Source organism: Serratia sp. JKS000199 (assembly GCF_900215455.1).
GTDB lineage: Bacteria > Pseudomonadota > Gammaproteobacteria > Enterobacterales > Enterobacteriaceae > Serratia > Serratia ureilytica.
Genome location: NZ_LT907843.1, coordinates 396,819 through 454,489 on the forward strand (window position 1 = coordinate 396,819; position 57,671 = coordinate 454,489).

Genomic DNA, 57,671 nt, shown 5'->3' on the forward strand with positions numbered 1-57,671 from the left:
TGTTCAAGGCGTTGGCGCCGGTCGCCAGTTTGATACCCAGGCCGGCGGCAGGCTTGCCGTTATAACGCGCGGTAACGGCATAGCTCTCCGCGCCGCGCTCGATGTGAGCGACGTCGCGCAGGCGCACCTGGGAACCGTCGGTATTGACCTTCAGCAGGATCTTGCCGAACTCTTCCGGCGAAGTCAGACGGGTCTGCGCGATGATCGAGGCGTTCAACTGCTGCCCCGGCACCGGCGGCAGGCCGCCCAGCTGGCCTGCGGCGATCTGGTTGTTCTGCTCGGTGATGGCGGAGGTCACATCCGTGGTCGTCAGCTGGTAGTTGTTCAGCTTGTTCGGATCCAGCCAGATACGCATCGCGTACTGGGCACCGAACAGCTGCACTTCACCCACGCCGGACGAACGGCTGATCGGGTCCTTGATGTTGGACGCCACGTAGTCCGCAATATCGTCCTGAGTCATGTTCGGATCGTCGGAAACGAAGCCGGCCACCATCAGGAAGCTGCTGCTGGATTTTTCTACTTTCAGGCCCTGCTGCTGAACTTCTTGCGGCAGCAGCGGGGTGGCCAACGACAGTTTGTTCTGGACCTGAACCTGCGCGATGTCAGGATCGGTGCCGGACTCAAACGTCAGGGTAATGGTGACGCTACCAGAGGAATCACTGGTGGAGGACATGTACATCAGGTTATCGATACCATTCATGTTCTGTTCGATAATCTGTGTGACGGTATCCTGCACCGTTTTGGCATCTGCGCCCGGGTAGTTGGCGGAAATACTCACCGCCGGCGGTGCAATAGTGGGATACTGCGCGATTGGCAGTTTCATTATTGCAAGCACCCCCGCCAACATGACGATGATGGCGATTACCCAGGCGAAAATTGGGCGGTCTATAAAGAACTTAGCCATGTATTACAGGCTCCTTTTTATGACTTCTGCGCTTCAGACTGCGGCTGTTTTTGCGCCTGAGTGTCAACTTCCTGCACTTTTACCTGCGCGCCCGGATGCACTTTCATCAGGCCGGTGACGATGACGCGATCGCCGGCTTTCAGGCCATCGGTAACCAGCCATTTGTCGCCAATCGCCTGGTCCGCCTTCAGCGTGCGCAGCTCAACTTTGTTGTCTGCCCCTACCACCAACGCCGTCGCGTCGCCGCGCGGGTTGCGGGTGACGCCCTGTTGAGGCACCAGCAATGCATCGCTGCGTACGCCTTCGTCCAGACGGGCGCGCACGAACATGCCAGGCAACAGCGTATCGTTCGGGTTAGGGAACAGGGCGCGAATGGTGATGGAGCCGGTGGTCTCATCGACGGTGACGTCGGAGAACTCCAGCGTGCCTTCCTGCGCGTATTCGGTGCCGTTTTCCAGCATCAGTTTCACTTTGGCCTTGCCGTTTTCCTGCTTCAGCGCGCCGCTGGCCAGTTCTTGCTTCAGGCGCAGGAAGTCGGTGCTCGACTGGGTGACGTCGACATACATCGGATCCAACTGCTGCACGGTGGACAGGGCGGTTGCCTGGCCGTTGCTGACCAGCGCGCCTTCGGTCACGGCGGATTTGCCGATGCGGCCGGAGATCGGAGAGGTCACCTTGGTGTACGCCAGGTTGATGCGCGCGGTTTCCACGGCGGCCTTGGCGGCCACCACGGCGGCATCCGCTTGCTGCAGCGTGGACACGGCGTTGTCATAGTCCTGCTTGCTGATGTAGCTGGTGCCCAGCAATGGCTTGTAGCGGTTTACCGTCACGCGTGCGATGGAAGCGCTGGCCTGCGCTTTGGCCAAATCGCCTTTCGCGCTGTCGTAGCTGGCCTGATAGGTCGCGGGATCGATTTGGTACAGAGACGTCCCGGCCTTGATATCGCTGCCTTCAACGAAGTTACGCTTCAGGATGATGCCGCTGACCTGAGGGCGAACTTCGGCGATGCGATACGCAGCGGTGCGGCCAGGAAGATCGGTAGTGATATTGAGAGGCTCGGCCTTCAAAGTGACTACGCCCACTTCAGGCGCCTGTTGTTGGGCGCCTTGCTGTTGGGTTTCTTTATCGTTACATCCTGTTAGCACTAAGCTGCCTGAAAGCATCAGAACGGCCGCCAGAGGCGTTAACCCTCTGTTTTTGTTCATAGAAAAACCTCAAGTGTCCGATTTCAAAATGATCAATGGATCACAAGCTTTAAAACCCATTGCTGCGTTAATTATATGTGCGTGCTATGGTACATACATTCGCGAATGTATGTAAATCACACTCCCCCTAAATAACAATGCCATGGCACGAAAAACCAAACAGCAGGCGCAAGAAACCCGACAGCAAATCCTCGATGCTGCGGTGAGGGAGTTCTCTGTACGTGGCGTTGCTGCAACGTCACTGACAGATATTGCCACCGCTGCCGGGGTTACGCGTGGAGCCATTTACTGGCACTTCAAAAATAAGGTAGACCTGTTTAATGAAGTTTGGGAATCTACCGAGCCGAAAATTGACCAGCTCGAAACAGAGTATCAGGCAAAGTTTCCCGATAATCCACTGCGGGTTATCCGGGAAATTCTGATTTACATTCTGACGTCTACGGTTGAAGACGGCCGCAGGCGGGCGTTGATGGAGATTATATTCCACAAATGCGAGTTTGTCGGTGAAATGATGCCGCTGCTGGATTCGCGCAAGGTGTTGTACCTCGCCGGCTACGAACGCATCGAAGCGGTGCTGTATAACTGCATTCACCACGAGCAATTGCCCGCCGATTTGCATACCCGCCGTGCGGCGATCATCCTGCGCGGTTATATCACCGGCCTGATGGAAAACTGGCTGTTTATGCCGGAAAGTTTCGATCTGCGGGCCGAAGCCGAAGCGCTGGTCGATGCGTTTTTGGAGATGCTGCAGTTTTGCCCCACCTTGCGCCTCAACCCCGACGTCGACCGCCTTCCTTTATAAGGAGAGATTTCATGTCATCAGTTGTTCTTATTGCCAATGGCGCCGCCTATGGCCATGAATCCTTGTTCAATGCGCTGCGGTTGGCCATCGCGCTGAAAGAGCAGCAAAGCAATCTCGACCTGCGGCTGTTTCTGATGTCCGACGCGGTGGTGGCCGGGCTGGCAGGACAGCAGCCGCACGAAGGATACCATCTGCAGCAGATGCTGGAGATCCTCACCGCGCAGCAGGTGCCGGTCAAGCTGTGCAAGACCTGCGCCGACGCGCGCGGCGTCAGCCGCTTGCCGCTGGCGGACGGCGTGGAGATCGGCACGCTGGTCGAACTGGCGCAGTGGACGCTGGCGGCGGAGAAAGTGCTCACTTTCTGATTTCGCGACAACGGGACATCACCGGCAACGTTTTTGTTGTTCGTTGCCCGCCGGCGATCGTGATAATCTTCAGGCTTCTTAACCGATCCGAAGCTAAATCATGCATCGCTGGTTGACTCTGCCCTCTCTGACGCCGCGCTCGTTTGTCGGCGCATGCCGGCGGCGCATCGCCGCCGCGACACTCCTTTTCCTGATTTGCGCGCTGAGCTTGCCGGTGCAGGCGGCGCTGAACGGCGATTTGCCGCAGCGCAGCGAAGTGCAAAGCCAGCTGGAAGCGCTGAACAAGCAAAAAGCCCTGACGCCGGTCGAAAAGCTGTCCCAACAGGATTTAACCCGCACGCTGGAGCTGCTGGACGCCATCGAGCGCAATCGGCAGGACGCGGCGCAGCTTAAACAGCAGGTGCAGCAGGCGCCGGCGAAGCTCAATCAGGTGACCGCCGAACTGGATGCGCTGAAGCAGCCGGTAGACAATGCGGCGGCGCGCGCCGCGCTGTTGCCGCTGTCGCTGCGCCAATTGGAAAGCCGGCTGTATCAAACGCTCGACGAGCTGCAAAGCGCGCAGGAGAGCCTCTCTACTTACAACAGCCAACTGGTGTCGCTGCAAACCCAGCCTGAACGAGTACAAAGCACCATGTACGCCGCTTCGCAGCGCCTGCAGGAGATCCGCAGCCAGCTCAGCGGCCAGACGCCGGGGCAAGATTCGCTGCGCAACAGCCAGCAGGTGATGCTGACCACCGAGCAGGCGTTGCTCAACGCGCAGCTGGAGCTGCAGCGCAAAAGTCTGGAAGCCAATACCACGCTGCAGGATCTGCTGCAAAAACAGCGTGATTACACCACGGCGCATATCGACGCGCTGGATCGCTCGGTACAGTTGCTGCAGGAGATCGTCAACAGCAAACGTTTGACGCTGTCTGAAAAGACCGCCAAAGAGGCGCAGAACCCGGAAGACGCCACCGATATTCAGCACGATCAGCTGGTCAGCAAGCAACTGGACGTCAACCGCCAGCTGAGCCAGCGGCTGATCGCCGCCACCGAAGAGAGCAACACCCTGTTCCAGCAGAACATTCGGGTCAAAAACTGGCTCGACCGCGGGCTGCAGGCGGAGCGTAACCTGAAAGAACAGATCCAGGTGCTGAAGGGCAGCCTGGTGCTGTCGCGCATCCTGTATCAGCAGCAGCAGAGCCTGCCGCAGGGCACGCTGTTGGCGGATATGGACACGCGCATCGCCGATTTGCGGCTGGAGCAGTTCGATATCAATCAGCAACGCGACGATCTGTTCAAGGGAGAGGATTACATCAACCAGCTGGTGGCCGAAAGCAAGGAAAAGGCCGGCCCGGAGGTGATCGACGCGTTAAACGAGATCGTCGATATGCGCCGCGAACTGCTGGATCAGCTGAACAAGCAGCTCAGCAACCAGCTGTCGCTGTCGATCAACCTGCAGATCAATCAGCAGCAGCTGACCAGCGTTTACGGTTCGCTGCAAGATACGCTGACCCAGCAGATTTTCTGGGTTAACAGCAACAAGCCGGTCGATCTGGCGTGGCTGAAGGCGATGCCGGAGGCGGTGCGCGATCAGATTGCCGGTCTCGATCTCAAATTCGACGGCGGCAAGCTGGTGCAGGGCGGCCTGAATGCGCTGGTGTTCCTGATCCCGATGCTGTTGGCGATCGGGGTATTGCGCTGGCGCTACCGGCTGATCGACGGCCATTTGCAAAAGCTGGCCAACGACGTGGGGCAACTTAAGCGCGACGGCCAACTGCACACGCCGAAGGCCATCGCGCTGACCTTGCTGAAAGTGTTGCCCGGCGCCGCGTTACTCCTCGGCGTCGGTTTCTGGATGTATCGCGCGGATTTCGGCATCAGCGACTTTATATGGGCATTGTCGCAGCAGCTGGCGCTGTCGTGGCTGGTGTTCGGCTTCAGCTATCGCATGCTGAAACCGGGCGGCATCGCCGAGCGGCATTTCAACTTCGGCGCCAACCTGTGCGCGCATTACCGCCGTCAGACGCTGCGGCTGGGGTTGGCGCTGCAGCCGTTGATCTTCTGGTCGGTATTGGGCGAGAAAGCGCCGCTGCGTCTGGTGGAAGACGTGATCGGCCAGATCGTGGTGATGTTGACGCTGGCGCTGCTCACGGTACTGGTGTTCCCGCTGTGCCGCGACAGCTGGCGTGAAAAGGGCTCGCACGCCGTGCGGCTGGTGGTGGTCACCGCGCTGGCCGCCACGCCGCTGATCCTGCTGGGGCTGATGTTCGCCGGTTACTTCTATACCACGCTGCGGCTGGCCAGCCGCTGGATAGACAGCCTGTATCTGTTTTTCCTGTGGAATATCGTATACCTGACCGCGCTGCGCGGCCTGAGCGTGGCGGCGCGGCGTCTGGCTTACCGACGCGCGTTGGCGCGGCGGCAAAACGTGGCGAAAGAAGGAGCCGAAGGCGGCGAACCGGTGGTGGAAGAGCCGCCGCTGGCGCTCGATCAGATCAACCAGCAGTCGCTGCGCCTGACCACCCTGGTGCTGTTCGCCATTTTCGCCAGCGCCTTCTACGCCATTTGGTCGGATCTGGTGACGGTCATCGCTTATCTGGACAGCATCACGCTGTGGCATTACACCAGCACCGTGGCGGGCAGCAGCGTGTCGCAGGCGGTGACGCTGGGCAACATGATGGTGGCGATCGCCGCAGTGATTGTCGCCTACGTGCTCACCCGCAACTTGCCCGGTTTGCTGGAGGTGGTGGTGCTGTCGCGGCTGCAACTGCGGCAGGGGGCGTCTTACGCCATCACCACCGTGCTCACTTACCTGATTACCGCCGTGGGCGCCGTGGTTGCGCTGGGATCGCTCGGCGTATCCTGGGACAAACTGCAATGGCTGGCCGCCGGTCTGACGGTCGGGCTGGGCTTCGGCCTGCAAGAGATCTTCGCTAACTTCGTCTCCGGCCTGATCATTCTGTTCGAACGCCCGATCCGCATCGGCGATACCATCACCATCGGCACCTTCTCCGGTTCGGTCAGCAAGATCCGCATTCGCGCCACCACCATTACCGACTTCGATCGCAAAGAGGTGATCATTCCGAACAAGGCGTTCGTCACCGAGCGTCTGATCAACTGGTCGCTGTCCGATACCATCACCCGCGTGCTGATCAAGGTCGGCGTGGCCTACGGCTCCGATCTCGACAAGGTGAAAAAGGTGCTACTGCAGGCGGCGCACGACAACCCGCGGGTCATGACCGATCCCGAACCGCAGGTGTTCTTCCTCAACTTCGGCGCCAGCACGCTGGATCACGAACTGCGGCTCTATGTGCGGGAACTGCGCGATCGCAGCTACACGGTGGACGAACTGAATCGCTCAATCGACCGCTTGTGCCGGGAAAACGGCATCGACATCGCCTTCAATCAGCTGGAGGTGTATCTGCATAACCAGCAGGGCAATGAAGTGCAGGAAGTGAAAAGAACGCTGTCGCCGGACGACGGCGGCCAGACGGCGGCGGATAAGCAATGAGAGGCGAAAGGGACAGCGGCGCTGTCCCCGGTTACTGTCCGGCAGGCAGATAGGGAGAGGTGACGCCGGCGCGCTGCAGCTTTTCCTGATAATCCCGTTTGACGATATCCAGCGCCGCCAGCGCGGTGGCCGGATCGATCTCGTTGCATTCCAGCAGGTAAATCAAGTCTACCGCCAGCTGCAGTTCGGGTGAGGCGTTTTCCAGAGACATAGCACCTGCGCTTATTTAATTAATGGGATGAATAACTCGGGTATCGGCAGAGTATAGTGAACCCGGCGCGCAACCGGGGAATAATCATTAAAATATTGTGATAAATCTTCAAAAACCGTTTTCTTTGCGCTCGATATTGCGCTCGATGCGCGCCAACGCCTGACGACAGCGCATCAGCCGCCCCTCCAGCGCCGCCAGCTCGTGCTGCAGCTTTTGCTGGGCCGCCAGCGTGGTCTGGCGCCCCAGCAGGCTTTCCCGATCCTGAATCATGGCGATCAGCCGGCGTTCGTAATCCTGATGCTCGGCCAGCTTGTGGTAGAGATCGACCTCGGGGGCTTCCTTCGGCTGATTCTTGCGCCGCAGCGCCTGGGTCGCCAGCTCGCGCTGCAGGGCGGCGATCTGAGCCACCAGTTTTTCGGCCAGAAAGGCCACCTGGCTGGCGCGGCTGTCGTTAGCGGCGTTTTGCAGCTGGGCGAAGTTTTTCTCCACTTCGGCCAGGTAGTCGCGCAGCCGCGTGCCGCGGTTGGCGAACAGGGCGGCGTCGAACCGCGCCTGCGGGATCGGGGCGTCGCCGCGCGGGCTGACTTCGGCCGCCAGCGCCGCAATCTGCTGTGCCAACACCTGTAATAGACGCTGAGTGCTCACATAAGCTCCCTCTTGATTTCAACAGGCGTAAGCTTGCCCGCGATGCCGCCGTGAAACAAGCGCCGCATGCATATTCCGCCGGCGCGGCGCCGATGCTACAGTAAGCCGCAACCGATTGAGGAGCGAAGAACCGCATGACGCGTGGGTTATTGATCATTTTGGGCTGGTTGGCGGTGGTGCTGGCGACGTTGGGCGTGGTGTTGCCGCTGTTGCCGACCACGCCGTTCCTGCTGTTGGCCGCCTGGTGCTTCGCCCGCTCCTCGCCGCGCTTTCATCACTGGCTGCTGTACCGTTCCTGGTTTGGCCCTTATCTGCGCCATTGGCAGCAGCATCGCGCGCTGCCGCCGGGGGCGAAGTGGAAAGCGGTGCTGGTGATCGTGCTGACCTTCGCCTGTTCGCTGTGGCTGGTGAAAATCTGGTGGGTGCGCGGGCTGTTGCTGCTGATGTTGGCCATTTTGCTGACCTTTATGCTGCGCCTGCCGGTTATTGATCTGCCGCAACAAAAACAGCGCTGATTGTACCTTAAACTCCTCAATAGCTTTCAAGCCGCAGCCAGGCGACAAACGCAGGCATCCCCGGGAGCTTACTTAGGTAAGTAATGCGTGCGGTCAACAACGCTGCGGGTTGAAAGATGCAGGGGAGAGTTGCATTTGTCCGCCAGTTTGCATAGATTTGGGCGTTTTCGTGCGCGGATCGCCTGCCATTTTTTCTCCGGTGTGTTTCACCCGGGGGCGGCGGGTGAGCGGCGCGCCGGTTTTCAGGCAGTTTTATCAGGCAACAATTATGACCGCTACTGCGCAGCAGCTTCAGTTTATTAAAGACAGTATCAAAACCATCCCGGATTATCCGAAGCCGGGCATCCTGTTCCGCGACGTGACCAGCCTGCTGGAAAACCCGTTGGCCTACGCCGCCAGCATCGAGCTGCTGGTTGAGCGCTATCGCGAAGCGGGCGTGACCAAGGTGGTGGGTACCGAAGCGCGTGGTTTCCTGTTCGGCGCGCCCGTCGCGCTGGCGTTGGGCGTCGGTTTCGTGCCGGTGCGCAAACCGGGCAAACTGCCGCGCGCCACGCTCAGCGAAAGCTATGAGCTGGAGTACGGCACCGACAAGCTGGAGATCCACACCGACGCCATCACCGCGGGCGACAAAGTGCTGGTGGTGGACGATCTGCTGGCGACCGGCGGCACCATTGAAGCGACCACCAAACTGATCCGCCGTCTGGGCGGTGAAGTGAAAGACGCCGCGTTCATCATCAACCTGCCGGATCTGGGCGGAGAAGCGCGACTGAACAAGCTGGGCATCGATTGCTACTGCCTGGTGGACTTCGCCGGTCATTGATGCGGCATCGCCCCTTGGGCACAACGGCCTCGCGGATTGCCGCGGGGCTGTGTTAGCATGACCCTCCAGATTACTCGACTTCTCCGGTATTAATGAGCTATCAGGTTCTCGCCCGTAAGTGGCGCCCTCAAACGTTCGCAGACGTGGTCGGCCAGGAACATGTCCTGACCGCGCTGGCCAACGGCCTCTCGCTGGGGCGGATCCATCACGCCTATCTGTTCTCGGGCACGCGCGGCGTGGGGAAAACCACCATCGCCCGCTTGCTGGCCAAAGGCCTGAACTGTGAAACCGGCATCACCGCCACGCCGTGCGGCCAATGCGACAACTGCCGCGAGATCGAGCAGGGGCGCTTCGTCGATCTGATCGAGATCGACGCCGCTTCCCGAACCAAGGTGGAAGATACCCGCGATCTGCTGGACAACGTCCAGTACGCGCCGGCGCGCGGCCGCTTCAAGGTCTACCTGATCGATGAAGTGCACATGCTCTCGCGCCACAGCTTCAACGCGTTGCTGAAGACGCTGGAAGAGCCGCCGCCGCACGTCAAATTCCTGTTGGCCACCACCGATCCGCAAAAATTGCCGGTGACCATTCTTTCCCGCTGCCTGCAGTTTCACCTCAAAGCGCTGGACGTCGATCAGATCCGCCAGCAGTTGGAAACGGTGCTGACGGCGGAGCAGATCACCAGCGACGCCCGCGCGCTGCAGCTGCTGGCGCGCGCCGCCGACGGCAGCATGCGCGATGCGCTGAGCCTGACCGATCAGGCGATCGCCATGGGGCAGGGGCAGGTGACCGCCGCCACCGTCAGCCAGATGCTCGGCACGCTCGATGACGAGCAGCCGCTGGCGATCCTCGAAGCGCTGGTCAGCGCCGACGGTGAAAAGGTGATGGCGCAGGTCGCGCAGGCCGCTTCGCGCGGCGTGGATTGGGAAAACCTGCTGGTGGAGACGCTGGCGTTGCTGCACCGCATTGCGATGGTGCAACTGCTGCCTTCGATGCTCGACAACCACTACGCCGCCGTGGAACAACGGCTGCGTGAGCTGGCGCGCACCCTGCCGCCGGCCGATGTGCAACTCTATTACCAGACGCTGTTGGTGGGCCGCAAAGAGCTGGCCTATGCGCCGGATCGCCGCATGGGGGTTGAGATGACCCTGCTGCGCGCGCTGGCGTTTCACCCGAAAGCGGTGATCCCGGAGCCGGTGGCGTTGGTGCAGACCGCGCCGGCGCCGATGGCGCAGCCGCAGCAGGCCGCATCGCCACAGCCGCCGCAGTTTCAGGACGCGCCGCCGCCGCTAGGGCAGCCGGCCGCGCCGCAGCGACAATCATCGACTCCTTTACCGGATGCCACCGCCCAGCTGTTGAAAGCGCGGTCCCAGCTGCAACGGCAGCAGGGAGCATCCACACCAAAAAAGAATGAGCCGGCGGCGCCAGGAATAGCGCGGCCGGCAAACTCGGCGCTGGGGCGTTTGGCTTCCGTGACCGAGCGCAGCCAGCAGCGCCTGGCGGAGAAGAAGGTGCCGGAAAAACCGGCGAAACCGGAAGCCTATCGTTGGCGCGCGCAGACCGAGCCCGAGGCGGCGCCGGAACCGCTGGCAACGCCGAAAGCGCTGCGCACGGCGTTGGAACACGAGAAAACGCCGGAGCTGGCCGCCAAGCTGGTGGTGGAGTCGCTGGAGCGCGATGCCTGGGCGGCGGAAATCGATAAGCTTAAGATCCCGAAACTGGTGCAGCAGCTGGCGTTGAACGCCTTCAAGCAGCAGCCGGAGCCGGGCAAGATTAGCCTCCATCTGCGGTCTTCGCAGCGCCATCTGAATTCGCCTTCGGCGCAGAAGACGCTGGCCGACGCGCTCGGTGAGCTGTACGGCGGTCCGATCGAGCTGACCGTGGTGGAGGACGATAATCCGGCGGAGCGCACCCCGCTGGAATGGCGACAAGCCATCTATGAGGAAAAGCTGGCGCAGGCGCGCCAGTCCATCGAAGCGGATACCAACATTCAGACGCTGCGCCGATTCTTCGACGCGGATCTGGATGAAGAGAGTATTCGCCCCCTTTAAATGCTGCGCGATGTGCGCGGCCCTAGCGACGAGAGACGACTATGTTTGGTAAAGGCGGTCTGGGCAACCTGATGAAGCAAGCCCAGCAAATGCAAGAAAAAATGCAGCAGATGCAGGAAGAAGTCGCCAAATTGGAAGTGACCGGCGAATCTGGCGCCGGCCTGGTGAAAGTCACCATCAATGGCGCGCACAACTGCCGCCGCGTGGAAATCGATCCAAGCCTGATGGAAGACGACAAAGAGATGCTGGAAGATCTGATCGCCGCTGCGTTTAACGACGCCGCGCGCCGCATCGAAGAGACCCAGAAAGAGAAAATGGCCTCCGTCTCCAGCGGCATGCAGTTGCCGCCTGGCTTCAAGATGCCGTTCTGATGCAAACCAGCCCGCTCCTTGAATCCCTGATGGAGGCGCTGCGCTGCCTGCCGGGCGTCGGCCCGAAATCGGCGCAGCGCATGGCGTTTCAGCTGCTGCAGCGCGATCGCAGCGGCGGCATGCGTCTGGCGCAGGCGTTGACGCGCGCGATGTCGGAGATCGGCCACTGCGCCGATTGCCGCACCTTCACCGAGCAGGACGTCTGCACCATCTGCGCCAATCCGCGCCGCCAGCAAAACGGCCAGATTTGCGTGGTGGAAAGCCCGGCGGATATCCACGCCATCGAGCAGACCGGCCAGTTCGCCGGGCGCTACTTTGTGCTGATGGGGCATCTGTCGCCGCTGGACGGCATCGGGCCGGGCGATATCGGTCTGGATCGCCTGGAGCAACGGCTGGAAAAGGAAAGCATCACCGAAGTGATCCTCGCCACCAACCCGACGGTGGAAGGGGAGGCGACCGCCAACTACATCGCCGAGATGTGTGGCCAGTATGGCGTGCTCGCCAGCCGCATCGCCCACGGCGTGCCGGTGGGCGGCGAGCTGGAGATGGTCGACGGCACCACGCTGTCGCATTCGCTGGCGGGGCGCCACGCCATCAAGTTCTGATGTTTTCCCGGATGGGGCCGCCCGGCCCCATTGTTTTTTGCCAAAAATTTCCCGCCGTCCGCTTGAAAAACAAGACCCTGACCCTCATCTGATCCTCATTGTTCGATTTTGGTAGCCATTGTCTTTTGAGGTAATCAATGAGTATGAAAGGTCAAGAAACCCGCGGGTTCCAGTCTGAAGTAAAACAGCTGCTTCATTTGATGATCCATTCGCTGTACTCCAACAAAGAAATTTTTCTGCGCGAGCTGATCTCCAACGCCTCTGACGCCGCCGACAAGCTGCGCTTCCGCGCTTTGTCCGCGCCGGAGCTGTATGCCGGCGATGGCGAGCTGCGTGTGCGTTTGTCCTTCGATAAAGAGCAGCGCACCCTGACCATTGCCGACAACGGCATCGGTATGCGCCGCGAAGAAGTGATCGAAAACCTCGGCACCATCGCCAAATCGGGCACCAAAGCGTTCCTGGAATCCATCGGTTCCGACCAGGCGAAAGACAGCCAACTGATCGGCCAATTCGGCGTCGGTTTCTACTCGGCGTTCATCGTGGCGGACAAAGTGACCGTGCGCACCCGCGCGGCCGGCGCCGCCGATGACGAGGGCGTGTTCTGGGAGTCCGCCGGTGAAGGCGACTACACCATCGCCGACATCACCAAAGAGACCCGCGGCACCGAAATCACCCTGCATCTGCGCGAAGGCGAAGATGAGTACCTCGACGCCTGGCGCCTGCGCTCGGTGATCGGCAAATATTCCGATCACATCGCCTTGCCGGTGGAGATCGAAAGCAAGAACGAAGAAGACGGCACCGTCACCTGGGAGAAGATCAACAAGGCGCAGGCCCTGTGGACCCGCAGCAAGGCTGACGTGACCGACGAAGAGTACAAAGAGTTCTACAAGCACATCGCCCACGATTTCACCGATCCGCTGAGCTGGAGCCACAATCGAGTGGAAGGCAAGCAGGAATATACCAGCCTGCTGTATATCCCGGCGCAGGCGCCGTGGGACATGTGGAACCGCGATCACAAGCACGGCCTGAAGCTGTACGTGCAGCGCGTGTTCATCATGGACGACGCCGAGCAGTTCATGCCGAACTACCTGCGCTTCGTGCGCGGCCTGATCGATTCCAACGATCTGCCGCTGAACGTATCGCGCGAGATCCTGCAAGACAGCCGCGTGACGCAGAACCTGCGCGGCGCGCTGACCAAGCGCGTGCTGCAGATGCTGGATAAGCTGGCCAAAGACGACGCCGAAGGCTACCAGAAATTCTGGCAGCAGTTCGGTCTGGTGCTGAAAGAAGGCCCGGCGGAAGATAACGGCAACCAGGAAGCGATCGCCAAACTGCTGCGCTTCGCGACCACCCACGGCGACAGCTCGGCGCAGACCGTGTCGCTGGAAGAGTACGTCGGCCGCATGGCGGAAGGGCAGGAAAAGATTTACTACATCACCGCCGACAGCTACGCCGCCGCCAAGAGCAGCCCGCATCTGGAGCTGTTCCGCAAGAAAGGCATCGAAGTGCTGCTGTTGTCCGATCGCATTGACGAGTGGATGATGAGCTACCTGACCGAGTTCGACGGCAAGCCGTTCCAGTCGGTCAGCAAGGCGGATGAAACGCTGGATAAACTGGCGGATGAAACCGAAGAGCAGAAGGCGGCCGAGAAGCAGCTGGAACCGTTCATCGAACGCGTGAAAACCCTGCTGGGCGACCGCGTGAAGGATGTGCGTCTGACGCACCGCCTGACCGATACGCCGGCGATCGTGGTGACCGACGCCGACGAGATGAGCACCCAGATGGCCAAGCTGTTCGCCGCTGCGGGCCAGCAGGCGCCGGAAGTGAAGTACATTTTCGAGCTTAATCCTGAGCATGCGTTGGTCAAACGCGCATCCGACGTGGGCGATAACGAACATTTCGCCGAGTGGATCGACCTGCTTTTGGATCAGGCGCTGTTGGCTGAACGCGGCACGCTGGAGGATCCGAACCTGTTCATCCGTCGCATGAATAAGTTACTGTCCGCCTAAAGCTGAAGATATGCGCCCTTAACGGCACCGTTAGGGGCGCATTGCCGATTTTTACCCGCTTTTTCTCGCCTTTTGCTTGCCCGTTTTTTTGCACATTCCGCAATCGATTTCCTTCGCGCGCCTTGAGCCTGCCCCCCCTGAAATGGTATCGTTGAGCGTTTTCGCAATTTTATAAAAACTACATAGCAAGGGGATTTACGCAATGCGTATCATTCTGCTGGGCGCTCCGGGCGCTGGTAAAGGTACTCAGGCTCAATTCATCATGGAGAAATACGGCATTCCGCAAATCTCCACCGGTGATATGTTGCGCGCAGCCGTGAAGGCCGGCAGTGAACTGGGCAAGCAGGCGAAAGAGATCATGGACGCCGGCAAGCTGGTGACCGATGAGCTGGTGATCGCGCTGGTCAAAGAGCGCATCGCTCAGGAAGATTGCCGCAAGGGCTTCCTGTTGGACGGTTTCCCACGCACCATTCCGCAGGCTGACGCGATGAAAGAAGCCGGCATCAACGTGGACTTCGTGCTGGAGTTCGACGTGCCGGACGAGCTGATCGTTGACCGCATCGTTGGCCGCCGCGTGCACGCGCCGTCCGGCCGCGTATACCACGTGAAGTTCAATCCGCCGCAGGTGGAAGGCAAAGACGACGTGACCGGCGAAGAGCTGACCACGCGCAAGGACGATCAGGAAGAGACCGTGCGCAAGCGCCTGGTGGAATACCATCAGATGACCGCGCCGCTGATCTCTTACTACAGCAAAGAAGCGGCAGCGGGCAACACCCAATACCGCAAAATCGACGGCACCCGCAAGGTGGCCGAAGTGAGCGCAGAGCTGGCGACTATCCTCGGTTGATAGCAAGCTGGCTGTGCATGACGCCGGGCCTGTGGCCCGGCGTTTTTTTTGCCGTTTTCCCGTTAAATTGTGATCGCGGCGGCTTGTTGCGGCCGTGCCCGTTAATCGCCCGCGCCAAATGGCGTATAACAAGCCTGCGTTTTCATCCTCAGCAGGGAGCCGGGCATGCTCAGACAGACCAAACTTCTGGCGGAAGCCACCGCGCGCCAGATCGTCCAGCGGGCGATGGGCATCATCAGCCATTCCGTCAACGTGATGGACAGCAACGGCGTGATCATCGCTTCCGGCAACCCACAGCGTCTGTTCCAGCGTCATGAAGGCGCGGTGCTGGCGCTGGCGGAGAATCGGGTGGTGGAAATCGACCGCGCCACCGCCGAACACCTGAAGGGCGTGCGGCCCGGCATCAACCTGCCGTTCAGCTTTCGCAATCAGCGGGTGGGAGTGATCGGCATTTCCGGCGAGCCGGCCGAGGTGCGCGCCTACGCCGAGTTGGTCAAAATGGCGGCGGAGATGATGGTGGAGCAGGCGGCGCTGCTGGATCAGCACCAGTGGGAAAAACGCTACCGGGAGGAGCTGGCGAACCAGCTGTTGCAGCCGCAGCCGAACACGGCGTCGCTGGAAGCGATGGCGGCGTATCTGGGATTGGATCTGCGCCAGGCGCGCATCGTGTGGATCGTCGAGCTGCAAGAGGCGCAGCCGCACCTGCTGCGCGAACTGCTGGCTGAGCTGGAGGCCACCCAGCGCGATGCGTTGATCGCCATTACCGGCTTCAATGAAATGACCCTGCTGCGCCCGGCCAGCATGGCGCAAGGCGAGTGGAGCCTGAAGCTGGAGCGCCAACAGGCGCAGCGTCTGCAAAACCAGCTCAAGCACCGTTTTCGGGTGCGGCTGATCGTCGGCGGTTTCTACGACGATCCGCAAAGCGCCTACCGCTCCAGCCTGACCGCGCGCGCCACCCAGGCGATGGCGCAGCGCCTGAAATTGCGCCACGCCACGCTGTTCTACCACGACTATCCGCTGCCGTCGCTGCTGTGCGATCTCGGGGAGGACTGGCGAGCGAAAGAGCTGGGGCGTCCCTGGCGGACGCTGGGCGAACAGGATGAAAAAGGCGTGCTGCGCGCCACGCTGCGCCACTATTTTTCGCAGAATTGTGATCAGACGCAGGCCGCCGCGCAGCTGCATATTCACGTCAATACCCTGCGCTATCGCCTGCAGCGCATCGAAGCCATAACCGGCATGAAAATCAATCAATTAACTGACTCTCTGCGGTTGTATATCGGCATGCTGATGCACGACTGAGTTGTGCCAACCCACAAATTCCGCGCCGTTCCTTCGGCGATTTTTTGTTGTTTCCCCTCAGGCCAACGCCGGGCGCGCGGGATATGTTGGCCTGCACATCAACCACGGAGAAAACAACAATGACAACCGTATCCACTCTGGGGGCGCTGGTGGCGTTAGCCGTCGCCATCGTCCTGATTCTACGCAAGGTTCCACCGGCTTACGGCATGATTGCCGGCGCGCTGGCGGGCGGGCTGTGCGGCGGCGCCGATCTGGTGCAGACCGTGACGCTGATGATCGGCGGGGCGCAGGGCATCACCAACGCCGTGATGCGCATTCTGGCGGCGGGGGTATTGGCCGGGGTGCTGATCGAATCCGGCGCGGCGCACACCATCGCCGAAACTATCGTACGCAAGGTGGGCGAAACCCGCGCGCTGCTGGCGCTGGCGGTGGCTACACTGATCCTGACGGCGGTGGGGGTGTTTATCGACGTGGCGGTGATCACCGTCGCGCCGATCGCGCTGTCGATCGCCCAAAAGGCCGGCATTTCTCGTGCGGCGATCCTGCTGGCGATGATCGGCGGCGGCAAGGCCGGCAACGTGATGTCGCCCAACCCGAACACCATCGCGGCGGCGGACAACTTCCACGTGCCGCTCACCTCGGTGATGATGGCCGGCATCGTGCCGGGGCTGTGCGGCCTGGTGGTGGCCTATCTGCTGGCGCGTCGCCTGAGCGATAAAGGTAGCAGGGTGATGGCTGAAGAGCTGACTCAGCATGCCGAAGGGGCGCGGCCGGGCTTCGCTGCGGCGATCAGCGCGCCGCTGGTGGCGATCCTGCTGCTGTCGCTGCGGCCGATCGCCGGTATCGCCGTTGATCCGCTGATCGCGCTGCCGGCCGGCGGTTTGGCGGGCGCGCTGCTGATGGGGCGCATTCGTCAGTGCAATCAGTTTATGGTCTCCGGCCTGTCGCGCATGGCGCCGGTGGCGATCATGCTGCTCGGCACCGGCACGCTGGCGGGCATTATCGCCAACTCGGCGCTGAAGGATGTCTTGATTACCGGTTTGACGCACACCGGGCTGCCGGCCTGGCTGCTGGCGCCGCTGTCCGGCGCGCTGATGTCGATGGCGACCGCCTCGACCACTGCCGGCACCGCCGTCGCCTCCGGGGTGTTCAGCTCCACGCTGCTTGAGCTGGGGGTGAGCGGATTGGCCGGCGCGGCGATGATCCATGCGGGCGCCACGGTGCTGGATCACCTGCCGCACGGCAGCTTCTTCCACGCCACCGGCGGCAGCGTCAATATGGCGGTGCACGAGCGGCTCAAACTGTTGCCGTATGAAACGCTGGTGGGGTTCACCATCGCGGCAATCTCGGCGCTGATGTTTGGCGTATTTAACCTGGCGGGATAAGGAACAGTGATGAAAACGCTGAAAAAAGTGGTTATTGCCCCGGATTCTTTCAAAGAGAGCCTGAGCGCGCTCGGCGTCGCCGACGCCATCGAGCGGGGATTCCGTCAGATTTACCCGCAGGCGCACTACGTGAAGCTGCCGATGGCGGACGGCGGTGAAGGCACGGTGGAGTCGATGGTGGCGGCCACCGGCGGCGAAATCGTTCAGGTGACGGTCACCGGCCCGCTGGGTGAGCCGGTGCAGGGGTTCTATGGCTTGTTGGGCGACGGCGAAACCGCGGTGATTGAAATGGCCGCCGCCTCCGGGCTGCATCTGGCGCCGCCCAACCGGCGCGATCCGCGCATCACCACCAGTTATGGCACTGGCGAACTGATGTTGGCGGCGCTGGATCGCGGCGTGAAGGCGATCGTTCTCGGCATCGGCGGCAGCGCCACCAACGACGGCGGCGCCGGAATGATGCAGGCGCTGGGCGTTAAATTGCTGGATAAGGATCGTCGCCCGCTGCCAATGGGCGGCGCAGCGCTGGCGCAGCTGGCGCACCTCGATCTCGCCGGGCTGGACGCGCGTTGGCAGCGGGTGAGCGTAACCGCCGCCTGCGACGTGGATAACCCGCTGTGCGGCGCAAAGGGCGCGTCGGCGGTATTCGGGCCGCAGAAAGGGGCGACGCCGGAGATGGTGGCGCAGCTCGATGCGGCGTTGCACCACTATGGCGAACTGCTGGAACGGGAAACCGGCCGCGCCGTGCTGGCCCAGCCAGGGTCGGGCGCGGCGGGCGGCATGGGGGCGGCGCTGCTCGGCATGCTCAACGCGCGTTTGCGGCCGGGCATCGAGATTGTCACTGAAACCCTGCGCCTGGATGAGGCGGTGCGCGATGCCGATCTGGTGATCACCGGCGAAGGGCGGCTGGACAGCCAGTCGATTCACGGCAAAACGCCGATCGGCGTGGCGCGGGTGGCCAAGCGTCACGGCGTGCCGGTGATCGCCATCGCCGGCAGCCTGACGCCGGATTATTCGGTGGTGCATCAACACGGCATCGATGCGGCGTTTTCGGTGCTCGATCGCATCGTGACGCTGGAAGACGCGCTGGCGGACGCCGATCGCAATCTGCAGGTGACGGCGCGCAACGTGGCGGCGGTATGGCAGCTGGCGCAAGGAAGAAGCCCACAGGCATAGCCTGTTGCTGTTATCGGTTTCGACGCAGGACTTTTCCGTTACAATAGCCGGCATTAATGGCTGCTGACATCCCGACCCAGAACGGAATGCCGGCCGGAAAGGAAATGAGGGGAACTGAGATGAAGCAAGAGAAACACGGCGTATTGCTGGTGAACCTGGGCACGCCAGATGCGCCGACCTCGTCGGCGGTCAAACGCTATCTGAAGGAATTCCTCAGTGACGATCGCGTGGTCGACACGGCGCCGCTGATCTGGTGGCCGATCCTCAACGGCGCGATCCTGCCGATCCGCTCGCCGCGCGTGGCGAAACTCTATCAGTCGGTGTGGATGGAAGAGGGTTCGCCGCTGCTGGTGTACAGCCGCCGCCAACAGCGGGCACTGGCGGCGCGCATGCCGAATACGCCGGTGGAGTTGGGCATGAGCTACGGTTCGCCGAGCCTGGCGGAAGCCATCGACAAGCTGCTGGCGCAGGGCGTGACCAACCTGGTGGTGCTGCCGCTCTATCCGCAATATTCCTGTTCCACCAGCGCGGCGGTATGGGATGGCGTAGCCCGGGTGCTGAAAGGCTATCGCCGCTTGCCGTCGGTGGCCTTCATTCGCGATTACGCCGAACACCCAGCCTATATCGCCGCGCTGCAGCAAAGCGTGGCGCGTTCGTTCGCCGAACACGGCCAGCCGGATCGGCTGGTGCTGTCGTTCCACGGCATCCCCAAGCGCTATGCGCGGCTGGGCGACGACTACCCGCAGCGCTGCGAGGATACGCTGCGAGCGCTGAGCGCCACGCTGCCGCTGGCGCCGGAGCGGGTGATGATGACGTACCAATCGCGCTTCGGCCGCGAGCCTTGGCTGACGCCGTACACCGATGAAACCCTGAAGGGGCTGCCGGCGCAGGGCGTGAAGCACATTCAGCTGATCTGCCCCGGTTTCTCGGCGGACTGCCTGGAAACGCTGGAAGAGATTAAAGAGCAGAACCGCGAGATCTTCCTTAAGGCCGGCGGCGAGAAGTTTGAATACATCTCAGCGTTGAACGACGAGCCGGCGCATATTGACATGATGCAGCAACTGGTGGCGCAGCGTCTGTAATCATCCATAATCTGTCTATTAGATGCATCGTGATCGGGCGGGGATGTGTTAACATTCTCCGCTTGTTAAACCGCCACCACCACCAATCACATGAAATTTCCTGGTAAACGCAAGTCCAAACACTATTTCCCGGTGAGCGCCCGCGATCCGCTTCTGCAGCAGGCCCAGCCCGAAAGTGAAATCAGCACCTCGTATATCGTCGGCATCGACCAGACGCTGGTGGATATCGAGGCGAAAGTGGACGACGCTTTTGTCCAGCGCTACGGCCTGAGCCTGGGCCACTCTCTGGTGATCGAAGATGACGTCGCCGAGGCGCTGTATCAGGAATTGAATGAAAACAACCTGGTCACCCATCAGTTCGCCGGCGGCACCATCGGCAACACCATGCACAACTATTCGGTGCTGGCGGACGATCGCTCGGTGCTGCTCGGCGTGATGTGCAGCAACGTGAAAATCGGCAGCTACGCCTACCGTTATCTGTGCAATACCTCCAGCCGCACCGATCTTAACTATCTGCAGGGCGTTGACGGCGCCATCGGCCGCTGTTTCACGCTGATCGGCGAAAGCGGCGAGCGCACCTTCGCCATCAACCCCGGCCAGATGAACCAGCTGCGCCCGGAAAGCATCCCTGAAGAGGTGATCGCCGGCGCGTCGGCGCTGGTGCTGAGCTCTTATCTGGTGCGCTGCAAGGAAGGGGAGCCGATAAAGGACGCGACCTTGCAGGCGATCAAATACGCTAAAAAGCACGATGTGCCGGTGGTGCTGACCCTGGGCACCAAGTACGTGATCGCCGACAACCCGCAGTGGTGGCGCGACTTCCTGAAGGAAAATGTGACCATTCTGGCGATGAACGAAGACGAAGCGCTGGAGCTGACCGGGCTGAGCGATCCGCTGACCGCCTCGGACATGGCGCTAGAGTGGGTGGATCTGGTGCTGTGCACCGCCGGGCCGAACGGCCTGTATATGGCGGGCTACACCGAAGAGGCCAACAAGCGTCAGACCCAGCACCCGCTGTTGCCGGGGCATATCGCCGAGTTCAACCGCTACGAGTTCAGCCGCGCCATGCGTCGCGAACACTGTGAGCATCCGCTGCGCGTTTACTCGCACATCGCGCCGTATATGGGCGGGCCGGAGAAGATCATGAACACCAACGGCGCCGGCGACGGCGCGCTGTCGGCGTTGCTGCACGATATCGCCGCCAACGGTTATCACCGCCACAACGTGCCGAACTCGAGCAAGCACGTGCGCAGTTACCTGACATACTCTTCGTTGGCGCAGGTGTGCAAATACGCCAACCGCGTCAGCTACCAGGTGTTGAACCAGCATTCGCCGCGTCTCACTCGCGGCCTGCCGGAGCGCGAAGACAGCCTGGAAGAGTCCTATTGGGAGCGTTAATCCGCTGAAAAAGAAAAGGTCCGGCATGCCGGACCTTTTTTTGTGCGCGGTGCCTCAGATCGGGCAGCCCCCCATTTTTTCTTCTTCGCTCAGGGTATCCAGCTGCAGGATGTTCAGCATGCTGTTAGCGATCTCCCGTTCACCCATCACCACCTGATTGGCGCCGCGATCGGTGATGTAGGCCACCTCGTCGTCGTAGTGGGCGCGGGCGATGATCTCGATGTTCGGCCGCTTGGCGCGCGCCGAGGCGACGATCTCGCCGGCCTCATAGCCGTTGGGGATGGTCAGCAGCAGCCAGCGCGCGCAGTCGAGCCGCGCCAGATCCATCACTTCCGGATTGGCGGCGTTGCCCAGCACCGTCTTGATGCCCTGTTCGCGCAGCGCTTCCACCCGCGGGCGGGAGTTCTCGATCACCACCAGCGGAATGCCCGCCTCGGCCAGTTTGCCGCCCAGCAGGCTGCCGACGCGGCCGTAGCCGACCACCAGCGCATGGTTGCACATGTCCACCGGGATCTGCTTCTCTTCTTCCACCGCCTCTTCGAGGATTTGCTCTTCGATGGTTTCGGTTTTGGCCAGATAGCGCTCCAGCAGGGTGAACAGCAGCGGGTTGAGCATGATCGACAAAATGGCGCCGGCCAGCACCAGATTGCGCCCGTGTTCCGACATCATGCCCAGCGCGATGCCGAGGCCCGCCAGAATAAAGGCGAACTCGCCGATCTGCGCCAGGCTGGCGGAGATGGTCAGCGCGGTGCGCTTGGAGTGGCCGAACATTTTCACCAGCAGGAACGCGGCGGCGGATTTGCCGAACACGATGATCGCCAGCGTCGCCAGCACCGCCAGCGGTTCGTTAATCACGATCATCGGATCGAACAGCATGCCAACCGAGACGAAGAACAGCACCGCGAACGCGTCGCGCAGCGGCAGGGTGTCGTGCGCCGCGCGGTGGCTCAGCTCGGATTCGTTCAGCACCATGCCGGCGAAGAAGGCGCCCAGCGCGAAGGAGACGTCGAACAGCTTCACCGCGCCGTAGGCGATGCCGAGCGCCAGCGCCAATACCGCCAGGGTGAACAGCTCGCGCGAGCCGGTGCTGGCGGTTTTCGACAGGATCCACGGCACCAGGCGGCGGCCGACCACGATCATCAACGCAATGAAGGCGATGACCTTGCCGATGGTCAGCGCCAGCTCCATCAGCAGCTGGCTGCTGCTGGCGTTGTCGTTGCCCAGCATATTGCCGAAGGCGGGCAGTAATACCAGCGTCAGCACCATCGCCAAATCTTCGACGATCAGCCAGCCGATAGCGATTTGCCCGCGCTGGCTGTCGATCAATTGCCTCTCCTCCAGCGCGCGCAGCAGCACCACGGTGCTGGCGGTGGAGAGACAGAGGCCGAACACCAGGCCGGAGATCAGATCCCAGCCGAGCAGCTTGGACAGCCCCATGCCGAGCAGGGTAGCGACGGCTATCTGCGCCACGGCGCCGGGTATAGCGATAGATTTTACTGCGAGGAGGTCTTTCAAAGAGAAGTGCAGGCCAACACCGAACATCAACAGGATAACGCCGATTTCCGCCAGTTCCGGCGCCAGTGAGGTATCGGCGACGAAACCGGGGGTGAACGGGCCGGCGAGCACCCCTGCGGCCAGATACCCCACCAGGGGTGAGATGCGCAGGCGGTTCGCCAGCATACCGAGGAGGAAGGCGAGTACTAACCCTCCGACGATGGTGGTGATGAGCGGTGTTGAATTATGCATCCATACTCCTTCTGGCTATGCATCGCGGCACGGGAGAAACGCAACAAAGTTACGAAAAGATACATTTAGTTTATTGCATTTGTTCGCGGCTTGCTTGGCTAATTTGGTCTTTTTTGTAAAAAAGCAGAGGATTTCGCTTAAGGCGCGTCAATGAGGGGGTTTTGTGCCAGATAAACCAAATAACATTGATTTATCCGTAGGATAACCCGGATGAATAAATACTTTCATCCGGGCAGTTCGCGGGGTTATTGCGGTTTATGCTCCATATTGGGCAGTAGCGCGGTAATAATGCCGATCAGCGGCAGGAAAGCACAGATTTGGTAGACCAGCTCGATACTGGTCAAATCCGCGACATAACCAAGAACTGCCGCGCCTAACCCGCCCATACCGAAAGCAAAACCGAAGAATAAACCGGAAACCATGCCGACTTTACCGGGGATCAGCTCCTGTGCGTAGACCAGGATGGCGGAGAACGCTGAGGCGAGAATAACCCCGATGATCACCGTCAAAATGCCGGTCCAGTACAGGGATGCATGGGGTAAAATAAGCGTAAATGGCGCTGCACCAAGGATTGAGCCCCAAATAACGTATTTTCTCCCTATCTTATCGCCAAGGGGCCCGCCGATGATGGTTCCAGCGGCCACCGCAAACAGGAAGGCGAACAGGTGAATTTGCGCATTCTGCACCGAAACGCCGAACTTATGTATCAGATAAAAGGTGTAATAGCTGCTGATACTGGCCAGATAGAAGTATTTAGAGAAAATCAGCACCAGCAGAATGCCCAGCGAGTAGGCGACGGTACGTTTTGGCAGCAGTTTCAGCATTGCGGGGCTTTTCGGCTGCCCTTTCGCCGCCCGATGCTGATGTTGGTACCACTTGCTGACCTGCAGCAATACCACGATCGCCAGCAGCGCCGCCAGCGTGAACCAGGCGACGTTGCCTTTGCCGTAAGGCGCGATGATCAGCGCGGCCAGCAGCGGGCCGAGCGAGCTGCCGAAGTTGCCGCCGACCTGGAACAGCGACTGCGCCAGGCCGTGTCGTCCGCCGGAGGCCATGCGCGCCACGCGCGAGGATTCCGGGTGGAATACCGATGAGCCGGTGCCCACCAGCGCCGCTGCCAGCAGCACCAGCGGGAAGGTGTTCGCCACCGACAGCAGCAGCAGGCCGGACAGGGTAAAGCCCATGCCGATAGGCAGTGAGTAAGGCTGCGGGTGTTTATCGGTGTAATAGCCGATCAGCGGTTGCAGCAGGGAAGCCGTGAGCTGATAGGTCAGGGTGATCATACCGATCTGCACGAAGCTGAGGTGGAAATCGGCTTGCAGGATCGGATAAATCGCCAGGATCAGCGACTGGATCATATCGTTGAGCAGGTGAGACACGCTGATGGCGCCAAGGATGGAGAAAGCGGTCCTCTTTACCGTACTGCCCTTGGCGGGCGGCATCGCGCTTTGGCTACTGTCGGTCATATTATTATTAGCCTGATAAGTTGTTGAGCACAGAGATGACATCTTAGGCAGGGCGTTCAATTTTTACCATATCTGAAATAATCAGACTCACATCGCAAAAAATTGAAATCAGCTGTCATTAATTCGCGCTACAATTTCGCCCTCATCATAAAAGCCATTTAATACACGGAGATCCGCCATGCGTTTTTCGCTGAAAACCACCGCATGCGCGTTGGCCGTATCCCTGACGCTGCTGTCGGGGGCCGCCAGTGCCTGGGAAAAGGATAAGACCTACGCCATCACCATTCTGCATACCAACGATCATCACGGTCACTTCTGGCAGAACGATCACGGTGAATACGGTCTGGGCGCGCAGAAAACCCTGGTGGACGGCATTCGCCGCGAAGTGGCGGCGCAGGGCGGCAGCGTGCTGTTGCTGTCCGGCGGCGATATCAACACCGGCGTGCCGGAATCGGATCTGCAGGACGCCGAGCCGGACTTCCGCGGCATGAACCTGGTGGGTTACGACGCGATGGCGATCGGCAACCACGAATTCGACAACCCACTGAGCGTGCTGCGCCAGCAGGAGAAGTGGGCGACCTTCCCGCTCTTGTCCGCCAACATCTACCAGAAAAGCACAGGCCAGCGCCTGTTCAAGCCTTACGCCTTGTTCGACAAGCAGGGTATCAAGATTGCCGTGATCGGCCTGACGACCGACGACACCGCCAAGATAGGCAATCCGGAGTACTTCACCGACATGGAGTTCCGCGTGCCGGCGCAGGAAGCGAAGCAGGTGGTGGAGCAACTGCGCAAGGACGAGAAGCCGGACGTGATCATCGCCGCCACCCATATGGGGCACTACGACAACGGCGAGCATGGCTCTAACGCGCCGGGCGACGTGGAGATGGCGCGCAGCCTGCCGGCGGGATATCTCGACATGATCGTCGGCGGCCACTCGCAGGATCCGGTGTGCATGGCCGGTGACAACCGCAAACAGGCGGATTACGTACCGGGCACGCCATGCTCGCCGGATCGTCAGAACGGCACCTGGATCGTGCAGGCGCACGAGTGGGGCAAATACGTCGGGCGCGCCGATTTCGAATTCCGCAACGGCGAGCTGAAGCTGGTGCATTATCAGCTGATCCCGGTGAACCTGAAGAAGAAGGTGGAGAAAGCCGACGGCACCAGCGAGCGCGTGTACTACACCCAGCAGATTGCGGAAGATCCGACCATGATGAAGCTGCTGACGCCGTTCCAGGATAAGGGCAAGGCGCAGCTGGGCGTGAAGATCGGCAGCGTCAACGGCAAGCTTGAAGGCGATCGCAGCAAGGTGCGCTTCGTGCAGACCAACCTGGCGCGGGTGATGCTGGCGGCGCAGAGGGAGCGCGCCGACGCCGACTTCGCCGTGATGAGCGGTGGCGGGGTGCGCGATTCGATTGAAAGCGGCGATATCACCTATAAGAACGTGCTCAAAGTCCAGCCGTTCGGCAATACCCTGGTGCATGTCGATATGAAAGGCAGTGAGATTGAGCAATACCTGGCGGTAGTGGCCAATATGAAGCCGGATTCCGGCGCCTACGCCCAGTTCGACAACGTCAGCCTGGTGGCGGACGGCAAGGGCGTCAGCGAGGTGAAGATCAACGGCCAGCCGCTGCAGGCGGATAAAACCTACCGCATGGCGACGTTGAACTTCAATGCACTGGGCGGCGACGGCTATCCGAAGCTGGATGGGCTGCCAAGCTACGTCAACACCGGCTTTATCGATGCCGAGGTGCTGAAGCAGTATATCGAGAAACACTCGCCGCTGGATGCGGCGGCCTACGAGCCAAAGGGCGAAATCGTCTATCGCTAGAGGCGTAGCGAAACGGCGCTCTCGTTTGTTGCGGGGGCGCCGTTCTCACCGTCGCTTTTCTCCCCTCCATCAACGCCTTCTGTCGACGTTGCCGTTTTAGACGGCGTTTTACTTTCGTCTCTCCATATACGCTCTCGGCGGGCTGCCCGCCATATTCTTGAAAAAAGTGGCGAAGGCGCTGTCGCTGGAAAACGCCAGCCGACCGGCGACGTCGGATTGGCTCAGCCCTTCGGCCAGCATCTCTATCGCTTTGATCAGGCGCCATTGCTGACGCCACTGTTGATAACCGAGCCCGGTTTCACGGCGGAAAATCCGGCTGATGGTTTTCTCGGAAGCGCCGCTATAGCGCGATAGTTCGTGCAGCGGCGGAAGCATGTCCAGATTGGCCAGATGGCGCAGGCGCCGGTCGCTGGGCAGCGGCAACAACGTCAGTTCGCGCGGCGCGGCGGCGATCTCGTCCAGGCAGACCGCCAGAATATTGGCGTGAGGCCCATGCTGCCAGTCGGTGTCGAAGGCGGCGAAAGCGATGCGTTCCAACACCTCGCGCAGCAGCGGTGAGGCCGTCAGGACGGCAAGCTGCGCAGGCAGACAGGCATAGCGATCGGCGTCGAGATAAAGCGAACGGTAACCGACGACGCCGTTGACCTGAACGCGGTGAGCCACCTGCGGCGGGATCCAGGCCACTCTGCCCGGCGGTAGCATACAGATGCTTTGGTTGAGCGTGATACGCATGCTGCCTTGCTGACAGAACAGCAACTGCCCCCTGTCATGCCAATGCGTGCCCGAGTCGTGCTGCGCCAGTTCGGCGGCGATCCCGAGCACGCCGTTGTCGAGCGTATCCGGATTAAAACTGTCCTGCGCCTGAAGCCACGCCATAGTATGTCCGATTTTGTAAATTTATTGTCTTTTATATTGTAATCGGTACCGGGGAGCAGATGCTACCTTGTGCAGCTTATTCTTGGCTACAGGATCTGTTATGCAACGTAAACTGACGCTGACATTGGCGACGTCGATGATGATGTTTCCCCAGGTGGTGGAGACCATCTACAGCCCGGCATTAACGCACATTGCGCACGGTTTCCGGGTCAGTGCGGAGATGGCGGCGCAAACGCTCTCTTGCTACTTTTTCGCCTTTGCGCTGGGCGTAGTGGTATGGGGGCGGATGTGTGACGTCATTGGACGCCGTCCCACCATTTTGGCCGGGCTGACGCTCTATTTGCTGGCTTCTCTCGTCGCGCTGTTCAGCGGCAGCTTCAGCATGCTGCTGGCGGCGCGGGTGCTGGCCGCCTTTGGCGCGGCGGTCGGTTCGGTCGGGACGCAAACGGCGATTCGCGATCGCTTCGACGGTTATGAGTTGGCGCGGGTGTTCTCGGTGATGGGGATCGCCATGGCGATCAGTCCGGCGGTTGGCGTGTTGAGCGGCGCAGTGCTGACTCACTATTGGGGCTATCAGGGGGTATTCGGCGGTTTGGCGCTGTTGGCGGCGCTGTTGCTGGGCTATGCCGGTTGGCAACTGCCGGAGACGCGTCCGCAACAGGTGGTGAAGAATTCATTTTTCGGCACGCTGGGGCGGATGATCAAGGACGGGGATATTTGGCTCAGTGCGCTGTTGGTGGCGCTGTTCAATATTTGCATGTTCAGCTATTACCAACTGGCGCCATTCCACTTCTCGGCGTTAGAACTGCCGGCGCAGTGGTTCGGTTATACCGGTTTGGTGTTGGCAGCCGGGGTCGGTATCGGCGCGGCGATCAACAAGTTTTTGATCGGCAAGCACTGGCTGTTCCCCGCGCTGTTGATGCTGGCCTGCACGCTGTCGCTGGCCGGCGGCCTGCTGGTATTGCTGCTGGAAGGGACCTTGTGGTTCGTTCTGCCGATGATGCTGGTGGTGATGGCGTACGGCATCGCCATTCCCAATATTCTGGCGCGCGCGCTGCGCCATTATAAAGACTGCATGGGCACCGCCGGCGCCATCCTGGGTCTGATGTATTACCTGATGCTCGGCGGTGGCTTGGTGCTGGCGGGGCTGTCGCAGCACCTGGGCGCCGTGCTGTCGCTCTGCAGCCTGTGCGTGCTGCTGTTGGCGTGGCGGGTGGTGCATAACGAGCGTCGTTTGGCGTTGCCTGAGAGTGAAAACGCCTGAGTGCTACCGGCTGGCCGGTTCACTCAGGTGGCCTGCCAGCAACTGGTGAATGCCGGCTATCACGGCGTCGCGCTGAGTGGTGATATACATATGTCCGCCGGCAAAAGTGCGCTGCTGAAAATCGCCTTGCACGATCCGGCGCCAATCGAGCAAATCCTGCCGATCGATCAACTCGTCGTTTTCACCATAAAACATCGCCAGCGGGGCGCGGTAACCCGGTTGCGCAGGGAAAAGCAATTGGCTGGACAGCATCAGATCGGCACGGATCAGCGGCAGATAGTAATCGAGCAGCGCGCTGTCGCCGATGAGCGACGCATCCAGACTCTCACCGGCACATAGCGCGTTCAACAAAGCGGCACGCGGCATTCTCAGCAACGAACTGTGGCGCGCCAGGAAGGGCGATGAACTGGCGGAAATGATCAACTGCAGCGGCGGCTGAGGCAGCGCCATCGCTAACGCCAGCGCAACCCGTCCGCCAAGACTGTGGCCGAAAAAGATCAGCGGTTTGTCCTGCAGTGGCTGCAGTGCCGGCATCAGTTGATTGATGAGTGATTGGGGGTGACAGAGCGGCGCTTCGTTTGCCCGCTCCTCTCGACCGGGGTATTGCACGGCATAGAGTTCGATGTCCTGATGCAACGAGGGGCTCCACTCCTGAAAGGCAGTGGCGCCGGCGCCGGCGTGGGGAAAAGCGATCAGCCGCAGGCTGCCCTGGCGCCCTGGCGTCAGCGGTTTCAAGCTGCGTGGGGCGTTGGGGAAGTGGGTGCAATGCATGGCGAAATCCGTATTTTCAGGAGACCAAGGAAGCCTGAGCTTCCTTGGCGTTAAGGAACGCATTCAGTTGATGGCGTTCCACAATTCATCGAAGATCGGCGTGAACAGCGTAGATTTCAGATAGTCTGAACCCGATGAACCGCCAGTACCTTTCCGCTGCCCGATAGTACGTTCCACCAGTTTCACATGGCGATAACGCCACTCCTGCAGCAGTGAATCCAAATCCAGCAGTTGATTGAGCAGCAGCGACTCGCAGCTCGAACGCGTCAGCGATTGCCTGATGATGTCGTCGAAGCCCCGCGCCGTCTGATTGGGCTGGTCATTGAGACGCATCAGATGGCCGCGTATTGCCTGCCATAGTGAAACCGGTTGGATGATAGCCGCCAATCGGCGCTGTGCCTCTTCATCACCCTGATACTGCTGTAGTTTTTTCGGATTTTCCTTGCCGAGCAGCGCTTCTATGCCGGCGAACTGGTAGGATTGAAAACCGCTGGCGGTGCCGAGATAGCTGCGAAAACGCTGGAATTCGTGAAACTTCAGCGTGCAAATCACGGCGATCTGATTCACCACGGTTTGGGTAATGGCATTGACGCGCGTCATCGTTTCGATCGCCGCCGGTATATCTCCTTCTTCGATCTGCGCGATCGCCAGATGAAGCTCATCGATCAACTGCTTGAACCAGAGCTCGTAGGTTTGATGAGTGATGATAAACAAGTTTTCATTGCGGTGTTCCGCAGACGGCGAGGCTGGCTGTTGCAGCGACAGCAACTGGTTTAGCTGCAGATAGCTGGCGTAATTCATGATGTCACTTTCCCTGTAGAAAACGAAAATAAGATGGGCCGGCTGGGAAGGGCATCCCCGCTCAGATCCGGCAGTTGAAGGGTCAGAAAATAGTGTCCCGCCGTGGCCTGCGCGGGAACCTGAATCAGCTCGGTCACGGAGGCGTATTTGCGCCCTGTTTGCGGCCTGTCGGGGGCCTCAAGCCCCCAAAAACGGCGATGATTGTCCATGCGTCCGCCGTCGTATAGCCGGTCGATTGATGGAATATCCACCAACAGATGCTGGACACCGAGTTCGACGATGCGCGCCAGGGCTTGATGGCTGAAGTAGGGGGCGCAGGCCGCGGCGCGGAAATCGCTCGGCGCCTCGGTTGCTATCACCAAAGCCTGCAGGTAGTCGCCCGACAACGGCGCCAACGCGTCATCGAGTGCCGCCCGGGTAATCAGCCAATCTTCAGAGGCAGCGCTGGCGTTATAGCTCTCTGCAGTTGCGTCCGCTCGCTGCGGCCTGACGCGAATCAGGGTGGCGGCGATGAACGGTTCAAGCGGCAAATCCGCCACGTTGTGCGTTTCAGGAAGAATATGGCCGATGCATTCGGTGTGTGTGCCGTGGCAGTGCGGCACCAGGCTGATGCGCTCGGCGTTGCAGACCCCGCCATGACGCACGCTGGCGACGGTATCGCCGTAACTCAGCGGCGCCGAGTCGGCGGGAGCCACGCCATAAAGGTTGGTTGGGTTATCGGCGAAGTCCAGCCTGGCCGAGAGCCGCAGCGGCTCTCGGTGGTCAAGGTGATGACAACGCCCTTGGTGGTACACCTCAATGCGTTTCATCGGCGGCCTCGGCAGTTTTGCTCAAGGCCAGCGCGGTGAGTTCGCGGATCTGACTGTGCATGATGAATTCGCGGATAGTCAGCGAGACGCCCATCTGTTGACGAATGGCGTGCAGCAGCTGCGGGATCTGCAGTGAATTTCCACCCAGGCTGAAGAAGCTGTCGCAGACGCTGATCTGCGTCTGTGACAAGACTTGTTGCCAGATATGCTGCATGGCGCTTTCCGCCTCGTTGGCCGCAGGCGTGTAGTCCGCTTCCGAAGCCGAATAGCGGATTTCCGGTGCCGGTAACCGACGAATGTCGATTTTGTTGTTGTTGGTGAGCGGGAAGGCCGACAGCACCACAAAACCGGACGGGATCATGATATTCGGCAAACGGGCTTTCAGCGCCGCGCGCACCGCTTTTTCATTCAGCTCTGCTCCCGGCGTTAACTGCAGGTAGCTGACGATGCGGGCTTGCTGGTCTTCACCGACAATTAAACTGAGCGATCGCTCGATATTGTCGAGAGACGATAAACTGAGATCGATTTCGCTCAACTCGATGCGGTGACCGCGAATTTTGACCTGGTGATCGTTCCGGCCGAGATACTCCAGCTGCCCCTGTCGATTAAAACGCACAATGTCGCCGGTACGGTACATATAGCGCTCGGCGCCGAACGCCTGACGCCGTAGAAAGACCTTATCGCTCAGCGTCGGGTTGCGCCAATACCCCGGCGATACCCCTGCGCCGCCCAGCCACAGCTCACCAAATGCGCCGCTTGGCAGCGGGTTGCCGGCCTGATCCATGACCAGAACCTCAGTCGCCTGGATCGGCGTGCCGATACAGTCGCTTGCGCCTTCGTGAGTCAGATCGGCGCAGGTCGACCAGATGGTGGTTTCCGTCGGGCCATACACCTGCAGCACCCGTGTCGCGATGCGTCGCAATTGCGTCAACAGGGCCGCCGGCATTTTCTCGCCGCCGCATAGCACGGTCATGGGGCGTTGGCTCGCCGCCGGCAGGTGGTGGACGATGGTACTCCAGACGGTAGGTGTCGCTTGAATCACGCTGGGCTGCTGTCGCTCGATAAAGTGATACAGCTTGACCGGATCCATGGCGGTTTCTCGTGGACACAGCGTGACGTGCGCGCCGCCGGCCAGCGAGCAGAACAGTTCCAACCCAAAAATATCGAAACTGATGCTGGTCAGGCTGAGCACCTTATCGCGCGCGCTCAGCGCCAGCCGCCCGACGAAGTCGTTGGTGAAATTGTTCAGGTTGCCATGCGTGATCATCACCCCTTTGGGGTTACCGGTTGAGCCTGAGGTGTACATGATATAGGCCAGCGTATCGTCGGCTGGGATCGGCAACGCGTCGGCCGCTGCAGGATGAGAAACCAGCGAGTCGAAACCGACGGCGGGACTGGCCCAACCTTGCTCTGGCTCACCATCGGTCACCAGCAACCGGGCTTGCGCGTTCTCGATCATGTAGCTCACGCGGTCGGCCGGGTAGTGTACGTCAATCGGCACGTAGTGTTTGCCGGCTCTCAGCACGCCGAGCAGGAGCACGGCGACGTGGCAACTTTTCTCCATCATGACGCCGACCGAGAAAGGCCGGCTGTCGATGCGCAGCAAGGCATGCGCGACGCGTTCAGACTGCGCCCACAGCTGACGGTAGCTGTACTGATGCCGTTCGCAGCTGACGGCGAGGCTGTCAGGCTGGGTATGTGCCAACCGGCCAATTTGCACCAGCAGCGAGTCACGTGAGCCTGCGTCCGCGTTGACGGCCAACTGTTGCAGCCAATCTTGTTCCCGTTCGCATAGCGGGTTAAGGGCATGCTGCGCCGTATTGGCCGGCAGGGTGAGCAGTTGTTGCAGCGTTTGCTGATAGTTGTCCAACAGCATCTGCATGCTGGCGGGATAAAACAGTTCGCTGGCGTAATCGAGTTCGATGGCGACGGCGCCTTGTTCCACACTGAAGTTCCAGGTCATATCGAACATCGAGAAGCCCGATGAAAGCGGCAAGCGATGCAGCGTGCAATCGCGCAGGTTTTGTTGGCATACGTCGCCGGCGTTCTGCAGGATCGCCATGATTTGGAATAACGGATTTTTGTTCGACATCCGCTCGTATTCGATCTGGTGCAAGATCCGGTCGAACGAGAGCTGCTGATGCTGATAGGCGCCGATGCAGGTTTCCATCATGTTACCGATCAGCCCGGCGAGGGTGTCCTGTTCGCCCAGTTGGATACGCAGCGGAACGGTATTGACATGGAAGCCGCTGACTTGCGCCTGATCCAGGTTGTCCCGCGCTGCGATGGCGGTGCCGATGACGATATCCTGCTGCTGAGTATAACGGCTGAGCAGCAAACTTAATGCCGTGCAGAGCAAGGCGAAAGGCGTGGCGCCCAGCGCTTTGCCCCGTGACGCCAGCAGATCGGCGACGTCGGGCTGCAGCTGATAATGGATGCGCTCTCCGGCGTGCGTCGGCATTAGCGGGCGCGGTTTATCCAGCGGGAAGTCCAGTTCGCGGCAGTCTTGCAGTTGCTGTTGCCAATAAGCAACATCCGCCGGCGCGGGTGACGCGATGCCGCTATTGACGATGTCGATAGTTTGAATCTGCGGTTGCGGTGCGTCGAAGCCGTTGTGATTGTCGAGCTCGTTATAGCGCTGCCACAGATCGTTAAGGATCAGTTGTTCGCTCCAGGCATCGGTAATAATGTTGTGTTTTACCCAAATCAAAACATGGTGCTGCTGATGATACTGTACCAGCCGAAGCGCCAGTGGCGGCCGAGCGGTGATGTCGAAAGGCGTAGCACACAGTTGGCGCACCCACTTTTCTGCCGACTGCGTTTGGCCGTCCACCCAGTGGTCGGCAAGGCGAATCGGAGCATGCGGTTCTGCCAACTGATAGGCGACACCGTCGGTTTCGGCGAAACGAGTGCGCAGGCTTTCATGTTTTTCATAAATAAAATTGATCGCCTGCTCAAAGCGCGCCAGATCGAGCGGGCCCTGGATGTCTACCGCCAGCGGCAGGTTGTAACTGCAGTCGTCAGGATTCAATGCGCTCAGGTACCAGAGCAGGTTCTGCTGCGGGCTGAGCGGCGCGCGGCGTTCGTCGCAGATCGCGATGGCGCGCTCCGCGGCAACGGCCTTATTCTCGATATATTCGGCCAATTTGCGCACCGTATTGTGGCGGAACAGATCGGCGATGCTCAGGTGGCAGCAAAGATCGCGTGCGACGAGCGCGACGATTTTGCTCATAGTCAGCGAGTGCGCACCCAGGTTGATGAACTCCTGTGTGACGTCGGCTTGCGGACAGCCGATGGCGTTGGCCACGATGCGCTCGAGAATAGCCTCCGTTTCGGTTTCCGGCGGCGTCAAGCGCTCATTGCGCTCATCCAACGGCCAGTTTTCCAACTGTTGACGGGCGATCTTGCCATTGATGGTCAGCGGCAGCGCCGGCAAGAAAATAAAAACGCTGGGGATCGCGGCGGGGTGGAGCTGTGTGACCAACGCGTGACGCAGCGCGTCGATCGTCAGCTCAGGCGAAACGGGTTGCACGAAGGCGGCGAGAATTTTGCCCGAGGGCTGGCTGCGAGCGACCACGCAGGCGCTTTCAACCAGTGGGTGACTGCGGACGGCGCTTTCCACTTCTCCCATCTCGATGCGCACTCCGCGTATCTTCACCTGGTGATCGCGGCGGCCGACGAAAATAATGTTGCCCTGTTCGTCCCATTTGGCGATGTCGCCGGTTCGATAAAGACGCTCTTCGGCCGCCATATACGGTAGCCGACAGGTAATGAACTTCTCTGCGCTCAGCGCCTCTTGATGCAGGTAACCGTGCGCCAGGCCGCTGCCGGCGATGCACAGTTCGCCCTCAAAACCGACCGGCAGTGGATTATGGTGGGGATCAAGGATGTGGCAACGGTAGTTTTTCAGCGGTTTGCCAATGCAGTTCCAGGGAACGCCGGGACGATACTCGCACAGCGAAGTGGCAATGGAAGCCTCGGTCGGCCCGTAACCGTTGCACAATCGGGTGCGTTCGGCCCACCAGGCAACGACGTCCGCAGGTGGGGCGTCTCCCATGACGATCATCGTCCGCAGTCCCGGCCACATTTCGCGGGGCAACAATTCCAGAATTGCCGGCGTAATAGTGATATGGCCGATATCGTGTTGAGTCAGATAGTCGTGCAGCGCGCCGACATCGGTATGCAGCTCCGAGGGCGCAAGATAAAGCGTCGCGCCGCTGACTAACGCGCCATAGACGTCCCAGCCGAAGGCGTCGAAACCCAGCGAGGCGATGGCCAGCACGCGGCTGCCTTGCGCCAGTCCAATGAAATCGCGGTGGTTTTGCGCCACGTTGCTCAGGCCTTCACGCCCGATCATGACGCCTTTGGGCTTGCCTGTCGTCCCGGAGGTATAGCAGACGTAGGCCAGAGCGTCTCGCGATTGAGGGAGTTGCTCCGCATGGATGTTCAGCGAACGGTAATCAATGCTTGATGGCGCAATGCATGGCGCGTCGCCGGAGTGCAACGGCGAGTCGGCCAAAATCAGCGCGGGCTGTACGTCGTCAAGAATGCTTTGATTGCGCGCCGCTGGCGCCTGCGGGTCGAGCAGTACATAGGTTTTATTGCTTTTCAGTATCCCCAACAGCACGATCAGCAGCGTCGCTGACTTGTCCATCGAGACGGCGACGACCGAACTGGCGGCGCCACTGTGTTCAAGCAGCCAACAGGCAAACTGATCCGAGGCGCGATCGATTTCTCCATAGCTGTATGTCTGGCCATCGGCATGCAGCGCGGCCTGTTGCGGATGAGCGGCGGCGGCGTGGCGGAACAAAGCGATGACGTCGTGCGCCAGGAGCTCGGCATCGTCGGTTGCGTTGAATTGGCTCAGGCGATGTAACGTGTGAGGTTGAGTAACAATGGGCGCGGCGATGGGATCGGCCGGATCTGCCAATAGCGCGTCAAGATAGTCGGTGAACGCGTTGAAACGCATGTCGTCGCCATACAGGGTAAGCTGAGTGCCGTCACCGCAAGCCGCTACGTCGACCATCACTCGTGGCTGGGCATAGCGTCCCTGTTTGAGCGCGCCGGTTTCATTAAAGAAGAAATGTTGCAACTGTGCGGGGGTCGTGATGTCCGCCACCGGTACCGTATGGAAGTCGGCGCCGGGTTGCCAGGTGAGATGGCAGAGATCGCTGCCGCAACGTCCCTGCATCTGATCGCCAAGGCGTTCCATCAGCAATGCGGTCAATTCGCGCATGCGCGTCGGTGATTCGGCATAGTATTTACGCGCCAAGCGGTAGGGAAGTTCTTGTATCGGCGGTATACCGCCACGCGACAGCTCGACCACAATGTCGACAAGCCTTTCCTGCAGCAGGGGAAGCTGGGCGTCAGCGGCCAGATCGGACAGCGCGTCGCACAGATAAGCGGCTTGGCCGGCGGAGCTAAAGTACAGAGAAAAGTGTTCTTGGTTTTGCAGGGTGTCAATGTCGTTAATATTTTTTTTATTGGTTACCAGCGTCAGCAGGTTTTTCCCCTGCTGTTGCAGCCGTCGTATTGTTTCAGCGTTATTTTCAGTGGTGATAATAAGGTCGAGCTTTTCGGTTGGACGGCGTTCGAGACTGATAAAGCTAACCTGATGGCCGTATTCCTGGATTTCGTCGGTTAATAATTTACCGCAGGCGCTGTCGCCGAAATAGCCAATATTAAGTAATTCCATTTTTGCTTCCTGAGAATAATGGTTTCCCTTGCGGAATATCAAATATGCTGAGTTTTTATATCGGTCAATTAGATTTTTGCATGCAGCGCATCGGCGATAGGCAGATCAGCCAGAATGCCCGATTTATTCAGCGCCACCAACATTTGCTCCGTGACGATATTATTGGTTTCCCACGGTTTAACATGCGTTGCTGGATAAGTATCTGCGATGATGTCGATAATTTCCGCTTCTGTCAGTCCGAGTTGGCGCAACATGCAGGTGCTGAAATCTTTGGCGATAGCGTCGGTTGCGTAGCCTTCTAGGAAAGCCAAAATCGGTTGTTGCAACGCTTGCTTGGTCGCCGCGTCGCTGTGGCGCCAGATATGGCTCAGCACCTGCTGTGAGAAGCGAGCATGGCGGCCTTCATCCGCAACGTGATCTTTCATCACCAGATAGAAGGTCGGGAAAATATCTTCGTTGTTGATCACATCGATCAGATCGGTCGTCAGCGCCTGCTCCGACAGGGACACGCAAACCAGTCGCAGCAGTTCGCGCAGCCGTTCGTCCCCCATTGCCAACGATTGCGCCAGGGCATAGGAGGCCTCGGTGTCTTTTGGCATCGGCAGCGGCGCAATGGATGTCATCTGCTCTACCTGATTGATCAGATCCAGCGCCACCAGGGCGTGATAGGACTCATCCACGACCACGGTCAGCGCGTCTAAGCGCATTTCAAGCGGAAAGTCTACGCCGACCGCGTTTTTGTAGAGCTTGTAACTGGAATCATTGATGATATCCAACTCGATGTTGGCGATGCCATTCAGGTAGTGGTAGAGGGTTTGTACCTGGATATAGCGCAATGCTTGTTCACCGAGTGCGGCAACGCGCGGATGGAGACACAGCGGCAGACGTTCGAGGGGGAAGAAAAGGGTTGATTGGCTGTCCTGTTCGTTGAGAAGGCGGCGGGGACGGGAGCGGACAATCGCGGCGCGATCCCATTTTTTCAACGTGGTTTCAATGAGGCTCATCGGTGGATCCTTATTAATAGAGTTCTATTTCAATATCCGATTGTGAATAGGCGCAGCAGGCCAGAATAATATTCTCTTCCAACTCCTCTTCGCATAAGGCACTCTGTTTTTCATGGCGTATATTTCCGCTGATAAGAAGTAATTTGCAACAGCCGCACCTCCCCTTGCGGCATAGGTTGGGAATGTCGATATTTAATCTTTCAAAGTTTTCAAGCAGCGACGTTTCAGGACAAAAGTCACCGATGCCCGCGCCATCAAAAATAACTTGATGACCATCGGGCCCTGTTTTTGCAGACATGGCGTGTTATTCCCTATGGAAGTCAGTGAGTGAGATCACATTTTAAAATTCATATAGGTAAATTGTTATTAATAATAGGTTGTCAGTTTTAATGGGGAGTAACGATAGCTTTGGCTTTGTATATTGTCAACACGACACATTAAAAACATTAACATTATATTAAAGGTTATTTCACATAATATAGTTCATATTCAAACTTTATCGCCTGGATTGTTTAGCAATTCTTATTATTGTTTGTTTTATAATATCAGCAGGCAAAAATCGTTGTTCAGTGAATGGAAAACAGGACGCCGCCGCCTTCCAATGATAGCCTGAGCGACAATTTGGTTTTGATAACGCAAACAGGAAGATGACATGTTGAAAACCGCAGGCTGGCTACTGCCCGCCATCCTGGCGCTGGCGGGGTGTTCGTCATCCGGCCAACGCCATGAGCAAACGCTCAGCCAGGCGTTGGTGGTCCTTAGCCAGGACAAGGCGCTGGTTGGCGCGTCGAGCGGCGTAATGGTGCGCGATGCCGAGAGCGGCACCGTGCTGTATCAGGCGCACGCGGAGCAGCGCCTGGCGCCGGCTTCCAACATGAAGATCTTCACTTCTCTGGCGGCGTTCGGCGTGCTGGGGGCGGATTACCGGTTTGAAACCCGGCTGCTGACCACCGGCGAGCAGCGCGGCGACACGTTGCACGGGGATCTCTATCTGCAGGGCAGCGGCGATCCGACGTTGCATCCCGACGATCTCGACACCTTCGCCGCGGCGCTGGCGCAGCGCGGCATCCGTCATATACAGGGGCGGTTGTTGCTGGACGCCAGCGCCTTCGATCAAACGCCATTCGGCGCCGGGTGGAGCTGGGACGATGAACCCTTCGCCTTCGCTGCGCCGATCTCGGCGCTGAACTACGCCTTTACCCCCGGCGGCGATATCAACGTGGTGCAGGTGGATGTGCGGCCGGGTGCTCGCGCCGGCGCGCCGGGACGGGCGAGCTTCTATCCCGCCAATGACGCGGTGACGCTGGTCAATCGCACCACCACCGGCAGTGACACCGCGCTGACGTACGAGCGCCGGCCGGGCAGCAACCGGATCGTGGTCAGCGGCACCATCGCCGCACAGGCGGAGGCCAGCTCGCGATTGATTACCGTCGATCAACCGGCCCTCGTCGTCGGCGCTTTATTGCAACATGCTCTGCGCGCGCACGGCATCACCCTGCGCGGCAACGCTGAAGAGGGCGTGACACCGGCCGGCGCACAGCTGCTGGCGCAAAAAACCTCGCCGCCGCTCTCCCGCCTGGTCGTCACCTTCCTGAAAGTGTCCAATAACGGCTACGGCGAGATATTGACCAAGGCGATGGGCCGCAAGACGCAGGACAAAGGGGATTGGGCCGCCGGCCTTCAGGCGATAAACGGATTTGTGCAAAGCCAGGGCATCGCGGCCGACGCGTATCGCCAGGTGGACGGTTCAGGGCTGTCGCGCATGAACCAGATCACGCCGCAACAGCTGACGACGCTGCTGCTGGCGGCCAGAAAACAGCCGTGGTTCGCCGACTGGTATCGCGCCTTGCCCGTTGCGGGCGAGCCGGGGTTGCTGGTGGGCGGCACGCTGCGTAACCGCATGGTGAAAAGCGCGGCGGCGGGGCGCGCTCACGCCAAGAGCGGTTCCATGACCGGCGTATCGTCGCTCAGCGGCTATGTCGATTCGGCGACCGGGCGGCCGCTGGCGTTCGCCATCATCAGCAATAACTATCTGGTGCCCGGCGCGCAGGTGAAGGCACTGGAGGACCGCCTGGTGGAAACGCTGGCGGCCTGTGACGCCACGGTGGTGTGCCGCTGAGTACGCGGCGTCAGTCGCGTTTGGCGATGTCGGCGAAGCTGCCGGCCAGCAGGCGGCACAGATCGGCGGCGGCCAGCTCGATATCCAGCCCGCGTTTGCCGCCGGAAACGTAAATGGTAGCGAACGCTTGCGCCGGGCTGTCGATCACCGTCGGCAGCCGTTTTTTCTGCCCCAGCGGGCTGATGCCGCCCACCAGATACCCGGTGACGCGCTGCGCCAGCTGCGGATCGGCCATCTCGGCCTTTTTGGCGCCGAGGGCGCGGGCAACCTTTTTCAGATCCAACTGGGTTGCGACCGGCGTGACCGCCACCGCCAGGTGTTTGGCGTCGCCGTTCAGCGCCACCAGCAAGGTTTTGTAAACCCGATCGGCATCCAGCCCCAGCTTTCTCACCGCCTCATCGCCGAAGTTGGTTTCGTCGCTGTCGTGGTGATAAGGATGGAGGGTGAAGGCGACCTTTTGTTTCTCAAGCAGAACGACTGCGGGCGTCATGATGTGTTGTCCAAAATGTCCCCGGCGGGGAAAGGGTGATAACCAGCCTTAAAAATACAAAAATCCAACCAGCCCGGCAACCTGAGCGGCTGTTACATAAAGCGGGTTGCCAAGATATTCACCGGGTTGCTACCCTGTTTACTGTAACCGTTAACACGGTTGCTATGCGTATAACTAGAATACAAGAAATTCCTCTTTGACTGGCCAATAGCGATATTGGCCACTTTTTTACCCCTGCGGCTGCAGCATCGCCGGCAGGTTATCCTCGCCATACAGGTGCAATGCGCCAACCGCCACCACATAGTCTCCGGCCGGCAGCGCCTCCAGCTGACGCCGCCAGTCGCGATTGCGTTGATGCATCAGCACGTCGTAAAGCCCGGCGCTGAAGGTGGCCGGCAGCGTGTCCAGCGTGCCGCGCGGTTTGGCGTCCAGCCACCAGCTCACCATGGTTTGCAGCAGCCGCGCGTTGGTATGCCAATGCTCCAGCGTATCGCGCAGCAGCGCGATGCCGCCTTCCGGCAGCTGTTCCAGCAGCGCCAACTGCTGCTGCGCCCCCTCGAGTTCGATCACCGGTTTGTCCTGCGCTCTGGCGGCCTGCAGCAGCTGATAATCTACGCCGTACTCTGCGCGCAGCCCCAGACGCTGAGCCTGCCGCGCCTGCATCATCAGCGCCACCTGCCAGCCGGGCAGGGTGGCGAAGGCGTGCGGATCGGCGCCCAGTTCGTGGCACAGCGCCAGCAGCTGTTGATATTCTTCGGCGGACAGGCGCTGTTCCAGCTCCGGCTGTTGCTCTGCGTGGTCGAAAGGGGAGGCGGCGCCGGTGATATCGGCTTCGACGATCAGCGCGTCGGCCTGTTGCAGCCGGGCGGCCAGCCGGGGCGGCAGCGGCGCCATATCGACGGTGCCCATATGGATGCTGCCCACCAGATGGAGCCGACGCTCGCCCGGCAGAGTGATGTCCAGCGCCGGATAAGCGTAACTTTTGGGCGAGATCAGGCCGAGAAAGGCGGCGAGGCGGCGTAACAGTTGACCCATACGGCGTGGCTCCTGAATAACGGGTGCGCGTTTTCGCGTGCAAGGCGAGGGAAAATCGTCATTCATGCTAAACGCTATCCGCCGCGCAGGGAAGCCCGGAAAACAGCGGGGCGCCTTGACGGCGCCCCGGAGCTTACTTCCTGGGTTTAAAACGCAGCAGCCGGTTGGCGTTGCTGACCACGGTAATGGACGACAGCGCCATCGCCGCGCCCGCCACCACCGGGCTGAGCAGCGTGCCGGTCAGCGGATAGAGCACGCCGGCGGCGATCGGAATGCCCAGCGTATTGTAGATAAAGGCGCCGAACAGGTTCTGCTTCATGTTGCGCAGCGTGGCCTTCGACAGTTCCACCGCATCCGCCACCCCGTGCAGGCTGTGACGCATCAGGGTGATGGCGGCGGTCTCGATGGCGATGTCGCTGCCGCCGCCCATCGCGATGCCCACGTCGGCCTGCGCCAGCGCCGGGGCGTCGTTGATGCCGTCGCCGACCATTGCCACGCGTTGGCCCTGCGCCTGCAGCTGTTTGATCGCCGCCGCTTTGCCGTCCGGCAGCACGCCGGCAATCACCCGATCGATACCGGCCTCTTTGGCGATGGCGTTGGCGGTCACCGGGTTGTCGCCGGTCAGCATCACCAGCTGATATCCCTGCTGGTGCAGGCGCTGCAGCGCCGCTACGCTGTCCTCGCGCAGCGGATCGCGAATGGCGAACAGCGCAGCCGGTTTACCGTCAACGGCCAGCAGCACCGGCGTCACGCCGCGTTCGGCCTGGGCACGCATCGGCGCCTCCAGTTCGTCGGCCGCGACCTGATGTTGTTTCAGCAGCGCGGCGTTGCCCAGCAGCACCTGCACGCCGTCGATCTCCCCGCTGACGCCGGCGCCGCGCAGGGTGCGGAACTGCGCCACCTGCGGCAGCGTTTGCCCGGCGGCGCGTTCCATGATGGCGCGCGCCAGCGGGTGGTTGGAGCCTTGTTCCAGCGCGGCGGCCCAGCCGAGCGCCTGCTGTTCGCTGACCTGATTGAAGGTCAGGATCTCCACCACCTGCGGTTTCCCTTCCGTCAGGGTGCCGGTTTTATCGAACACCAGGGTGTCCAACTGGCTGGCCTGCTGCAGGGCGTCGGCGTCGCGCACCAGCACGCCGAATTCCGCCGCGCGGCCCACGCCGGAGATGATCGACATCGGCGTCGCCAATCCCAACGCACATGGGCAGGCGATGATCAGCACCGTGGTGGCGATCACCAGCGTATAGACCAGCTGCGGCTGCGGACCAAAGAAGTACCACACCGCCGCGCTGAACAGGGCGATCGCCACCACCGCCGGCACGAACACCGCCGAGACGCGGTCGGCCAGTTGGCCAATCGCCGGCTTACTGCTCTGCGCCTGACGTACCAGCTTAATGATGCGCGCCAGCGTGGTTTGGCTGCCGATGGCGGCGGCGCGGAACAGCACGCTGCCGTCGTCGACTACCGTCCCGGCATGCACCGTGTCGCCGGGGCCTTTTTGCTGCGGCACCGCTTCGCCGGTCAGCATCGCTTCATCAAGCCAGACTTCGCCCTGCACGATTTCACCGTCGACCGGCACGCGATCGCCGGTGGTCAGCCGCAGCGTCATGCCGAGCTGCACCTCCGCCAGCGGAATATCGCGCTCGCCGTCGTCAGTCACCAGCCGCGCGGTGGGCGGCGTCAGATCGAGCAGCCGCTCCAGCGCCTGCGAAGAACGCTGGCGGGCGCGCTGTTCCAGCGCATGGCCGAGGTTGATCAAACCGATGATCATCGCGCTGGCCTCGTAATAGAGGTGACGCGCCTCCATCGGGAAGAAATCGGGCCAAATGTTGACGGCGATCGAATAGAGCCAGGCGGCGCCGGTGCCGAGCGCCACCAGGGTATCCATGGTGGCGCTGCCGTTCATCAATGCGCGCCAGGCGTTGCGGTAGAAGTGCCCGCCGGCGAACACCATCACCGCCAGGGTAATGACGCCGACCAGCAGCCAGGGGCGCTGGGTTTCCGGCGTCAGCGTCATGCTGCCGCCGAACAGCCCCCAGGCCATCAGTGGGATACCCAACGCCAGCCCCAGCGCCGCCTGCCAGCTAAAGCGCTTCATGTTGGCGCGTGCGGTCTGTTGCTGACGTTCGCGGCGTTCGGTTTCGTCCTGAATCATCTCGGCGCCGTAGCCGGCTTTTTCCACCGCCGCCACCAGCGCCTGCGCATCGGCGGCGCCGGTCACCAGCGCGCTGCGCTCCGCCAGGTTGACGCGCGCATGCTCCACGCCGGGAACGCTTTGCAGCGCCTGCTGCACCTTATTGACGCAGCTGGCGCAGGTCATGCCGCTGAGCAGCAGCTGTACGCTGTCGTCCGCGCTGTCGGTTGCCGGAAGAGAAGGCTGCGCCGCTGGCTGAACGTCCGGCAACGAAGGTGTTGCGTCAGTCAACGGCTCAGTTTTTGGGACGACGGCGCCCGCCACGCTGGCGTGATAACCGGCATGTTCCACCGCGGCGATCAGCGCCTGCGGATCGGCATCGCCGTACACTTTCGCGTTGTCGATCTCGACGTCGGCGGCGAACACCCCCGGCACCGCTTCCAGCGCCTTGCGGGTGCTGCCGACGCAGTGCATGCAGCTCAGGCCGCTCAGCTGTAATTCGGTGTCGGCGCGCGGCGCGACTTCTGCCTGATAACCGGCGGCGATCACGCTGTCGATCAGCGCGCTGTCCGGCGCTTCGCCGGTCACTTTGGCGTAATGGACGTTAACCTCCGCCTGTTCGACATCGCTGCGGCTTTCCAGGGCTTTTTTCACCCGCTGCGCGCAGTTCATGCAGGACAGCCCCTGCAATGCCAGCATAGTGGTGTGTGACATGATTGAACTCCTTGCGTAAAGGCGGTGTTTAAAGGTTGACCGCCGGACCTGTTTTCACTAAGAATGGAGCTTAAACCTTCCAGCAAGGGTAAGGTCAAGGAGGGAAAGTGAATATTAGCGACGTCGCGAAAAAAACCGGTTTAACCAGCAAGACGATTCGTTTTTACGAAGAGAAAGCGTTGATTACCGCTCCGATCCGCAGCGACAACGGTTACCGCCACTATTCCGCCAAGCATGTCGACGAGCTGACGCTGCTGCGTCAGGCGCGGCAGGTGGGCTTCAACCTGGACGAGTGCCGCGAGCTGGTAGCGTTGTTCAACGATCCGGCCCGCCACAGCGCCGACGTGAAGGCGCGCACGCTGCAGAAGGTGGCGGAGATCGAAAAGCACATCAGCGAGCTGGGAAACATGCGCCAGCGCCTGTTGACGCTGGCGGAACAATGCCCGGGCGACGAGGGGGCGGAGTGCCCCATCATCAATAACCTGGCGGGGTGTTGTCGTTCTAATTAACGGCTGATGGCGCGGATCACCAGCGTGACCCCTTCCACCGCCACCACTTCCACTTCGGTGCCGGCGGGCAGATCTTCCGCCGCCTGCGCGCGCCAGCTGCTGTCACCGATATTAATGCGCCCCATGCCGTTGTGCATCGGCTCCGTCAGCGTGGCGCGGGTGCCGATCAACTGACGGTTGCGCTGGTTGAGCACCGGCGAACCGCCGGATGCGGCCGCCGGGCGGCGACGCAGCCAGTACCACCACAGATAGGCGACGACGACGGTCAGGACGGCGAAGATCACGCCTTGCCATTCCCAGGAAAGCGGTGGCAGCAGCCAGATCAAGGCGCCGACCAACAGCGCCGCCACGCCGCTCCACAGCAGGTAGCCGCCGGCGCCGAGCATTTCCGCCGCCAGCAACACGCCCCCGAGGGAGAGCCAGAACCACAGCGGATTCGCCGCGATCAGTTCGAGCATGATTATTTGCCTTTGCTTTCTTTCAGCAGTTCGGTAATGCCGCCGATCGAGCCGAGCAGGCTGCTGGCGTCCAGCGGCATCATCACCACCTTGCTGTTGTTGGAGGAACCGATCTTCTGCAGCGCATCGGTGTATTTCTGCGCCACGAAGTAGTTCACCGCCTGAATGTTGCCGCTGGCGATGGCGTCGGACACCAACTGGGTGGCGCGCGCCTCGGCCTCGGCGGCGCGTTCACGCGCTTCCGCCTGCAGGAACGCCGACTGGCGCTCGCCCTCGGCCTTCAGGATCTGCGATTGCTTCTCCCCTTCGGCGCGCAGAATGGCCGCCTGACGCACCCCCTCCGCCTCGAGGATATCGGCGCGCTTGGTGCGCTCGGCCTTCATCTGGGCGTTCATCGAGGCGATCAGTTCCGCCGGCGGCCGCACGTCGCGGATCTCGATACGGGTGATTTTCACCCCCCAAGGGTTGGTCGCTTCATCGACGATGTGCAACAGGCGGCTGTTGATGCTGTCGCGCTGCGACAGCATTTCGTCCAGCTCCATCGAGCCGAGCACGGTGCGGAAGTTGGTCATGGTCAGGTTGACGATCGCCTGTTCGAGGTTGCTGACCTCGTAGGCGGCGCGCGCCGGATCGACCACCTGGATAAAGCACACCGCGTCGATGGCGACGTTGGCGTTATCGCGGGAAATCACTTCCTGCGAAGGAATGTCCAGCACCTGCTCCATCATGTTGATTTTGCGGCCGATGCGGTCCATGAACGGCACCACCAGGTTCAGGCCCGGCATCAGCGTCTTGGTGTAGCGGCCGAAGCGTTCTACCGTCCATTGGAACCCCTGCGGCACAATTTTGACGCCGGCGAACACCACAATCAGTGCGACGACGATCACGATGGGAATAAAAGTAAGCATGCAAACCTCCTGTCAGACATATGTAAACAGATATTACGACAGCGCCGGAAAAATGCCTACTGATACCGCGACTTAATCCAGGGCACCGACCAAACCCGCGATCAGCGGATCCCGCGTCTGGAACAGGCTGATAAGGGTACGCACCGCTTCGCCGCCGCGAGCGTCGGACCAGGCCAGGGACAGGGGAGAGGGCTGGCGCGGATATTTGAGCTGCTTGGCCACCAACTCGCCGCTATCAAGATAAGTTTGGCACAGTTGGCGCGGAAGAAAACCGATCCCGAGGCCGCGCAGATGGCACTCCAGCTTGGTGCGCAGATCCGGCACCTTGATCTCCTGTTGGCCCGACAGCAGCCAGGCGGTGCGTTTAGCCAGATGGCGTGCGGTATCTTCGACGTTGATCGCGGCGTAAGGGCGCAGCTGCGTTTCGTTCAACGGATCGGCGGCAGCGGCCAGCGGGTGCGTCGGCGAGATGGCGAACACCCAATCGATCTTGCCCAACGGTAGCACCTTGATGCTGTTTTCCAGCGATTCATTGCCCGCCGCGCCGATCGCCAGATGGCAGTCCTCATTCAGCAGCGCGTCCCACACGCCCATGTACACCTGGCGGGAAATGTGGAATTGGGTGAACGGGTATTTGTCGTGCAGGTGGGCCAACAGCCCGGCTACGGCGGCGGCGTCGTACAGCAGGTTGTTGATCACGATATTCACCTGATGCTCTACGCCGTCGTTGATTTGCCGCAGTTCGCCCGGCATGGCGTCCAGCCAGGTGTGCCACTGGCGGCAGCGCTCCAGCAAATACTCTCCGGCCGGCGTCAGGTTGACGGTGCGGGTGGTGCGGATAAACAGCTGCGTACCGATGCTCTCTTCCAGCGTTTTAATGCGGTAGCTGATGGTGGCGGTGGTTTTATGCAGCAATTCTGCCGCGCGCGAGAAGCTTTGGCACTCGGCAACTTTGATAAACGAACGAATGGTTTCGTGATCCAGCATGTGGGGTCCTTGGCTGACACCGCCTTTTCGGTTATCGGTGAGAAGAATCTACTGATGTTGCGGCGCGATAGGCAGCGGCAAAGCCCAACCCCACGATCCCGGTCACAGAATCATCCGATAGCGATGAACGTGCGCGGCCCCATTCCGCTCGATGATGAATGAGGCGTTTTTTTAATTCATTGATTTAAGGCAACTAATATGTCTATTCGATCGTAAAGTGTGCTGATGATCTTGTTGTGGAAAAATTTTCCAAAAAAATGCTGTCAAATTCATCACGCGCTGTCTAGAGTGAAGGCGTTGGGTGAAATATCGCCGTTCAATCGTCGTCTGGGTCATGCGTTTTGGAGAATCACATGGATTTAGTCATCGAAGAATTAACGCCGGCGGCCTTTGCGCCTTATGGCGATGTATTGCAGATAGAGGGCTCGCGCTTCTTTCATATCAATGACGGGAAAACCGAGCGTTATCACGACCTCGCCAAGATTGAGGTATCCGACGGCAACCGGGTGCTGGCCAGCATCAACCGGGCGGAACCCAGCGAGCTACCGATGACCTTTTCGCTGTTGGAAAAGCATCCGCTCTCGTCGCAGGCCTTTGTGCCGATGAACGGCGAACGCTTCGTAGTGATCGTCGCCGAACCGGGCGAAACCATCCCCGTCGGCACGCTGCGCGCTTTTATCACCAACGGCAAGCAGGGGATCAACTATCATCGCAATGTCTGGCATCACCCGCTGTTCGCCTATGCGAAGGTCACCGACTTTTTCACTATCGATCGAGCGGGCGCCGACAACTGCGTGGTTAGCCGCTTGCCGGAGCCGTATCGCATAGTTTTGGGATAGCGCTGGCCGCACGCCGCGCAGGGCGTTTATCATAGCGTCACCCATGCCGTCACAGACAAAGGAAGCTTGAATGACCGAATTACGCAGGAAAGGACGACCCGCCACCGAAGCCGGCGCCACCAAAGGCGCGCAAGCGTTGGACCGCGGGCTGGAGATCCTCCAGTACCTGGCCAACGCCGGGGGAAGCTCGTCGGTTTCCGTGCTGTCCGAAAAGCTGGAGCTGCCGCTGTCCACTACCTTCAGATTATTGAAAGTACTGGAGAAATCGGAATTCGTCTTTCAGGATCCACAGCTGGGCTGGTGGCATATCGGCATTCAGTCGTTCACCGTCGGTTCCGCTTACATGAACGATCGCGACGTGGTATCGGTGGCCGGGCCGTTCATGCGGCGGCTGATGCTGTTGTCCGGCGAGACCGCCAACCTGGCGATCCGCAACAATTTTGATGCGGTGCTGATTCGCCAATGCGAATGTCAGGCGATGGTGCGCATGTGCGCGCCGCTGGGCAGCCGCTTGCCGCTGCACGCCTCGGGCGCCGGCAAGGCGCTGCTGTATCCGCTGGCGGAAGAAGAGATGCTGGATCTGATCGTGCGTTCGGGGCTGCAATCCTATACGCCGAAGACACTGACCAGCGTGAACCTGTTGCGCAAGGATCTGCATCAGTCGCTGGCGCAGGGCTACACCATCGATGATGAAGAGCACGCGCTTGGTCTGAACTGCCTGGCTTCGGCGATTTTCGATCGTAACAACAACGTGATCGCCGCCATCTCCATCTCCGGGCCCAGTTCACGGGTCGGCAAGGAGCGGTTCAAGGAGTTGGGCGAACTGGTGGGGGAAGTGGCCAGAGACATCAGCGCCGCGCTGGGCGAATCGCGCAGCAAGGCGTAAACGTCGCGCGCCGGGCTGAACCGGCGCGGAGCAAGACACCCCGTTTGATGAGCAAACGGGTTTTTTTGACCGCAATTTTAAGTTGGAAAAATTTTCCAATAAATTAAGGAGAGCATCACATGGCAATTATGCGAGCGGTAGACGCGGCAATGCACGTGCTGGAAAAAGAAGGGATCACCACCGCGTTCGGCGTGCCCGGCGCGGCGATCAACCCGTTCTACGATGCGATGCGGCGGCACGGCGGCATCAAACATTATCTGGCGCGGCACGTGGAAGGGGCCTCGCACATGGCGGAAGGTTACACCCGCGCCGCCGCCGGCAACATCGGCGTGTGTATCGGCACTTCCGGCCCGGCGGGCACCGACATGATCACCGGCCTTTACTCCGCTTCCGCCGATTCGATCCCGATCCTGTGCATTACCGGCCAGGCGCCGCGCGCGCGTTTGCACAAAGAAGATTTTCAGGCGGTAGACATCGAATCGATCGCCAAGCCGGTGACCAAGATGGCGGTCACCGTGCAGGAACCGGCGCTGGTGCCGCGCGTGCTGCAACAGGCGTTCCACCTGATGCGCTCCGGCCGGCCGGGCCCGGTGCTGATCGACCTGCCTTTCGACGTGCAGATGGCGGAGATCGAGTTCGATCCGGACACCTACTCGTCGTTGCCGGCCTATAAGCCGGCGGCTACGCAGGCGCAGATCGACAAAGCGCTGGATCTGCTGTGCGCGGCGAAAAAGCCGCTGATCATCGCCGGCGGCGGCATTCACAACGCCGATGCGGCGGATCTGCTGCAGCAACTGGCGGAGATCTGCAACGTGCCGGTGATCCCGACGCTGATGGGCTGGGGCGCCATTCCGGACGATCATCCGCTGATGGCGGGCATGGCGGGTCTGCAGACCTCGCACCGCTACGGCAACGCCAACCTGCTGGATTCTGATCTGGTGTTCGGCATCGGCAACCGCTGGGCCAACCGCCACACCGGGTCGGTGGACAAGTACACCGCCGGGCGCAAGGTGGTGCATATCGATATCGAGCCGACGCAGATTGGCCGGGTGATCTGTCCGGATCTGGGCATCGTTTCCGATGCGCGCATCGCGCTGCAAATGCTGGTGGACGCGGCGCAGCGCCGCTTCGAGCGCGGCGAGTTGCCGAATCGCGACGCCTGGTGCGCCGCCTGTCTGCAGCGCAAGCAAACGCTGCTGCGCAAAACCCACTTCGATAACGTGCCGGTCAAGCCGCAGCGGGTGTATGAAGAGATGAACCGCGCCTTCGGCCGTGACGCCTGCTATGTCACCACCATCGGGCTGTCGCAGATCGCCGCCGCGCAGATGCTGCACGTTTTCGAGCCGCGTCACTGGATCAACGCCGGCCAGGCCGGCCCGCTGGGCTGGACGCTGCCTGCGGCGCTGGGCGTATGCGCCGCCGATCCGCAGCGCAAGGTGGTCGCGCTGTCGGGCGACTATGATTTCCAATTTATGATTGAAGAGCTGGCGGTCGGCGCGCAGTTCAAGCTGCCCTATATCCACGTGTTGGTGAACAACGCCTATCTGGGGCTGATCCGCCAGGCGCAGCGCGGGTTCGATATGGATTACTGCGTGCAGCTGTCGTTTGAAAACATCAACAACGCGGAAATTGGCGAGTACGGTGTCGATCACGTCAAGGTGGCGGAAGGGCTGGGCTGCAAGGCGCTGCGGGTGTTCAAACCGGAAGAGATCGCGCCGGCGTTCCGTCAGGCCCAGGAACTGATGCAGCAGCACCGGGTGCCGGTGGTGGTGGAAATCATCCTGGAGCGCGTCACCAATATCTCCATGGGTACCGAGCTGGATAACGTCAATGAGTTTGAGCCGGTGGCGGCAACGCCGGAAGACGCACCGACCTCGGTCAACTTCTTTGATTACCGTTGAGGAATCTCGCCATGCCGAAATTTTCAGCCAATCTGTCCATGCTGTTCACCGAAGTCGATTTCCTGCAGCGCTTCCGCCGGGCGAAAGAGCAGGGCTTCAGCGCGGTGGAATATATGTTCCCTTACGACTACCCGATCGCCGCGCTGCGCAGCGAACTGGAGGCGCATCGCCTGAATCAGGTGCTGTTCAACCTGCCGGCCGGTGACTGGGCGGCGGGCGAACGGGGCATCGCCTGTTTGCCGGGGCGTGAAGCGGAGTTCCGCGATGGCGTCGGGCGCGCGATCGAGTATGCGCAGGCGCTGGGCTGCGATCGGATCAACTGCCTGATCGGCAATCCGGATCCCGCCGTCAGCCGCCACACCACCGACGAACGGGTGAAGGAGAACCTGCGCTACGCCGCTGACACCCTGGCGCGGCAGAATATCCGTCTGCTGATCGAACCGATCAACCGCTACGACATGCCGCAGTTCTACCTGCAAACCTCCCGGCAGGCGATCGAACTGATCGAAGCGATCGGCAGCCCCAACCTGTATCTGCAGTACGACCTTTACCACATGCAGCGCATGGAGGGAGAGCTGACGCAGACCCTTGAGCGCCTGCTGGCGAAGATCGACCACATTCAGGTCGCCGACAACCCGGGGCGGCACGAGCCGGGCACCGGCGAAATCAACTGCGAGTTTATCTTCGCGCAGCTGGATCGCATGGGGTATCGCGGCTGGATCGGCTGCGAATACAAACCGCTCGCCACCACGGAAAGCGGCCTGTCATGGATTAAAAAATACCTGTCTTGAGGAGATGAAAATGAACGTGGGATTTATCGGTCTGGGCATCATGGGCGCGCCAATGGCGGAAAAGCTGTTGGCGGGCGGGCATACGCTTTATGCCCATACCCGGCATGAGGTACCGGCGGCGCTGTTACAGCAAGGGGCCATCGCCTGCCGCGATCCGCAGCAGGTGGCGGATGAGGCGGACGTGATCTTCATCATGGTGCCGGATACGCCGCAGGTGGAGGAGGTGCTGTTTGGTGAACGCGGCTGCGCCGCCGGCAAGCTGAATGGCAAAGTGGTGGTGGACATGAGCTCCATTTCACCGCTGGAGACCAAGCGGTTCGCGCAGCGCATCAACCAGCTGGGCGCCCAGTACCTGGACGCGCCGGTTTCCGGCGGTGAAGTGGGCGCCAAACAGGGCACGTTGACCATCATGGTGGGCGGCGAGGAAGCGACCTTCGAACGAGTGCAACCGCTGCTGGCGCTAATGGGCAAGAATATCACGCTGATCGGTGGCAACGGCGACGGACAAACTTGCAAGGTCGCCAACCAAATCATCGTGGCGCTGACCATCGAAGCGGTCTCCGAGGCACTGGTCTTCGCCTCGCGCGCTGGCGCCGATCCGGCCCGGGTGCGTGAAGCCCTGATGGGCGGCTTCGCCTCGTCGCGCATTCTGGAGGTGCACGGCGAGCGGATGATCAAACGGGCGTTCGCGCCGGGATTCCGCATCTCGCTGCACCAGAAGGATCTCAACCTGGCGCTGCAGGGCGCGAAGGCGCTGGCGCTCAGCCTGCCGAATACCGCCACCTGCCAGGAGCTGTTCAACGTCTGCGCCGCCAATGGCGACGGCGAATTGGATCACTCCGCGCTGGTGCGGGCGCTGGAAATTATGGGCAACCACCGGGTGGCCGGCTAAGGCGCCCGCCGGCGTTTCATTCGCCGGCTTATCATTAGAATCAGAGATGTTCGACATTAATAACGCCCTCTTTATGATAAATAAAGAGGGTTCCCGCCAATCCAATAAAAAAATGATTCAGCACAATAAAAAGTAAAAAGCAGGATGCCAACCCAAGGAGACACTGAATATGGCAACCGATAATGCTGTTATTGACAAAGATATTCTTACCGCCCCTGACAAAAAACGTTTATATCGAAAAATCGCCTGGCGCATTATGCCCATTTTATTAGTGAGCTATATCGTCGGTTATCTCGATCGGGTGGGGATTTCGTTTTCGAAATTCCAAATGATGCCCGATATTCTGAACGGCAACGTCTCGATGGCTGAAGCCGTTTACGGGCTGGGGGCCGGGGTATTTTTCATCGGCTATATCATCGCCGGGGTGCCCAGCAATATTCTGCTGAGCCGCTACGGCGCCAGAAAGATCATCGCGTTGCTGATGGTGGTGTGGGGGGCGATTTCGATGCTGAGCATCTTCATCACTAACCCCTGGCAATTCTACCTGGCGCGTTTTCTGCTGGGGCTGGCGGAAGCCGGCTTTTACCCCGGCGTGATCCTCTACCTGACGCTGTGGTTCCCCTCCAGCCAGCGCGCCAAGATGACGGCGCTGTTCGTATGCGGCATCCCGGTCAGCAACATCCTCGGCGGCCCGCTGTGCGGCTGGATCATCGAGCACATGAACGGTCTGATGAACCTCTCCGGCTGGCAGTGGCTGTTCTTTATCAGCGGCCCGCGCGCGCTGTTGATCGCGATCGTCATTTTTTACTTCCTGGATAATACCTATCAGAGCGCCAAGTGGCTCAGCCCGCAGGAGAAGGCGCTAATCAAGGAGGATATGGTGCAGAGCGCGCCGCGTCAGGGCGCCGCCGGCGGGCAGGAGTGGACGATGAAAAGCATGCTGAGGTCGTCCGCGTTCACCAAAATGTGGCTGATTTGCTTCTGTACCGTGATGGGGCAAGGCGGGCTGGCGTTTTGGGTACCGACCATCATTCGCGACACCGGCGTGACCTCGGTGATGGATATCGGGTTGCTGACCATGCTGCCGTACATGCTGGCGGTGGTGGCAATGCTGGTGGCCGCGCGCAGTTCGGACAAGCATCGCGAGCGGCGTTGGCACATCATCGTGCCGTTCTGTATCGCCGCGGTGTCGCTGATCTTTATCGGCCTGTTCCCGGACAATAAGCACGTGGTGATGGCGGCGCTGTGCGTGGCGGTGGCCTCGAGCCTGGTGCCGTCGCCGCTGTTCTGGAGCCTGCCGAACGCCATTTTTACCGGCACCTGCGCTGCGGCGGGCATTGCGCTCATCAATTCCATCGCCAATATCGGCGGATTTATTTCGCCTTATATCATCGGCTATTTCAAACAGCTGACACACAGTAATTTGGCGGCGATGTGCGTTTTGTCGACAATGATGATACTGGGAGCATTATTAACCTACAGCGTGCCGGCGAAATGGGTCAATAAATAACACTTTCCTTCATCTTCATTAAATAGTCGGCAACAGTTTTATTTTATTTTGCCATGCATTTCTCATCTGATTATTTCAGCGGGGGAAGGCATGGCCATTTTTATTTCGTCTCGAATAAAGGATGCATCATGAAAATTGTTATTGCACCGGATTCATTTAAAGAAAGCGTCAGCGCAGAACGGGCGGCGCGGGCGATCGCGCGCGGCTTTCACGAAGTTTATCCCGAGGCCGAGTGCGTCTGCCTGCCGATCGCCGACGGAGGCGAAGGCACGGTGGACGCGCTGGTGGCCGCCACCGGCGGGCGCAAGGTGAGCGTGACCGCCACGGGGCCGCTGGGGGAACGGGTGGCGGCGTTTTACGGCGTCAGCGGCGACGGTAAGACGGCGGTGATCGAAATGGCGGCGGCCAGTGGGCTGATGCTGACGCCGGCGGAGCGCCGTAACCCGCTGCTGGCGACCAGCTACGGCACCGGCGAACTGATCCTGCATGCGCTGGATCAGGGCATTCGCCACCTGATCCTCGGCATCGGCGGCAGCGCCACGGTGGATGGCGGCGTCGGCATGGTGCAGGCGCTGGGCGGGCGTTTCTACCGCCCGGACGGCAAGACGCTGCCGTGGGGCGGCGGCGAGCTGGTGACGCTGAGCGGAATCGATCTCAGCATGCTGGACGCACGCCTGCGGCAGTGCCGGATTGAGGTCGCCTGCGACGTAGACAATCCGCTGGTGGGACCGCGCGGCGCTGCTGCGGTGTTCGGGCCGCAGAAGGGCGCGACGGCGGTGATGGTGGCGCAGTTGGAACAGGGGCTGGCGCAGTATGCCGAGGTGATCCGCCAGAGCACCGGCCACGACGTGCGGCAGGTCGCCGGCGGCGGGGCGGCGGGCGGCATGGGGATCGCCTGCCAGGTGTTCCTCGGTGCAACGCTGAAGCCGGGCATCGAGATCGTGATGGCGGCGCTGGGCCTGGAGCAGGCGCTGGCGGAGGCCGATCTGCTGGTCACCGGCGAAGGGCGCATCGACAGCCAAACGCTGGGTGGCAAGGCGCTGTCCGGCGTCGCTCGTCTGGCGCGGGCACGCGGCCTGCCGGTTATCGCGTTGGCCGGCGTGGTGGAGGAAGGGGCAGAGGCGCTGCACGCGCAGGGAATCGACGCGATGTTCAGCATTCTGCCGCGTCTGAGTACGCTGGAGGTCGCGCTGTCGCAAGGGGAACTCAACCTGCAGCGCAGCGCTGCCAACGTCGCCCGCGCAATGCGCATCGGCCGGCGCTTGGGATAAAAAAGAAGGCCACGCTGCGCGAGCAGGTGGCCTTGGTTTTGGCGGCGAAGCGCTTACGGCTCGACGTCGCGGTTGCAGTCCTTGGAGTAGATGTAGCTGAAGGTTTCCTGGCCCACCGCATAGCCCGCCTGCTGCACATAGGCGCCCATGAAGATGTAGTCGCCTTGCTTCACCGGCATCCATTCATTGTCCAGGTTGTACACGCCGGCACCGCTGAGAATGTAGGCGCCATGCTCCTGCACGTGGGTTTCGATATAGCCGTGGCTGGCGCCGGGGGCGAAGGAGAGGATGTGCATATTCATGTCGAAGCCCAGATCTTTCGGCAGCAGATCCTGCAGGATCACCTCGCTCATGCCCTCGTAGTGGATCTGCTCCAGGTTGGCGACGTTGTTGCTGACCACGTGCGCCTCGTAGCCTTTGATGCGCTGATAGCGGCGTTTGTAGAGGAACAGGCGGCTGGATTGGCCACCGTTGGCGTTTTCCAGCCGCAGGGTGACGCCCGCCGGGCAGTAAAGGTAGCCGCCGGCGGTCAGCGGGTAGTCGGTGGCGTCGGCGGAAGCGGTGATGGCGCCGTCGATGACGTACACGAAGGTTTCGAGCTCTTCGCCGCCAAAGCCTTTGGTGTTGCGGCCGCAGTCGTGCAGCGTCACTAGATAATCGACGAAAGTGGCACCCAGTTTCGGCGTCGACAAGATGGTGACGTCGCAGTTTTCAAAACCGGGAATGACGTTGCGCACCAGGCCGTTCGGCGGGATCAGCGCATAGTTGCCGCGTTTGATGATGGCGCGCGTTGACAGAATGTCGGTTGGATAACCGGTTTGATTGTTGAAGTAACCCACGTTGATTCTCCTGATCGTTGAAAGGGCGCCGCGGCGGCGCCCGGTAAAAAAGCGCCGTCAGGCCTCGGTGGCCGTTCGGGTTGGCGTAGTGCGTTTCATCAAGACGTTGACAGTGAAGAAAATGGCGGTGCCCACCAGCAGGATGGCGGCGGAGATGTAAAAGCCCATCACCTTGGAGCCGGTGCTGTCGGAGATCACGCCGGTGAGGAAGGGGGCGATCACCGACGAGGACATGCCGAAGAAGTTGAACACGCCGAAGCTGGTGCCATAGCCTTTCTTCGGCGCGTTGTCGGCGACAAAGGAGATCATGATCGGATCGACCGCCAGCTTACCCAGCAACCCGTACAGGATCAGGCTGATCAGCAGCATGGTGGAGTCCGGCGAAATGACGGTGCAAACCAGCATCACCGCCGCGCACAGCTCGAGGAAAATGATCAGCTGCACCTTCTTGTTGCGGAAACGGTCGGACATGCGGCTGAAGAACAGCGCGCCCGGCACCGAGGCGAACGCCACCAGCGCGGAGGAGAAGCCGATGGCCACCCCTTCAAAGCCGCGCTCCTGCTGCAGGAACGAGGGTAGCCAGGTGACTATCATGTAGTAGCCGTAGCAGGTGGCGAAGTACATCGCGTAGGCGGAGATCATGCGGAGGCTGAACAGGCCGCTGGCCTGGCCGTCCTCTTCGGGCGCGATCGCCGTCGGCGCAACGGTCTGGCTGACGGCCACCGGGGCTTGGGGCTGCGAGCCTTTGATGACCACGGCGAACACCAGCGTCATCACCACCAGCAGGCCGGTGATGATGAACAGCATGATCTGCCAGTTCATGTTGAAGCTTTTCACCAGCAGGCTGGAGGCGATCAGGCCGATCGCCATGCCGAGCGCCGAGCCGCTGTTGATCACCGCGGTCGCCAGGCCACGGCGTTCCAGCGGGATATTCTCCGACGACAGGGAGTAAGCCGAGCCGTAATAAGAGCCGCAGCCCATGCCCGCCAGCAGGCTGCCGGCATAGACCATGGTCAGGCTGGTGGCGTTGCCGATCAGCAGCGTGGCGATGATGAACAGGCAGAAGCCCGGGATCAGCACCACCTTCTTGCCGAATTTGTCCACCAGGATGCCCGCCGGGATCTGCATCCCGGTGTAGGCGAAGAAGTAGAAGCTGGCGATCAGCCCCATTTCCGCATTGGAGTGCGCGCCGATGGTTTGTTGGATCTCGGGGAAGATCGGCGTCAGGACGGTGCGGTAGATCCAGATCACCGCCCAGCCCAGACAGAGCACGACGACGATCTTTTTCCAGTAGCGCGGGTCGATGTCGTTGCTCATGCCTCGGCCCCCTGTTCGGTGTAGGCCAGCTGATACAGCGTCTGCGCCAGGATTTTCACCCCTTCGTTCAGATCGGCGACGGCGGTTTTTTCCGCAGGGTTATGGCTGATGCCGGCGATGCTCGGCACGAACATCATCACCGTCGGCACGCGCGGGGCGAAGATTTGCGAGTCGTGCCCGGCGCCGCTGTGCATCATGCGGTAATTCAGCCGCTGCGTTTCGCACAGGCGGCTGACGCAGGCCACCAGCTGTTCGTTCATCGGGATCGGCGCTTCGTCCATCCACAGATCGATCTCGACCTCGATGCCCATCTCGGCGCAGATGCGCTGGATATCCTGCTCGATCTCTTGCGTGAAGCGCAGCAGCGCGGCTTGGTCGGTGTGGCGGCAGTCGAGGGTGAAGTGGGTGAAGCCCGGCACCACGTTGACGGTGTTTGGCTTCGGCTCCACCTTGCCGAAGGTCAGCACCAGCGGATCGCCTTCGGCGCGCGCCTTGGCGATCGATTCGCAGCAGATGCGGCTGAAGGCGTGCACGGTATCCCGGCGGTAGCTCATCGGGGTGGTGCCGGCGTGGTTGGCTTCGCCCTGCAGCCGCACGTCATAGCGCCGTTGGCCGACGATGCTGGTCACCACGC

Annotated in this window: 48 protein-coding genes and 1 other annotated feature (2 of these 49 cut by a window edge); of the genes, 26 read left to right on the top strand and 22 right to left on the bottom strand. The window is 60.6% G+C overall.

What is annotated here, in order from left to right; genetic code table 11:
• Nucleotides 1-904, bottom strand: partial view of a multidrug efflux RND transporter permease subunit SdeY gene (sdeY, locus tag CPH57_RS01970; RefSeq protein WP_060659858.1) — the 5' end (the start) only. The gene continues 2,243 nt to the left of window position 1, outside the view; 904 of the gene's 3,147 nt are visible here — the first part of the coding sequence; the start codon lies at nucleotides 902-904; its stop codon lies off the left edge, out of view.
• 17 nt (nucleotides 905-921) lie between these two features.
• A complete protein-coding gene (sdeX, locus tag CPH57_RS01975) occupies nucleotides 922-2,109 on the bottom strand; it encodes a multidrug efflux RND transporter periplasmic adaptor subunit SdeX (protein WP_033642108.1) in 1,188 nt (395 codons plus the stop codon).
• A gap of 142 nt (nucleotides 2,110-2,251) precedes the next feature.
• Between sdeX and acrR the strand changes: the two genes are divergently transcribed.
• The 3 genes from acrR (at nucleotide 2,252) to mscK (ending at nucleotide 6,769) form a co-directional block, all read left to right on the top strand.
• Entirely contained in the window at nucleotides 2,252-2,911 is a 660-nt protein-coding gene (gene acrR, locus CPH57_RS01980) for a multidrug efflux transporter transcriptional repressor AcrR (RefSeq protein ID WP_096241965.1), read from the top strand.
• 11 nt (nucleotides 2,912-2,922) lie between these two features.
• Entirely contained in the window at nucleotides 2,923-3,276 is a 354-nt protein-coding gene (locus CPH57_RS01985; protein WP_033642110.1) for a DsrE/DsrF/TusD sulfur relay family protein, read from the top strand.
• 100 nt (nucleotides 3,277-3,376) lie between these two features.
• Entirely contained in the window at nucleotides 3,377-6,769 is a 3,393-nt protein-coding gene (gene mscK / locus CPH57_RS01990; protein ID WP_096241966.1) for a mechanosensitive channel MscK, read from the top strand.
• 31 nt (nucleotides 6,770-6,800) lie between these two features.
• Here mscK and rsmS read toward each other — a convergent pair whose 3' ends face one another.
• On the bottom strand, nucleotides 6,801-6,980 hold the full coding sequence (gene rsmS, locus CPH57_RS01995) for a pleiotropic regulatory protein RsmS (RefSeq protein ID WP_016928837.1): 180 nt from the start codon (nucleotides 6,978-6,980) through the stop codon (nucleotides 6,801-6,803).
• Nucleotides 6,981-7,088: 108 nt separating this feature from the next.
• A complete protein-coding gene (gene priC, locus CPH57_RS02000) occupies nucleotides 7,089-7,625 on the bottom strand; it encodes a primosomal replication protein PriC (RefSeq protein ID WP_033642112.1) in 537 nt (178 codons plus the stop codon).
• 134 nt (nucleotides 7,626-7,759) lie between these two features.
• Between priC and CPH57_RS02005 the strand changes: the two genes are divergently transcribed.
• The 12 genes from CPH57_RS02005 (at nucleotide 7,760) to CPH57_RS02060 (ending at nucleotide 21,177) form a co-directional block, all read left to right on the top strand.
• Complete coding sequence (locus tag CPH57_RS02005; RefSeq protein WP_016928835.1) at nucleotides 7,760-8,140, top strand: DUF454 family protein; 381 nt, start codon at nucleotides 7,760-7,762, stop codon at nucleotides 8,138-8,140.
• A gap of 268 nt (nucleotides 8,141-8,408) precedes the next feature.
• On the top strand, nucleotides 8,409-8,960 hold the full coding sequence (apt, locus tag CPH57_RS02010; RefSeq protein ID WP_019454166.1) for an adenine phosphoribosyltransferase: 552 nt from the start codon (nucleotides 8,409-8,411) through the stop codon (nucleotides 8,958-8,960).
• 92 nt (nucleotides 8,961-9,052) lie between these two features.
• The gene (gene dnaX / locus CPH57_RS02015; protein WP_033651109.1) at nucleotides 9,053-11,011 is read left to right on the top strand and encodes a DNA polymerase III subunit gamma/tau; all 1,959 of its coding nucleotides are present in this window, start codon (nucleotides 9,053-9,055) and stop codon (nucleotides 11,009-11,011) included.
• Nucleotides 10,344-10,408: a sequence feature (DnaX frameshifting element), on the top strand. Its footprint overlaps the gene before it by 65 nt.
• A gap of 41 nt (nucleotides 11,012-11,052) precedes the next feature.
• A complete protein-coding gene (locus CPH57_RS02020; protein ID WP_004940264.1) occupies nucleotides 11,053-11,382 on the top strand; it encodes a YbaB/EbfC family nucleoid-associated protein in 330 nt (109 codons plus the stop codon).
• Complete coding sequence (gene recR, locus CPH57_RS02025; RefSeq protein WP_004940263.1) at nucleotides 11,382-11,987, top strand: recombination mediator RecR; 606 nt, start codon at nucleotides 11,382-11,384, stop codon at nucleotides 11,985-11,987. The genes CPH57_RS02020 and recR overlap by 1 nt, the downstream gene beginning before the upstream one ends.
• A 143-nt stretch (nucleotides 11,988-12,130) precedes the next feature.
• Nucleotides 12,131-13,996, top strand: a complete 1,866-nt coding sequence (htpG, locus tag CPH57_RS02030; protein WP_033651110.1) for a molecular chaperone HtpG — start codon at nucleotides 12,131-12,133, stop codon at nucleotides 13,994-13,996.
• Nucleotides 13,997-14,198: 202 nt separating this feature from the next.
• Entirely contained in the window at nucleotides 14,199-14,843 is a 645-nt protein-coding gene (gene adk / locus CPH57_RS02035; protein WP_004940261.1) for an adenylate kinase, read from the top strand.
• 165 nt (nucleotides 14,844-15,008) lie between these two features.
• Nucleotides 15,009-16,142: a sugar diacid recognition domain-containing protein gene (locus CPH57_RS02040; protein WP_089194363.1), complete on the top strand. Its 1,134-nt coding sequence runs from the start codon at nucleotides 15,009-15,011 to the stop codon at nucleotides 16,140-16,142.
• Nucleotides 16,143-16,261: 119 nt separating this feature from the next.
• Nucleotides 16,262-17,527: a GntP family permease gene (locus tag CPH57_RS02045; RefSeq protein WP_042783808.1), complete on the top strand. Its 1,266-nt coding sequence runs from the start codon at nucleotides 16,262-16,264 to the stop codon at nucleotides 17,525-17,527.
• A gap of 9 nt (nucleotides 17,528-17,536) precedes the next feature.
• Nucleotides 17,537-18,700 carry a glycerate kinase gene (locus CPH57_RS02050; RefSeq protein ID WP_096241967.1) on the top strand — a complete coding sequence of 388 codons (1,164 nt, stop codon included), beginning with the start codon at nucleotides 17,537-17,539 and terminating at the stop codon, nucleotides 18,698-18,700.
• Between the two features lie 119 nt (nucleotides 18,701-18,819).
• Nucleotides 18,820-19,782, top strand: a complete 963-nt coding sequence (gene hemH, locus CPH57_RS02055; RefSeq protein WP_047025744.1) for a ferrochelatase — start codon at nucleotides 18,820-18,822, stop codon at nucleotides 19,780-19,782.
• A gap of 90 nt (nucleotides 19,783-19,872) precedes the next feature.
• On the top strand, nucleotides 19,873-21,177 hold the full coding sequence (locus CPH57_RS02060; RefSeq protein ID WP_033642118.1) for an inosine/guanosine kinase: 1,305 nt from the start codon (nucleotides 19,873-19,875) through the stop codon (nucleotides 21,175-21,177).
• A gap of 54 nt (nucleotides 21,178-21,231) precedes the next feature.
• Here CPH57_RS02060 and ybaL read toward each other — a convergent pair whose 3' ends face one another.
• The gene (ybaL, locus tag CPH57_RS02065; protein ID WP_004940247.1) at nucleotides 21,232-22,923 is read right to left on the bottom strand and encodes a YbaL family putative K(+) efflux transporter; all 1,692 of its coding nucleotides are present in this window, start codon (nucleotides 22,921-22,923) and stop codon (nucleotides 21,232-21,234) included.
• Nucleotides 22,924-23,168: 245 nt separating this feature from the next.
• Nucleotides 23,169-24,389 (bottom strand): MFS transporter, encoded by a 1,221-nt coding sequence (locus CPH57_RS02070; protein ID WP_096241968.1) that lies wholly within the window; start codon nucleotides 24,387-24,389, stop codon nucleotides 23,169-23,171.
• Nucleotides 24,390-24,567: 178 nt separating this feature from the next.
• Here CPH57_RS02070 and ushA point away from each other — a divergent pair, with 178 nt between their 5' ends.
• A complete protein-coding gene (ushA, locus tag CPH57_RS02075) occupies nucleotides 24,568-26,220 on the top strand; it encodes a bifunctional UDP-sugar hydrolase/5'-nucleotidase UshA (protein ID WP_096241969.1) in 1,653 nt (550 codons plus the stop codon).
• 108 nt (nucleotides 26,221-26,328) lie between these two features.
• On the opposite strand, the gene CPH57_RS02080 is transcribed toward ushA, so the two are convergent.
• Nucleotides 26,329-27,096: a helix-turn-helix domain-containing protein gene (locus CPH57_RS02080; RefSeq protein ID WP_096241970.1), complete on the bottom strand. Its 768-nt coding sequence runs from the start codon at nucleotides 27,094-27,096 to the stop codon at nucleotides 26,329-26,331.
• A gap of 100 nt (nucleotides 27,097-27,196) precedes the next feature.
• Here CPH57_RS02080 and CPH57_RS02085 point away from each other — a divergent pair, with 100 nt between their 5' ends.
• Entirely contained in the window at nucleotides 27,197-28,360 is a 1,164-nt protein-coding gene (locus tag CPH57_RS02085) for a multidrug effflux MFS transporter (RefSeq protein ID WP_096241971.1), read from the top strand.
• Nucleotides 28,361-28,363: 3 nt separating this feature from the next.
• Here CPH57_RS02085 and CPH57_RS02090 read toward each other — a convergent pair whose 3' ends face one another.
• The 6 genes from CPH57_RS02090 to CPH57_RS02115 all read right to left on the bottom strand — a co-directional run bounded on the left by CPH57_RS02090 (nucleotide 28,364) and on the right by CPH57_RS02115 (nucleotide 37,738).
• Entirely contained in the window at nucleotides 28,364-29,131 is a 768-nt protein-coding gene (locus CPH57_RS02090) for a thioesterase II family protein (RefSeq protein ID WP_172427997.1), read from the bottom strand.
• Between the two features lie 63 nt (nucleotides 29,132-29,194).
• Nucleotides 29,195-29,932, bottom strand: a complete 738-nt coding sequence (locus CPH57_RS02095; protein WP_033642125.1) for a tryptophan 2,3-dioxygenase family protein — start codon at nucleotides 29,930-29,932, stop codon at nucleotides 29,195-29,197.
• Nucleotides 29,929-30,741, bottom strand: a complete 813-nt coding sequence (locus CPH57_RS02100; RefSeq protein WP_096241973.1) for a cyclase family protein — start codon at nucleotides 30,739-30,741, stop codon at nucleotides 29,929-29,931. The genes CPH57_RS02095 and CPH57_RS02100 overlap by 4 nt, the downstream gene beginning before the upstream one ends.
• Nucleotides 30,728-36,436 carry a non-ribosomal peptide synthetase gene (locus tag CPH57_RS02105; RefSeq protein ID WP_096241974.1) on the bottom strand — a complete coding sequence of 1,903 codons (5,709 nt, stop codon included), beginning with the start codon at nucleotides 36,434-36,436 and terminating at the stop codon, nucleotides 30,728-30,730. Before CPH57_RS02105 ends, CPH57_RS02100 begins: the two co-directional genes overlap by 14 nt.
• 68 nt (nucleotides 36,437-36,504) lie before the next feature.
• Nucleotides 36,505-37,440: a diiron oxygenase gene (locus CPH57_RS02110; protein WP_096241975.1), complete on the bottom strand. Its 936-nt coding sequence runs from the start codon at nucleotides 37,438-37,440 to the stop codon at nucleotides 36,505-36,507.
• Nucleotides 37,441-37,453: 13 nt separating this feature from the next.
• The gene (locus tag CPH57_RS02115) at nucleotides 37,454-37,738 is read right to left on the bottom strand and encodes a 2Fe-2S iron-sulfur cluster binding domain-containing protein (protein WP_096241976.1); all 285 of its coding nucleotides are present in this window, start codon (nucleotides 37,736-37,738) and stop codon (nucleotides 37,454-37,456) included.
• Between the two features lie 354 nt (nucleotides 37,739-38,092).
• Between CPH57_RS02115 and dacB the strand changes: the two genes are divergently transcribed.
• Nucleotides 38,093-39,559: a D-alanyl-D-alanine carboxypeptidase/D-alanyl-D-alanine-endopeptidase gene (gene dacB, locus CPH57_RS02120; protein WP_096241977.1), complete on the top strand. Its 1,467-nt coding sequence runs from the start codon at nucleotides 38,093-38,095 to the stop codon at nucleotides 39,557-39,559.
• A 10-nt stretch (nucleotides 39,560-39,569) separates the two neighbouring features.
• Here dacB and ybaK read toward each other — a convergent pair whose 3' ends face one another.
• The 3 genes from ybaK to copA form a co-directional block, all read right to left on the bottom strand.
• Nucleotides 39,570-40,049 carry a Cys-tRNA(Pro)/Cys-tRNA(Cys) deacylase YbaK gene (ybaK, locus tag CPH57_RS02125; protein WP_004940240.1) on the bottom strand — a complete coding sequence of 160 codons (480 nt, stop codon included), beginning with the start codon at nucleotides 40,047-40,049 and terminating at the stop codon, nucleotides 39,570-39,572.
• A gap of 228 nt (nucleotides 40,050-40,277) precedes the next feature.
• A complete protein-coding gene (locus CPH57_RS02130) occupies nucleotides 40,278-41,084 on the bottom strand; it encodes a TraB/GumN family protein (RefSeq protein ID WP_096241978.1) in 807 nt (268 codons plus the stop codon).
• Between the two features lie 133 nt (nucleotides 41,085-41,217).
• Complete coding sequence (gene copA / locus CPH57_RS02135; RefSeq protein ID WP_033651123.1) at nucleotides 41,218-43,929, bottom strand: copper-exporting P-type ATPase CopA; 2,712 nt, start codon at nucleotides 43,927-43,929, stop codon at nucleotides 41,218-41,220.
• Nucleotides 43,930-44,036: 107 nt separating this feature from the next.
• Between copA and cueR the strand changes: the two genes are divergently transcribed.
• Nucleotides 44,037-44,438: a Cu(I)-responsive transcriptional regulator gene (gene cueR / locus CPH57_RS02140; RefSeq protein WP_033642132.1), complete on the top strand. Its 402-nt coding sequence runs from the start codon at nucleotides 44,037-44,039 to the stop codon at nucleotides 44,436-44,438.
• Here cueR and CPH57_RS02145 read toward each other — a convergent pair.
• From CPH57_RS02145 to allS, 3 genes are all read right to left on the bottom strand, one after another.
• Nucleotides 44,435-44,896, bottom strand: coding sequence for an NfeD family protein (locus CPH57_RS02145; RefSeq protein ID WP_033642133.1), 462 nt, complete (start codon nucleotides 44,894-44,896; stop codon nucleotides 44,435-44,437). The genes cueR and CPH57_RS02145 overlap by 4 nt on opposite strands.
• Nucleotides 44,897-44,898: 2 nt before the next feature.
• Nucleotides 44,899-45,804, bottom strand: a complete 906-nt coding sequence (locus CPH57_RS02150; protein ID WP_004940203.1) for an SPFH domain-containing protein — start codon at nucleotides 45,802-45,804, stop codon at nucleotides 44,899-44,901.
• Between the two features lie 72 nt (nucleotides 45,805-45,876).
• On the bottom strand, nucleotides 45,877-46,791 hold the full coding sequence (allS, locus tag CPH57_RS02155; RefSeq protein ID WP_096241979.1) for an HTH-type transcriptional activator AllS: 915 nt from the start codon (nucleotides 46,789-46,791) through the stop codon (nucleotides 45,877-45,879).
• A 353-nt stretch (nucleotides 46,792-47,144) separates the two neighbouring features.
• On the opposite strand from allS, the gene CPH57_RS02160 reads away from it, so the two are divergent.
• The 7 genes from CPH57_RS02160 to CPH57_RS02190 all read left to right on the top strand — a co-directional run bounded on the left by CPH57_RS02160 (nucleotide 47,145) and on the right by CPH57_RS02190 (nucleotide 54,881).
• Nucleotides 47,145-47,630 carry an ureidoglycolate lyase gene (locus CPH57_RS02160; RefSeq protein ID WP_047025736.1) on the top strand — a complete coding sequence of 162 codons (486 nt, stop codon included), beginning with the start codon at nucleotides 47,145-47,147 and terminating at the stop codon, nucleotides 47,628-47,630.
• Between the two features lie 70 nt (nucleotides 47,631-47,700).
• Nucleotides 47,701-48,516: an HTH-type transcriptional repressor AllR gene (allR, locus tag CPH57_RS02165; protein ID WP_038875050.1), complete on the top strand. Its 816-nt coding sequence runs from the start codon at nucleotides 47,701-47,703 to the stop codon at nucleotides 48,514-48,516.
• Nucleotides 48,517-48,635: 119 nt separating this feature from the next.
• Complete coding sequence (gene gcl / locus CPH57_RS02170) at nucleotides 48,636-50,417, top strand: glyoxylate carboligase (protein ID WP_096241980.1); 1,782 nt, start codon at nucleotides 48,636-48,638, stop codon at nucleotides 50,415-50,417.
• Between the two features lie 11 nt (nucleotides 50,418-50,428).
• Entirely contained in the window at nucleotides 50,429-51,208 is a 780-nt protein-coding gene (gene hyi, locus CPH57_RS02175; RefSeq protein WP_096241981.1) for a hydroxypyruvate isomerase, read from the top strand.
• A 10-nt stretch (nucleotides 51,209-51,218) separates the two neighbouring features.
• Complete coding sequence (glxR, locus tag CPH57_RS02180) at nucleotides 51,219-52,100, top strand: 2-hydroxy-3-oxopropionate reductase (RefSeq protein ID WP_047025733.1); 882 nt, start codon at nucleotides 51,219-51,221, stop codon at nucleotides 52,098-52,100.
• 256 nt (nucleotides 52,101-52,356) lie between these two features.
• Nucleotides 52,357-53,610: an MFS transporter gene (locus CPH57_RS02185; protein WP_230358653.1), complete on the top strand. Its 1,254-nt coding sequence runs from the start codon at nucleotides 52,357-52,359 to the stop codon at nucleotides 53,608-53,610.
• Between the two features lie 128 nt (nucleotides 53,611-53,738).
• Complete coding sequence (locus CPH57_RS02190; RefSeq protein ID WP_096241983.1) at nucleotides 53,739-54,881, top strand: glycerate kinase; 1,143 nt, start codon at nucleotides 53,739-53,741, stop codon at nucleotides 54,879-54,881.
• 53 nt (nucleotides 54,882-54,934) lie between these two features.
• On the opposite strand, the gene allE is transcribed toward CPH57_RS02190, so the two are convergent.
• The 3 genes in view from allE to allC are tightly spaced (at most 57 nt apart) and all read right to left on the bottom strand, a layout consistent with a single transcriptional unit that may run on beyond the window.
• A complete protein-coding gene (gene allE / locus CPH57_RS02195; RefSeq protein WP_096241984.1) occupies nucleotides 54,935-55,720 on the bottom strand; it encodes a (S)-ureidoglycine aminohydrolase in 786 nt (261 codons plus the stop codon).
• Nucleotides 55,721-55,777: 57 nt separating this feature from the next.
• A complete protein-coding gene (locus CPH57_RS02200; RefSeq protein WP_096241985.1) occupies nucleotides 55,778-57,037 on the bottom strand; it encodes an MFS transporter in 1,260 nt (419 codons plus the stop codon).
• Nucleotides 57,034-57,671 carry the 3' portion of an allantoate deiminase gene (gene allC, locus CPH57_RS02205; protein WP_096241986.1) on the bottom strand. The gene runs 610 nt beyond the window's last position, so only the last 638 of its 1,248 coding nucleotides appear in the window; its start codon lies off the right edge, out of view — the gene reads right to left on this strand; its stop codon occupies nucleotides 57,034-57,036. The genes CPH57_RS02200 and allC overlap by 4 nt, the downstream gene beginning before the upstream one ends.

Bases quoted from the DNA above. Each gene is read 5' to 3' on its own strand.
- sdeX (WP_033642108.1), bottom strand. From the start codon at position 2,109: ATGAACAAAAACAGAGGGTTAACGCCTCTGGCGGCCGTTCTGATGCTT.
- acrR (WP_096241965.1), top strand. From the start codon at position 2,252: ATGGCACGAAAAACCAAACAGCAGGCGCAAGAAACCCGACAGCAAATC.
- CPH57_RS01985 (WP_033642110.1), top strand. From the start codon at position 2,923: ATGTCATCAGTTGTTCTTATTGCCAATGGCGCCGCCTATGGCCATGAA.
- mscK (WP_096241966.1), top strand. From the start codon at position 3,377: ATGCATCGCTGGTTGACTCTGCCCTCTCTGACGCCGCGCTCGTTTGTC.
- rsmS (WP_016928837.1), bottom strand. From the start codon at position 6,980: ATGTCTCTGGAAAACGCCTCACCCGAACTGCAGCTGGCGGTAGACTTG.
- CPH57_RS02005 (WP_016928835.1), top strand. From the start codon at position 7,760: ATGACGCGTGGGTTATTGATCATTTTGGGCTGGTTGGCGGTGGTGCTG.
- apt (WP_019454166.1), top strand. From the start codon at position 8,409: ATGACCGCTACTGCGCAGCAGCTTCAGTTTATTAAAGACAGTATCAAA.
- dnaX (WP_033651109.1), top strand. From the start codon at position 9,053: ATGAGCTATCAGGTTCTCGCCCGTAAGTGGCGCCCTCAAACGTTCGCA.
- CPH57_RS02020 (WP_004940264.1), top strand. From the start codon at position 11,053: ATGTTTGGTAAAGGCGGTCTGGGCAACCTGATGAAGCAAGCCCAGCAA.
- recR (WP_004940263.1), top strand. From the start codon at position 11,382: ATGCAAACCAGCCCGCTCCTTGAATCCCTGATGGAGGCGCTGCGCTGC.
- htpG (WP_033651110.1), top strand. From the start codon at position 12,131: ATGAAAGGTCAAGAAACCCGCGGGTTCCAGTCTGAAGTAAAACAGCTG.
- adk (WP_004940261.1), top strand. From the start codon at position 14,199: ATGCGTATCATTCTGCTGGGCGCTCCGGGCGCTGGTAAAGGTACTCAG.
- CPH57_RS02040 (WP_089194363.1), top strand. From the start codon at position 15,009: ATGCTCAGACAGACCAAACTTCTGGCGGAAGCCACCGCGCGCCAGATC.
- CPH57_RS02045 (WP_042783808.1), top strand. From the start codon at position 16,262: ATGACAACCGTATCCACTCTGGGGGCGCTGGTGGCGTTAGCCGTCGCC.
- CPH57_RS02050 (WP_096241967.1), top strand. From the start codon at position 17,537: ATGAAAACGCTGAAAAAAGTGGTTATTGCCCCGGATTCTTTCAAAGAG.
- hemH (WP_047025744.1), top strand. From the start codon at position 18,820: ATGAAGCAAGAGAAACACGGCGTATTGCTGGTGAACCTGGGCACGCCA.
- CPH57_RS02060 (WP_033642118.1), top strand. From the start codon at position 19,873: ATGAAATTTCCTGGTAAACGCAAGTCCAAACACTATTTCCCGGTGAGC.
- ybaL (WP_004940247.1), bottom strand. From the start codon at position 22,923: ATGCATAATTCAACACCGCTCATCACCACCATCGTCGGAGGGTTAGTA.
- CPH57_RS02070 (WP_096241968.1), bottom strand. From the start codon at position 24,389: ATGACCGACAGTAGCCAAAGCGCGATGCCGCCCGCCAAGGGCAGTACG.
- ushA (WP_096241969.1), top strand. From the start codon at position 24,568: ATGCGTTTTTCGCTGAAAACCACCGCATGCGCGTTGGCCGTATCCCTG.
- CPH57_RS02080 (WP_096241970.1), bottom strand. From the start codon at position 27,096: ATGGCGTGGCTTCAGGCGCAGGACAGTTTTAATCCGGATACGCTCGAC.
- CPH57_RS02085 (WP_096241971.1), top strand. From the start codon at position 27,197: ATGCAACGTAAACTGACGCTGACATTGGCGACGTCGATGATGATGTTT.
- CPH57_RS02090 (WP_172427997.1), bottom strand. From the start codon at position 29,131: ATGCATTGCACCCACTTCCCCAACGCCCCACGCAGCTTGAAACCGCTG.
- CPH57_RS02095 (WP_033642125.1), bottom strand. From the start codon at position 29,932: ATGAATTACGCCAGCTATCTGCAGCTAAACCAGTTGCTGTCGCTGCAA.
- CPH57_RS02100 (WP_096241973.1), bottom strand. From the start codon at position 30,741: ATGAAACGCATTGAGGTGTACCACCAAGGGCGTTGTCATCACCTTGAC.
- CPH57_RS02105 (WP_096241974.1), bottom strand. From the start codon at position 36,436: ATGGAATTACTTAATATTGGCTATTTCGGCGACAGCGCCTGCGGTAAA.
- CPH57_RS02110 (WP_096241975.1), bottom strand. From the start codon at position 37,440: ATGAGCCTCATTGAAACCACGTTGAAAAAATGGGATCGCGCCGCGATT.
- CPH57_RS02115 (WP_096241976.1), bottom strand. From the start codon at position 37,738: ATGTCTGCAAAAACAGGGCCCGATGGTCATCAAGTTATTTTTGATGGC.
- dacB (WP_096241977.1), top strand. From the start codon at position 38,093: ATGTTGAAAACCGCAGGCTGGCTACTGCCCGCCATCCTGGCGCTGGCG.
- ybaK (WP_004940240.1), bottom strand. From the start codon at position 40,049: ATGACGCCCGCAGTCGTTCTGCTTGAGAAACAAAAGGTCGCCTTCACC.
- CPH57_RS02130 (WP_096241978.1), bottom strand. From the start codon at position 41,084: ATGGGTCAACTGTTACGCCGCCTCGCCGCCTTTCTCGGCCTGATCTCG.
- copA (WP_033651123.1), bottom strand. From the start codon at position 43,929: ATGTCACACACCACTATGCTGGCATTGCAGGGGCTGTCCTGCATGAAC.
- CPH57_RS02145 (WP_033642133.1), bottom strand. From the start codon at position 44,896: ATGCTCGAACTGATCGCGGCGAATCCGCTGTGGTTCTGGCTCTCCCTC.
- CPH57_RS02150 (WP_004940203.1), bottom strand. From the start codon at position 45,804: ATGCTTACTTTTATTCCCATCGTGATCGTCGTCGCACTGATTGTGGTG.
- allS (WP_096241979.1), bottom strand. From the start codon at position 46,791: ATGCTGGATCACGAAACCATTCGTTCGTTTATCAAAGTTGCCGAGTGC.
- CPH57_RS02160 (WP_047025736.1), top strand. From the start codon at position 47,145: ATGGATTTAGTCATCGAAGAATTAACGCCGGCGGCCTTTGCGCCTTAT.
- allR (WP_038875050.1), top strand. From the start codon at position 47,701: ATGACCGAATTACGCAGGAAAGGACGACCCGCCACCGAAGCCGGCGCC.
- gcl (WP_096241980.1), top strand. From the start codon at position 48,636: ATGGCAATTATGCGAGCGGTAGACGCGGCAATGCACGTGCTGGAAAAA.
- hyi (WP_096241981.1), top strand. From the start codon at position 50,429: ATGCCGAAATTTTCAGCCAATCTGTCCATGCTGTTCACCGAAGTCGAT.
- glxR (WP_047025733.1), top strand. From the start codon at position 51,219: ATGAACGTGGGATTTATCGGTCTGGGCATCATGGGCGCGCCAATGGCG.
- CPH57_RS02185 (WP_230358653.1), top strand. From the start codon at position 52,357: ATGCCCATTTTATTAGTGAGCTATATCGTCGGTTATCTCGATCGGGTG.
- CPH57_RS02190 (WP_096241983.1), top strand. From the start codon at position 53,739: ATGAAAATTGTTATTGCACCGGATTCATTTAAAGAAAGCGTCAGCGCA.
- CPH57_RS02200 (WP_096241985.1), bottom strand. From the start codon at position 57,037: ATGAGCAACGACATCGACCCGCGCTACTGGAAAAAGATCGTCGTCGTG.